Annotated in this window: 53 protein-coding genes, 2 tRNA genes, 1 other RNA gene and 2 pseudogenes (2 of these 58 only partly in view); 6 read left to right on the plus strand and 52 right to left on the minus strand. The window is 65.9% G+C overall.

The window, feature by feature from the left end; translation table 11 throughout:
* The 26 genes from infB to rlmE form a co-directional block, all read right to left on the minus strand.
* Positions 1–1,859 carry the 5' portion of a translation initiation factor IF-2 gene (infB, locus tag G332_RS0107070; protein ID WP_019626302.1) on the minus strand. The gene continues 961 nt to the left of window position 1, outside the view, so the window shows 1,859 of its 2,820 coding nt (coding positions 1–1,859); it begins with the start codon at positions 1,857–1,859; its stop codon lies off the left edge, out of view.
* A 63-nt stretch (positions 1,860–1,922) separates the two neighbouring features.
* Entirely contained in the window at positions 1,923–3,419 is a 1,497-nt protein-coding gene (gene nusA, locus G332_RS0107075) for a transcription termination factor NusA (RefSeq protein ID WP_019626303.1), read from the minus strand.
* Positions 3,420–3,494: 75 nt separating this feature from the next.
* Positions 3,495–3,950: a ribosome maturation factor RimP gene (rimP, locus tag G332_RS0107080; protein ID WP_019626304.1), complete on the minus strand. Its 456-nt coding sequence runs from the start codon at positions 3,948–3,950 to the stop codon at positions 3,495–3,497.
* 212 nt (positions 3,951–4,162) lie between these two features.
* A tRNA-Met gene (locus G332_RS0107085) sits at positions 4,163–4,239 on the minus strand.
* Positions 4,240–4,298: 59 nt separating this feature from the next.
* Entirely contained in the window at positions 4,299–4,643 is a 345-nt protein-coding gene (locus tag G332_RS0107090) for a DUF2818 family protein (RefSeq protein ID WP_026340690.1), read from the minus strand.
* A 3-nt stretch (positions 4,644–4,646) separates the two neighbouring features.
* Entirely contained in the window at positions 4,647–6,095 is a 1,449-nt protein-coding gene (gene nuoN, locus G332_RS0107095) for an NADH-quinone oxidoreductase subunit NuoN (protein ID WP_019626306.1), read from the minus strand.
* Positions 6,096–6,108: 13 nt separating this feature from the next.
* The gene (locus G332_RS0107100) at positions 6,109–7,623 is read right to left on the minus strand and encodes an NADH-quinone oxidoreductase subunit M (protein ID WP_019626307.1); all 1,515 of its coding nucleotides are present in this window, start codon (positions 7,621–7,623) and stop codon (positions 6,109–6,111) included.
* Positions 7,624–7,675: 52 nt separating this feature from the next.
* Entirely contained in the window at positions 7,676–9,679 is a 2,004-nt protein-coding gene (nuoL, locus tag G332_RS0107105) for an NADH-quinone oxidoreductase subunit L (protein WP_019626308.1), read from the minus strand.
* 6 nt (positions 9,680–9,685) lie between these two features.
* Positions 9,686–9,991 (minus strand): NADH-quinone oxidoreductase subunit NuoK, encoded by a 306-nt coding sequence (nuoK, locus tag G332_RS0107110; protein ID WP_012982131.1) that lies wholly within the window; start codon positions 9,989–9,991, stop codon positions 9,686–9,688.
* A gap of 98 nt (positions 9,992–10,089) precedes the next feature.
* Positions 10,090–10,743, minus strand: a complete 654-nt coding sequence (locus G332_RS0107115) for an NADH-quinone oxidoreductase subunit J (RefSeq protein WP_019626309.1) — start codon at positions 10,741–10,743, stop codon at positions 10,090–10,092.
* Positions 10,744–10,758: 15 nt separating this feature from the next.
* Positions 10,759–11,247 (minus strand): NADH-quinone oxidoreductase subunit NuoI, encoded by a 489-nt coding sequence (gene nuoI, locus G332_RS0107120; RefSeq protein ID WP_019626310.1) that lies wholly within the window; start codon positions 11,245–11,247, stop codon positions 10,759–10,761.
* A 10-nt stretch (positions 11,248–11,257) separates the two neighbouring features.
* Positions 11,258–12,322 carry an NADH-quinone oxidoreductase subunit NuoH gene (gene nuoH, locus G332_RS0107125; protein WP_019626311.1) on the minus strand — a complete coding sequence of 355 codons (1,065 nt, stop codon included), beginning with the start codon at positions 12,320–12,322 and terminating at the stop codon, positions 11,258–11,260.
* 12 nt (positions 12,323–12,334) lie between these two features.
* Positions 12,335–14,734, minus strand: a complete 2,400-nt coding sequence (gene nuoG / locus G332_RS0107130) for an NADH-quinone oxidoreductase subunit NuoG (RefSeq protein ID WP_019626312.1) — start codon at positions 14,732–14,734, stop codon at positions 12,335–12,337.
* Between the two features lie 32 nt (positions 14,735–14,766).
* Positions 14,767–16,047 carry an NADH-quinone oxidoreductase subunit NuoF gene (gene nuoF, locus G332_RS0107135; protein WP_019626313.1) on the minus strand — a complete coding sequence of 427 codons (1,281 nt, stop codon included), beginning with the start codon at positions 16,045–16,047 and terminating at the stop codon, positions 14,767–14,769.
* A gap of 1 nt (position 16,048) precedes the next feature.
* Complete coding sequence (gene nuoE, locus G332_RS0107140; RefSeq protein WP_019626314.1) at positions 16,049–16,579, minus strand: NAD(P)H-dependent oxidoreductase subunit E; 531 nt, start codon at positions 16,577–16,579, stop codon at positions 16,049–16,051.
* Positions 16,579–17,832, minus strand: coding sequence for an NADH-quinone oxidoreductase subunit D (locus G332_RS0107145; protein WP_018872371.1), 1,254 nt, complete (start codon positions 17,830–17,832; stop codon positions 16,579–16,581). Before G332_RS0107145 ends, nuoE begins: the two co-directional genes overlap by 1 nt.
* The gene (locus tag G332_RS0107150; RefSeq protein WP_019626315.1) at positions 17,825–18,544 is read right to left on the minus strand and encodes an NADH-quinone oxidoreductase subunit C; all 720 of its coding nucleotides are present in this window, start codon (positions 18,542–18,544) and stop codon (positions 17,825–17,827) included. Before G332_RS0107150 ends, G332_RS0107145 begins: the two co-directional genes overlap by 8 nt.
* A gap of 17 nt (positions 18,545–18,561) precedes the next feature.
* Positions 18,562–19,038 (minus strand): NADH-quinone oxidoreductase subunit B family protein, encoded by a 477-nt coding sequence (locus G332_RS0107155; RefSeq protein ID WP_019626316.1) that lies wholly within the window; start codon positions 19,036–19,038, stop codon positions 18,562–18,564.
* Positions 19,029–19,385: an NADH-quinone oxidoreductase subunit A gene (locus G332_RS0107160; RefSeq protein WP_018872368.1), complete on the minus strand. Its 357-nt coding sequence runs from the start codon at positions 19,383–19,385 to the stop codon at positions 19,029–19,031. The genes G332_RS0107155 and G332_RS0107160 overlap by 10 nt, the downstream gene beginning before the upstream one ends.
* A gap of 263 nt (positions 19,386–19,648) precedes the next feature.
* A tRNA-Leu gene (locus G332_RS0107165) sits at positions 19,649–19,733 on the minus strand.
* 22 nt (positions 19,734–19,755) lie between these two features.
* Positions 19,756–20,136 carry a preprotein translocase subunit SecG gene (gene secG / locus G332_RS0107170; protein WP_019626317.1) on the minus strand — a complete coding sequence of 127 codons (381 nt, stop codon included), beginning with the start codon at positions 20,134–20,136 and terminating at the stop codon, positions 19,756–19,758.
* Positions 20,133–20,900 carry a triose-phosphate isomerase gene (gene tpiA / locus G332_RS0107175; RefSeq protein ID WP_019626318.1) on the minus strand — a complete coding sequence of 256 codons (768 nt, stop codon included), beginning with the start codon at positions 20,898–20,900 and terminating at the stop codon, positions 20,133–20,135. Before tpiA ends, secG begins: the two co-directional genes overlap by 4 nt.
* A 189-nt stretch (positions 20,901–21,089) precedes the next feature.
* On the minus strand, positions 21,090–22,430 hold the full coding sequence (gene glmM, locus G332_RS0107180; protein ID WP_019626319.1) for a phosphoglucosamine mutase: 1,341 nt from the start codon (positions 22,428–22,430) through the stop codon (positions 21,090–21,092).
* On the minus strand, positions 22,430–23,251 hold the full coding sequence (folP, locus tag G332_RS0107185) for a dihydropteroate synthase (protein ID WP_156000799.1): 822 nt from the start codon (positions 23,249–23,251) through the stop codon (positions 22,430–22,432). The genes glmM and folP overlap by 1 nt, the downstream gene beginning before the upstream one ends.
* Positions 23,252–23,426: 175 nt before the next feature.
* On the minus strand, positions 23,427–25,394 hold the full coding sequence (gene ftsH / locus G332_RS0107190; protein WP_019626321.1) for an ATP-dependent zinc metalloprotease FtsH: 1,968 nt from the start codon (positions 25,392–25,394) through the stop codon (positions 23,427–23,429).
* A gap of 42 nt (positions 25,395–25,436) precedes the next feature.
* Positions 25,437–26,063 carry a 23S rRNA (uridine(2552)-2'-O)-methyltransferase RlmE gene (gene rlmE / locus G332_RS0107195; RefSeq protein ID WP_019626322.1) on the minus strand — a complete coding sequence of 209 codons (627 nt, stop codon included), beginning with the start codon at positions 26,061–26,063 and terminating at the stop codon, positions 25,437–25,439.
* 66 nt (positions 26,064–26,129) lie between these two features.
* Between rlmE and yhbY the strand changes: the two genes are divergently transcribed.
* Positions 26,130–26,429: a ribosome assembly RNA-binding protein YhbY gene (gene yhbY, locus G332_RS0107200; protein ID WP_019626323.1), complete on the plus strand. Its 300-nt coding sequence runs from the start codon at positions 26,130–26,132 to the stop codon at positions 26,427–26,429.
* A 15-nt stretch (positions 26,430–26,444) separates the two neighbouring features.
* On the opposite strand, the gene greA is transcribed toward yhbY, so the two are convergent.
* The 6 genes from greA to aroC form a co-directional block, all read right to left on the minus strand.
* Positions 26,445–26,924, minus strand: a complete 480-nt coding sequence (gene greA, locus G332_RS0107205; RefSeq protein WP_019626324.1) for a transcription elongation factor GreA — start codon at positions 26,922–26,924, stop codon at positions 26,445–26,447.
* Positions 26,921–30,154 (minus strand): carbamoyl-phosphate synthase large subunit, encoded by a 3,234-nt coding sequence (gene carB / locus G332_RS0107210; RefSeq protein ID WP_019626325.1) that lies wholly within the window; start codon positions 30,152–30,154, stop codon positions 26,921–26,923. Before carB ends, greA begins: the two co-directional genes overlap by 4 nt.
* A 69-nt stretch (positions 30,155–30,223) precedes the next feature.
* Positions 30,224–31,357 (minus strand): glutamine-hydrolyzing carbamoyl-phosphate synthase small subunit, encoded by a 1,134-nt coding sequence (carA, locus tag G332_RS0107215; protein ID WP_019626326.1) that lies wholly within the window; start codon positions 31,355–31,357, stop codon positions 30,224–30,226.
* Between the two features lie 402 nt (positions 31,358–31,759).
* Positions 31,760–32,554, minus strand: coding sequence for a 4-hydroxy-tetrahydrodipicolinate reductase (gene dapB / locus G332_RS0107225; protein WP_019626327.1), 795 nt, complete (start codon positions 32,552–32,554; stop codon positions 31,760–31,762).
* 72 nt (positions 32,555–32,626) lie between these two features.
* Positions 32,627–33,790: an MFS transporter gene (locus G332_RS0107230; RefSeq protein ID WP_019626328.1), complete on the minus strand. Its 1,164-nt coding sequence runs from the start codon at positions 33,788–33,790 to the stop codon at positions 32,627–32,629.
* Between the two features lie 44 nt (positions 33,791–33,834).
* Positions 33,835–34,938 (minus strand): chorismate synthase, encoded by a 1,104-nt coding sequence (aroC, locus tag G332_RS0107235; protein ID WP_019626329.1) that lies wholly within the window; start codon positions 34,936–34,938, stop codon positions 33,835–33,837.
* Positions 34,939–35,175: 237 nt separating this feature from the next.
* Here aroC and G332_RS0107240 point away from each other — a divergent pair, with 237 nt between their 5' ends.
* The 5 genes from G332_RS0107240 (at position 35,176) to G332_RS0107255 (ending at position 37,758) form a co-directional block, all read left to right on the plus strand.
* Positions 35,176–35,631, plus strand: coding sequence for a rhodanese-like domain-containing protein (locus G332_RS0107240; protein WP_019626330.1), 456 nt, complete (start codon positions 35,176–35,178; stop codon positions 35,629–35,631).
* Between the two features lie 73 nt (positions 35,632–35,704).
* Positions 35,705–35,890: non-coding RNA, 6S RNA (gene ssrS, locus G332_RS13260), on the plus strand.
* 48 nt (positions 35,891–35,938) lie between these two features.
* The gene (locus G332_RS0107245; RefSeq protein ID WP_019626331.1) at positions 35,939–36,580 is read left to right on the plus strand and encodes a 5-formyltetrahydrofolate cyclo-ligase; all 642 of its coding nucleotides are present in this window, start codon (positions 35,939–35,941) and stop codon (positions 36,578–36,580) included.
* 31 nt (positions 36,581–36,611) lie between these two features.
* A complete protein-coding gene (locus tag G332_RS0107250) occupies positions 36,612–37,076 on the plus strand; it encodes an EVE domain-containing protein (RefSeq protein ID WP_017941841.1) in 465 nt (154 codons plus the stop codon).
* A 4-nt stretch (positions 37,077–37,080) separates the two neighbouring features.
* Positions 37,081–37,758, plus strand: a complete 678-nt coding sequence (locus G332_RS0107255; protein ID WP_019626332.1) for a glutathione S-transferase family protein — start codon at positions 37,081–37,083, stop codon at positions 37,756–37,758.
* Between the two features lie 121 nt (positions 37,759–37,879).
* Here G332_RS0107255 and G332_RS0107260 read toward each other — a convergent pair whose 3' ends face one another.
* From G332_RS0107260 to G332_RS0107350, 20 genes and pseudogenes are all read right to left on the minus strand, one after another.
* Positions 37,880–38,158 carry a HigA family addiction module antitoxin gene (locus G332_RS0107260; protein WP_018866417.1) on the minus strand — a complete coding sequence of 93 codons (279 nt, stop codon included), beginning with the start codon at positions 38,156–38,158 and terminating at the stop codon, positions 37,880–37,882.
* 215 nt (positions 38,159–38,373) lie between these two features.
* Positions 38,374–38,649 carry a cupin domain-containing protein gene (locus G332_RS0107265; RefSeq protein WP_012982192.1) on the minus strand — a complete coding sequence of 92 codons (276 nt, stop codon included), beginning with the start codon at positions 38,647–38,649 and terminating at the stop codon, positions 38,374–38,376.
* A gap of 89 nt (positions 38,650–38,738) precedes the next feature.
* The gene (locus G332_RS0107270) at positions 38,739–39,398 is read right to left on the minus strand and encodes a DUF6064 family protein (RefSeq protein WP_019626333.1); all 660 of its coding nucleotides are present in this window, start codon (positions 39,396–39,398) and stop codon (positions 38,739–38,741) included.
* 101 nt (positions 39,399–39,499) lie between these two features.
* Positions 39,500–40,114 (minus strand): annotated as a pseudogene (locus G332_RS12740) (aldo/keto reductase); the annotation flags it as partial.
* Positions 40,115–40,385: 271 nt separating this feature from the next.
* Positions 40,386–40,712: pseudogene (locus tag G332_RS12745) on the minus strand (aldo/keto reductase); the annotation flags it as partial.
* 49 nt (positions 40,713–40,761) lie between these two features.
* Complete coding sequence (locus tag G332_RS0107280) at positions 40,762–41,628, minus strand: uroporphyrinogen-III synthase (RefSeq protein WP_019626336.1); 867 nt, start codon at positions 41,626–41,628, stop codon at positions 40,762–40,764.
* Complete coding sequence (gene cysG, locus G332_RS0107285; protein WP_019626337.1) at positions 41,625–43,082, minus strand: siroheme synthase CysG; 1,458 nt, start codon at positions 43,080–43,082, stop codon at positions 41,625–41,627. Before cysG ends, G332_RS0107280 begins: the two co-directional genes overlap by 4 nt.
* A 2-nt stretch (positions 43,083–43,084) precedes the next feature.
* Positions 43,085–45,775, minus strand: coding sequence for a nitrate reductase (locus G332_RS0107290; protein ID WP_019626338.1), 2,691 nt, complete (start codon positions 45,773–45,775; stop codon positions 43,085–43,087).
* A 1-nt stretch (position 45,776) separates the two neighbouring features.
* The gene (gene nirD / locus G332_RS0107295; RefSeq protein WP_019626339.1) at positions 45,777–46,148 is read right to left on the minus strand and encodes a nitrite reductase small subunit NirD; all 372 of its coding nucleotides are present in this window, start codon (positions 46,146–46,148) and stop codon (positions 45,777–45,779) included.
* A complete protein-coding gene (gene nirB / locus G332_RS0107300; protein ID WP_019626340.1) occupies positions 46,145–48,625 on the minus strand; it encodes a nitrite reductase large subunit NirB in 2,481 nt (826 codons plus the stop codon). The genes nirD and nirB overlap by 4 nt, the downstream gene beginning before the upstream one ends.
* Entirely contained in the window at positions 48,625–49,425 is an 801-nt protein-coding gene (locus tag G332_RS0107305; protein WP_019626341.1) for an ABC transporter ATP-binding protein, read from the minus strand. Before G332_RS0107305 ends, nirB begins: the two co-directional genes overlap by 1 nt.
* Positions 49,426–49,451: 26 nt before the next feature.
* Positions 49,452–50,387 carry a nitrate ABC transporter permease gene (ntrB, locus tag G332_RS0107310; RefSeq protein WP_019583129.1) on the minus strand — a complete coding sequence of 312 codons (936 nt, stop codon included), beginning with the start codon at positions 50,385–50,387 and terminating at the stop codon, positions 49,452–49,454.
* A 48-nt stretch (positions 50,388–50,435) separates the two neighbouring features.
* Positions 50,436–51,740 (minus strand): CmpA/NrtA family ABC transporter substrate-binding protein, encoded by a 1,305-nt coding sequence (locus G332_RS0107315; RefSeq protein ID WP_019626343.1) that lies wholly within the window; start codon positions 51,738–51,740, stop codon positions 50,436–50,438.
* Between the two features lie 478 nt (positions 51,741–52,218).
* A complete protein-coding gene (locus tag G332_RS0107320) occupies positions 52,219–53,532 on the minus strand; it encodes a nitrate regulatory protein (protein ID WP_019626344.1) in 1,314 nt (437 codons plus the stop codon).
* 127 nt (positions 53,533–53,659) lie between these two features.
* Entirely contained in the window at positions 53,660–54,016 is a 357-nt protein-coding gene (locus tag G332_RS0107325) for a DsrE family protein (RefSeq protein WP_019626345.1), read from the minus strand.
* 91 nt (positions 54,017–54,107) lie between these two features.
* Positions 54,108–54,350 (minus strand): hypothetical protein, encoded by a 243-nt coding sequence (locus G332_RS0107330; RefSeq protein WP_026340692.1) that lies wholly within the window; start codon positions 54,348–54,350, stop codon positions 54,108–54,110.
* 6 nt (positions 54,351–54,356) lie between these two features.
* A complete protein-coding gene (locus G332_RS0107335; RefSeq protein ID WP_019626347.1) occupies positions 54,357–55,121 on the minus strand; it encodes a TVP38/TMEM64 family protein in 765 nt (254 codons plus the stop codon).
* Between the two features lie 5 nt (positions 55,122–55,126).
* A complete protein-coding gene (locus G332_RS0107340) occupies positions 55,127–56,506 on the minus strand; it encodes a replication-associated recombination protein A (RefSeq protein WP_019626348.1) in 1,380 nt (459 codons plus the stop codon).
* A gap of 317 nt (positions 56,507–56,823) precedes the next feature.
* Complete coding sequence (gene lolA / locus G332_RS0107345; RefSeq protein ID WP_019626349.1) at positions 56,824–57,477, minus strand: outer membrane lipoprotein chaperone LolA; 654 nt, start codon at positions 57,475–57,477, stop codon at positions 56,824–56,826.
* A gap of 118 nt (positions 57,478–57,595) precedes the next feature.
* Positions 57,596–57,671, minus strand: the final stretch of a protein-coding gene (locus tag G332_RS0107350; RefSeq protein ID WP_038059626.1) for a DNA translocase FtsK. 2,258 nt of this gene lie beyond the right edge of the window; the window shows 76 of its 2,334 coding nt (coding positions 2,259–2,334); the start codon falls outside the window, past its right edge — the gene reads right to left on this strand; the stop codon is at positions 57,596–57,598.

Here is a 57,671-nt window from a genome sequence, read left to right on the forward strand (position 1 = left end):
ATAACCACGCCACGCGCCGGGCCGTCGTCCGGGGCGTTCAGCTCCATCACCTCGGCCTGGAGGCCCAGGGCCTCCAGCAGTTCGTCAATGCCCGCGCCGGTATGCGCGGACACGTTGATGAACTGTGTATCGCCCCCCCAGGCCTCGGGGATGACCTCGTGCTGGGCGAGATCATTCATCACCCGCTCCGGTTCGGCCTCCGGCTTGTCGATCTTGTTCACCGCCACGACGATCGGCACATTCGCCGCCTTCGCGTGCTGGATGGCCTCCATGGTCTGCGGCATCACACCGTCATCGGCCGCGACTACCAGGATCACGATATCAGTGGACTGCGCACCCCGGGCGCGCATCGCCGTAAACGCGGCGTGTCCCGGCGTATCCAGGAAGGTTACGCCATCGTGATTATTCGGCACGTGGTAGGCGCCGATATGCTGGGTAATGCCACCCGCCTCGCCCGAGGCCACCTTCTCCTTGCGGATATAGTCCAGGAGCGAGGTCTTGCCGTGGTCGACGTGACCCATCACGGTCACCACCGGCGGCCGCGGCCTGGCTTCCGCCGTCTGCTCCAACCCGGTGTCGATCTCGTCCTCAACCGAAGTCTCCTTCACGGCAATCGGATTGTGGCCCATTTCCTCGACCACCAGCATTGCGGTGTCCTGGTCGATCGACTGGTTGATGGTGGCCATTACGCCCATGCCCATCAGCGCCTTGATCAGCTGCGGGGCCTTGATCGCCATCGCTTGCGCCAGATCGGCCACGGTGATGGTCTCCGGCACCTCGACATCGCGCACAACCGGTGCCGTCGGCTTGGCAAAACCGTGCTTGCTGGTCACCGCCTGCGCCGCGGCAGACTGGGCGCGGCGACCGTCGCCCTTCTTGCGCCGGCCGCGACGATCACCGGCCACGTGCAGCTCTTTACGATCATCCTTGCGACCGCCCTTGCGGGCACCCTTGCCGGCACGGGTATCGGCCGCGGCCGGCGCGGGGGCGGCCTGACGAGCCGCCGCCTCACGCTCCAGGCGCGCCTGCTCTTCCTTCTCGCGCTTCGCCTCCTGAGCCTCGAGCTCTTTCTGGCGCCGTTTCTGGCGTTCCTCGCGCTCGGCCGCCTCCTGCTTGCGGGCCTCGGCCGCCTTGCGTTGGGCGTCACGCTCCGCCTCGACCTGCAGCGCCAGCTGCTCGGTACGGCTGAGCGGACGCTTCGGCCTGGCCGGTGCCGGCTCGGGTTCAGGCGCCGGCTCGGCTTCGGCGACCGCCGGTTCGGCCGCGGCTTCCTCGCCCTCCGGTTCCGGCGCACTCGCGGTTTCCGGCTCTGCGCCCTCGGGCTCCGCCATGGCTGCAGCCTCAGGCTCGGCTTCGGGCTCCGCCGGGGTGTCGGCGCTCGCCTCCACCGCGTCGGCCGCGGCCTCGCTAACCGGCTCTTGCAGGGGCGCCTCCGGTTCCACCGCACGCGGTTCTTCCACGGGCTCCGGGGCCGGCGCGGGCTCTGCGGCTGCAGGCGTCGCCTCCACCGGCGGTTCAGCTGGCGCCTCGGGCGCTGCCTCGACCGGCTTGCGCTTGATGGTGCGCTTCTTGCGAACCTCGACGTTCACGGTCTTGGCGCGGCCCTGGCCGGAGCTCACCTTGAGGGTCTGCGCCTGAGTGCGGCGCTTCAGGGTCACGCGCCCGGCCTCGCCGCCTTCGCCATGAGCCTGGCGGAGGTGATCGAGCAGCTTGCGTTTTTCGGCATCGGTAATCGCCCCGTCGGGGCCATCCACCTCGACGCCCGCCTCCTTGAGCTGGACCATGAGGCGATCGACCGGCGTTCCCACCGATTCCGCGAATTGCTGCACTGTCATTTGCGCCATGGCGCCTACCTCCATTCCAGATTCTTTTCAGGCCCGCCCACAGGCCTGTGACACGGATTCCGATTCGGTTCGCGGGGATCAGTCCCCGGTTGCGAACCACGGGGCGCGCGCGGTCATGATCAGCGCCGACGCCTCTTCCGCATCCAGTCCGGTCATCTCGACCACGTCGTCGGATGCCTGCTCCGCCAGATCCTCCATGGTGCACACCCCGTGTGCCGCCAGCTTGTTCGCCAGTACGGCGGACATGCCATCCATGTTCAGCAGATCCTCTGCGGGCTGGTAACCCTCGAGCCCTTCTTCGGCCGCGATCGCCCTGGTCAGGAGGGCATCGCTCGCACGGCTGCGCAGTTCCTGGACCATGTCCTCGTCGAATTCCTCGATCGCCAGCAACTCGGCCTCGTCCACATAGGCGACTTCGTCGAGCGTGGTAAAGCCTTCCTGTACCAGGATGCCCGCGACCTCTTCGTCGACGTCCAGGGCTTCCATGAAGAAGTTCACCAGCTGCTGCGCCTCGGCCTCGCTCTTCTCGGCCGCCTGTTCCTCGGTCATCACGTTCAGCTCCCAGCCGGTCAACTGCGACGCCAGACGGATATTCTGACCACCGCGACCGATGGCCAGCGACAACTTGTCTTCCTCGACCGCGATATCCATGGACTGCTTGTCCTCGTCGACCACGATCGACTGGACCTCGGCCGGCGACATCGCATTGATCACGAACTGGGCCGGGTTCTCGTCCCAGACGATGATGTCGATGCGTTCCCCCGCCAGTTCGTTGGAGACCGACTGCACACGCGAGCCGCGCATCCCGACACAGGCCCCCACCGGGTCCAGGCGCGGGTCGTTGGAGCGCACGGCGATCTTGGCACGCATGCCCGCATCACGGGCCGCACCCATAATGTCGATGATGTTCTGTCCGACTTCCGGCACTTCGAGCTTGAACAGCTCGATCAGGAACTCCGGCGCGGTGCGGCTGAGGATCAGCTGCGGCCCCCGGGCCTCCGGTCGAATCTCCTTCAGGTAACCACGCAGCCGGTCGTTGGTGCGCACGGTCTCCCGCGGGATCATGTGTTCGCGCGGGATCAGCGCCTCGGCATTATTGCCCAGGTCCACGTAGGTCCCGTTGCGATCGGTACGCTTGACGATACCCATCACCAGCGTGCCAACGCGGTCCTGGTATTCCTCCACAACCTTGGCACGCTCGGCCTCGCGCACCTTCTGCACGATGACCTGCTTGGCGGTCTGGGCGGCGATCCGGCCAAAGTCGACGGCCTCGACCGGCTCCTCGATCACATCGCCGACCTGGGCATCCGGGTTCTGCTGCAAGGCATAGGACAGCAGGATCTGATGCTCCGGGGATTCGAACTCCGGATCCTCGTCGTCGACCACGGTCCAGCGCCGGAAGGCCTCATAGTCACCTTCCTCGCGGTCGATGCTTACGCGGACGTCCATCTTGCCACCGTGGTACTTGCGGGTCGCCATCGCCAGGGCCGATTCCAGGGCGTCGAAGATGATGTTCTTCTCCACTCCCTTTTCGTTCGCCACGGCGTCGGCGACCAGCAGGATCTCCTTGTTCATGTACTTGCCTCTCTGCACTCGGCAGTCACCTGCCGATTCAACAAAAGCGTAGCAGCGCCCTGTATCACAGCCGCTTTACAGCTGTTCGAGGACCCGCGCGTTATGGATGGCAGCCAGCGGCAGCTCATAGGCCATACCGTCCACTTCCACTTCGATCATCGGCTCTTCAACCGACAGCAGCACGCCACGAAAATTGCGACGATCGTGTTCCGGCCACGCCAGACGCACCTTCACCGGGTGCCCGATGTAGAGCCGGAACTGGTCGGAGGTAAACAAGGGGCGCTCGATCCCGGGGCTGGACACCTCCAGGGTGTAATGGCCCTTGAGGACCTGCTCGACATCCAGGACCGCGCCCGCCTGGTCACTGACCCGCGCGCAATCGTCCACGGTGACGCCGTTCTCGCCATCGATAAAGATACGCAGCACGGGCGGCTTGGAGCCGGCGTGATATTCCAGCCCCCAGAATTGCATGCCCTCCCCCTCGACCACCGGGGTTAACAGCGTTTTGAGTTGTTCGGCCTTCTGCGACAAGGGCGTCTCGATCGACTCCGTCCCGTTGCCGGGACCCAGAAACAAAAAAAGGGCGCCGAACGCCCCTCGTACACCGCAACGATGGCTGCGACCCAATCACTGCCGCAAGGCGCGCGGGAGCGCAGCCTTAAGAACCGGCGCCCGGCGGCGAACAGTAACCGCCAGGCCCGTATTCTTAACAAAAAGGCCCCGTACGGGGCCTCTCTGAAAATTGGTAGCGGGGGCAGGATTTGAACCTGCGACCTTCGGGTTATGAGCCCGACGAGCTGCCAGACTGCTCCACCCCGCATCCGAGACGCAGAACTTTAGCAAAGCGGGTGCCCTGCTGCAAGGGCTACACGAAAATATTTATCGGCTACGGCGCACGCCACTGCGCAGATGCGGCCGCAGGTCAAATCGCCAGATATAACCCGGCAGCGCGAACATCGCGAACAGCGACAGGGTGATCACGTAGAACTCCCAGCCTTGCGAATGAATGCCGCCCGTCGCCTGAAACTCCAGCCCCTTGCCAATCAGGCCGACGAGGATGTAGAGCCCGAACCATTCGAAGACCCGGGTCCACGGGCCCTTCACCCCATTGGCCGGCAGGACGACAAGCCCGACGCGCTCCGTCAGCCACGGCAGATTCGCCGACACAAAGGCGACGACGACAAATCCCCAAACGAGGGCCTCAAACGGAATCCACTGTGTCACGACTTACCCGATGATTGCGTAATGAGTAACGGACAGCAGGAGACCCGGAAAAATTCCCAGCGCCAGCACGGCGAGCCCGTTGATGCTCAGTGCAGCGGCCAGGGCGCCGGACGGCTGCACGGGTTCGGCGTTGTCCTCCTTCGGCTCGTCGAAGAACATCATCTTGACCACGCGCAGGTAGTAGAACGCGCCGATGATCGAGAAGATCACTGCCACCACGCCCAGCCACACCAGGCCTGCGCCCACCGCGGCCTGGATCACCGCCAGCTTCGCGTAGAAACCCACGGTCGGCGGCACACCCGCCATCGAGAACAGCAACAGCAGCATGATGAACGCGAACCACGGGTTGCGCTTGGCCAGTCCCTTGAAGTCATCGATGTGGTCGGCCTCGAAGCCCTTGCGCGACAGGAACACGATCATGCCGAAGCCACCGGCCGCCGTCAGCGCGTAGACAATCACATAGAACATCGCCGAGGCGTAACCGCTTTCCGTCCCCGCGAGGATCCCCATGAACAGGAAACCCACGTGGGCGATCGTCGAATAGGCCAGCATGCGCTTGATACTGGTCTGCGCAATCGCGATCACATTACCCACGGCCAGCGACAGCACCGCCAGGATGATCAGCATGCCCTGCCAGTCGGCATGCATCGGGCCCATGCCCTCCACCAGCAGGCGCATCAGGAAGGCGAATGCGGCGATCTTCGGCGCGGTGGCAATGAACAGCGTAACCGCCGTCGGCGCACCGTCATAGACGTCCGGCACCCACATGTGGAACGGCACCGCCCCCAGCTTGAACGCAATGGCCACCACCAGGAACACCAGACCAAATACCAGTGGCACGTTCAGGCTGTCGTCGGCGGCCGTCAGTTCGGCCGCAATCACCGCGATGTCCAGCGAACCCGTCATGCCGTAGATCATCGACATGCCGTAGAGCAGCAGGCCGGAGGCCAGCGCCCCCAGCACAAAGTATTTCATCGCTGCCTCGGTGGCGCGGGTGTTGTCGCGCCAGAACGCGACCAGCGCGTACGAGGCCAGTGACAGCAGCTCAAGCCCCAGATAAAGCGTGAGCAGGTTGTGCCCGGAGATCATGATCATCATCCCGAGCACCGCGAACAGGCCCAGGATGTAGAACTCGCCCTTGTGAATCCCGCGCTCCATCAGGTACGGACGCGCATACAGGAACACCAGGAAGCTGGTGACATAGACCGCGATCTTCAGGATGTCCGCCATCGGGTCCTGCACGAAGGTATCCGAGAAGGTCAGCACCGTGTCCGGACCCATCAACCACAGGGTCAGGCCAGCGGCGGCGACCAGGGTCGCCTGGACCAGTCCGTAGGTGACATCGCGCCGCGAATCCGGCAGGAACGCGTCGATCACCAGGATCAGGCACGCCATCCCGAGCACGAACATCTCGGGCACGGCGGGGAGGAAGTTGGGGATCTCGAAATTCATGTCAGGCGTCCGTTCAGAGCTTCGACTGCGCGATATGCGCCACGAGGTGGTCGATGGTCGCGTTCATCACATCCAGCAGCGGCGCCGGCCACACACCCAGCAACAAGGTGAAGAAGGCCAGCACGCCCATCAGGAAGAACTCGCGGCGGTTCATGTCCGACAGCCCGGCCACGTTGTCATTGGCCACTGCACCGAAGATCACACGCTTGACCAGCCACAACGTATAGCCGGCGGCCAGAATCAGCGTGGTCGCAGCCAGGAAGGCGATCCAGAAGTCCGCCTTGAATGCGGCCAGGATGACCATGAACTCGCCGACAAAGCCGGAGGTGCCCGGCAGGCCGGTGTTGGCCATCGCAAACAGCACGAAGAAGGCGGCGAACCAGGGCATGGTGTTCACCACGCCGCCGTAGTCGGCGATCTGGCGGCTGTGCAGACGGTCGTACAGCACGCCCACCGCAAGGAACATGGCCGCGGAGATAAAGCCGTGCGAGATCATCTGCACCATGCCGCCGGCAATACCCAGCGAGGCCCCTTCCCAGTCACCGGTATTGCGGTAGATGTAGAACGCGAGGAAGAAGCCCAGGGTCACAAAGCCCATGTGCGCGATCGACGAATAGGCGATCAGCTTCTTCATGTCGCTCTGAATCAGCGCCACCACCCCGATGTAGACGATTGCGATCAGCGACAGCACGATCATCAGCGTATCCAGCACCGCCGAGGCATCCGGCGTGATCGGCAGCGAGAAACGCAGGAAGCCGTAGCCCCCGATCTTCAGCATAATGGCGGCCAGGATCACCGAGCCGCCGGTGGGCGCTTCCACGTGCGCATCCGGCAGCCAGGTATGCACCGGGAACATCGGGATCTTCACCGCGAACGCCATGAAGAAGGCGAGGAATATCAGTATCTGCGCGGTCATACCGATCTGCAGGGCATGGAAGTCCTGAATCAGGAAGCTGCCGGACTGGATATACATCCAGATCAGCGCGACCAGCATGAACACCGAACCGAGGAAGGTATAAAGGAAAAACTTGAGCGTCGCATAGACGCGCCGCGGCCCGCCCCAGATCCCGATCACCAGGAACATCGGGATCAGCATGGCTTCGAAGAACACGTAGAACAGCACCGCGTCCATCGCCGCGAACATGCCGATCATCAGGCCTTCCATCACCAGCATCGCAGCCATGTAGTAGGCGATGCGGTCTTTCACCGATTCCCAGGCCGCCACCACGACCACCACGGTAATCAGCGTGGTCAGCAGGATCAGCGGCATGGAGATCCCGTCCACACCCAGGTGGTAGTTCACGTTGAACGCGGGAATCCACGAGGCCAGCTCCTGGAACTGCATCTCCGCGGTGCCGCGCTCGAACGCGAACCACAGCGGCAGACTGGCCACGAAGGTCGCTACGGCCACCGCGAGCCCGAGCCGCCGCGCCACATGGGGCGCGTCGCGCCCGGCGGCCAGCACCAGGAAACCGCCGAGAATCGGCAGCCAGATCAACAGACTCAAGATAGGCCAGTCAGCAAACATGGTCGTTCCTTGAAACAGCGGTGGGCTTCGAGCGCATGGGTGTCGAAGCCGCTCAGATCACGAAGGCGAACATCAGGACCAGCAGGCCGATGATCATCACGAACGCGTAGTGGTAGAGGAAACCGGACTGCATATGGCGGATACGCGAGGAGATCCACCCCACCGAACGCGCCGTCCCGTTGACCAGCAGTCCATCGATGATCAGCGCATCCCCGTACCGCCAGAGCACGCGTCCCAGGCGGACCGTGCCGCCGGCGAAGAACCAGTCATTGAAGCGATCGAAACCGTACTTGTCTTCGAGGATGCGCACGCCCAGCTTCAGGCGCTCCGCGATCCGCGCCGGCAGTTCCGGGCGCTTGATATACAGGTACCAGGCCGTCGCCAGACCAGCCATCGCCAGCCAGAATGCAGGCAGCATCAGGCCATGCAGCACGAAGCCGATCACCCCGGTAAAGCTCTCACCCTTGGTGGCCAGCACATCCTGCTCCGGCAGCACGAACAAGGCATCCGAGAAGAAGTCGCCGAACAGCATGGGGCCGATAAAGTATCCGGCCACGACCGACGGGATGGCCAGCAGGACCAGCGGAACAGTCACGACCCATGGCGACTCCTTCGGCTTCAGCGGCCCGTGGTCATGGTGATGGTCATCGTCGTGATCATCACCATGATCCGGCATGTACTTGTGCGCCTGGTCGTAACGCTCCTCGCCATGAAACACGAGGAAGAACATGCGGAAGGTATACAACGCGGTCACGAACACGCCCAGGAGCACCATCCAGTACGCGAAGGTCGCGCCCGGAATCTCCGAGTACCCCACCGCCTCGATGATGGCGTCCTTGGAGAAGAACCCGGAGAAGAACGGGAAGCCGATCAGCGCCAGCGACCCGATCAGCGCGGTCACGTAGGTGACCGGCATATGCTTGCGCAGGCCACCCATCGCGCGCATGTCCTGCAGGTGATGCATCGCGATGATCACCGAACCCGCGGCCAGGAACAGCAGCGCCTTGAAGAAGGCATGCGTCATCAGATGGAAGAGGCCCGCGGCATAGGCCGACGCACCAAGCGCCACGGTCATGTACCCCAGCTGCGAGAGCGTGGAGTACGCCACCACACGCTTGATGTCATGCTGCACGAGCCCGATCAGGCCCATGAAGAAGGCCGTGACCGCCCCGATGACCAGGATGAACGACAGTGCCACCACGGAGAATTCGTACAGCGGCGACATGCGCGCCACCATGAAGATACCCGCGGTCACCATGGTCGCCGCGTGGATCAGCGCGGAGATCGGGGTCGGGCCTTCCATGGAGTCCGGCAGCCAGACGTGCAGCGGCACCTGCGCGGATTTACCCATCGCCCCGATGAACAGGAAGATCAACGCCAGATCCAGCAGGCCGAAGGTCCAGCCCGGCCAGATGGTGATGGTCGCATCCCGCATGGACTCGGCTTCGGCGAAGACCTCGGTGTAGTTCAGGCTGCCGGCATAGAACACCAGCGCGGCAATCCCGATCAGGAACCCGAAGTCCCCGACCCGGTTCACGATGAACGCCTTCATGTTGGCGTAGATGGCGGTCGGGCGCTTGTACCAGAAGCCAATCAGCAGGTAGGAGACGAGCCCCACGGCCTCCCAGCCGAAGAACAGCTGCATGAAGTTGTTCGCCATCACCAGCATCAGCATGGAGAAGGTGAACAACGAGATGTAGGCGAAGAAGCGCTGGTAGCCCGGATCATCCTTCATGTAGCCGATGGTGTAGATGTGCACCATCAGCGAGACGAAGGTGACCACCAGCATCATCATCGCGGTCAGGTTGTCGACCAGGAACCCGACCTCGAACTGGATGCCGTCGGAGACCATCCAGGTGTAGACCGTCTCGTTGTAGACCCCGGCATCCCCGAACACGTGGGCCCAGAACACCACCACGGACAGGATGAACGAGACCGCCACCCCCAGGATAGTGACGCTGTGCGCGCCGGTACGCCCGATCTGGCGGCCGAACAGTCCGGCGGCAATCGCGCCGAACAGCGGCGCCAGAACGATAAGTAGATAAATCGTATCCATGGCCCGTTATCCCTTCATTGCGTCCAGATCCTGGACGTTGATGGTTCCGCGGTTACGGAACAGCAACACCAGGATGGCGAGGCCGATGGCCGCCTCGGCCGCGGCGACCGTCAGGATGAAGAACACGAACACCTGGCCCGCGAGATCCTGCAGGAAGAACGAAAAGGCAATGAAGTTGATGTTCACCGCGAGCAGCATGAGCTCGATGCACATCAACAGCACGATCACGTTTTTCCGGTTCAGGAAGATCCCGGCGACGCTGATGGAAAACAGCAGCGCGGCCAGCACCAGGTAGTGCTCTAGCGTAATCATGTTCTAGCCCTGAGTTCTTTCGGGGGCGAACGGCCACCCCCGGTGTCCGGGTCCCGGCCGACAGCCGGGATGTCCATTACTGGGATTGCACTCGGTTTCTACTTGGAGGCGTCGCCGTCAGACGTGCCACGGGCGGGGCCCTGCGCGTCCCTACGCGGTGCCCTCTTCTTCTCGGACGGCATGGCGACCATCCGCACGCGGTCATCGCGGGACACCGCCATTTGCTGGCCCGGGTCAATCGACTTGTTATCCGGACGCTTGCGCATGGTCAGCGAGATGGCCGCGATGATCGCCACCAGCAGGATCACCGCCGCGATCTCGAACGGATATACGTAGTCGGTATAGAGAATCGCACCCAGGGCCTCGGTATTCGCATATTCCGGCCCGGCGCGCTCCGGCACCTCCATGGTGATGTAGCGCGTAATCACCAGCACAAGGACCGTGGCCATGGCCAGTGCCACCACGATGCCGACCGGCAGGTACTCGGTGAACCCCTCGCGCAGCTTCGCGAGGTTGATATCGAGCATCATCACCACGAACAGGAACAACACCATGACCGCGCCGACGTAGACCAGCACCAGCACGATGCCCAGGAACTCCGCCTCCGCCAGCAGCCAGATGGCGGCCGCGGCGACAAAACAGACGACCAGGAACAACGCGGCGTGTACCGGGTTGCGGACGCTGATCATGGCCAGCGCGCCCCCCAGCAGGATCGCGCCGAACACGTAGAAGAGAATCAGTTCGAACGTCATGATGCGGTCCCTGCGTTACCGGTACGGGGCGTCGATCGCGCGTGCCCTGGCGATCTCGTTCTCGAAGCGATCACCAATGGCCAGGAGCTTGTCCTTGGTCATGATCTGCTCGCCCCGGTTCTCGAAGTGGTACTCGAAGATGTGCGTCTCGACGATGGAATCCACCGGGCAGGCCTCCTCGCAGAAGCCGCAGAAGATGCACTTGAACAGGTCGATGTCGTAGCGCGTGGTACGGCGGGTGCCATCCTCCCGCTCTTCGGAATCGATGGTGATCGCCAGTGCCGGGCACACCGCCTCGCACAGCTTGCAGGCAATGCAGCGCTCCTCGCCGTTCGGATAGCGGCGCAGGGCGTGCAGTCCGCGGAAACGCGGCGACATCGGGGTCTTCTCGTCCGGATACTGCACGGTGAACTTGCGGCTCAGCAGGTAACGCCCGGTCAGGCGCAGCCCCAGCAGCAGCTCATAGAACAGGAAACTCTTGAAGAAACGGCGCATCGCTTTCATCACGAACTCCTCATGCGAACCACGGGCCAACGTTGAAGGCCACCAGCACGCCTTCGACGAACAGCCAGACGATGGTCACCGGGATCAGCACCTTCCAGCCCAGCCGCATGATCTGGTCATAGCGATAGCGCGGGAAGGTGGCGCGGAACCACAAAAAGGCAAACAGGAAGATGGCGGTCTTGAACAGGAACCAGTGGATACCATGATCCAGCAGCGAACCGATCACCGGCAGGTCGAAGGCAGCCTGCGGCAGGATCCCCTGGAACGGCGAGAGCCAGCCACCCAGGAACAGGATCGCGGTCAGTGCCGAGATCAGGATCATGTTCGCGTACTCGGCCAGGAAGAACACGGCAAAGGCCATGCCGGAGTACTCGACGTGGAAGCCGGCGACGATCTCGGATTCACCCTCGGCCACGTCAAAGGGCGCGCGGTTGGTCTCAGCAACCCCGGAGATGAAGTACACGAAGAACAGCGGCAGCAGCGGCAGCAGGAACCAGTGATAGACGCTGCCCGACTGCGCCTCGATGATCCCGCCCACGTTCAGCGTGCCGGCGGCCATCAGCACGCCCACCAGGGCAAAGCCCATCGCGATCTCGTAGGAGACAAGCTGGGCCGCCGAACGCAGCGAGCCCAGCAGCGCGTACTTCGAGTTCGAGGCCCAACCCGCGATGATGATCCCGTAAACGCCCAGGGAGGTCAGCGCCAGCAGGTACAGCAGGCCCGCGTTGATATTGGCGAGGGCACCGCCATCAAAGAACGGAATGACCGCCCAGGCGGCGAGCGCCGGGGCAATGGTCAGCACCGGGGCACTCAGGAACAGGAAGCGGTTGGCGTTCGTCGGGACGATGACTTCCTTGGTCAGTAGCTTCAGCGCATCGGCAATGGGCTGCAGCCAGCCACGCGGCCCCACCCGGTTCGGCCCGACGCGTACATGCGCAAAGCCGATCACCTTGCGCTCGGCAAAGGTGGTGTAGGCCACGGCCAGCATCAGCGGGATCACGATCAGCTGTATGCCAATCAGGATCTGCATCACCGTCGGCAGGCTGTAGAAGAAGTTCATCATCCAGTCGAACATGTCTTAAGTCCCTCAGGCCCGCGCCAGCACGACGGGGGTATTCGCCGGGCCCAACGCACCCATGGCAGCCGAACCCGCGAAGGTCACGGCCAGACCCGGCGGCACCGACTCGTCCAGCAGCAGGGTCAGCTCCGTCTCGGCCGTGCCCTGGCGCAAACGCACCCGGTTCCCGTGCGCGTGACCCGGCGCCGACTGCGGATGCACCAGGACGCTCTCGGCCAGATGTCCCTCCGGGCTGGACTGCAGCGGACCGGCCCGGCGCGCGAGCGGATCGCCGCTGTACAGCGCCGCTGCCTGCACCCGGTACAGCCGGTTCTCGGGAGCGGCCTCCGGTAGTTCCACATGCACCTTGTTCAGATTCACGGCAGTGTCGAAACTTGCGCCGGCCAGTTGCGCCTTCAGCTCGTCGCGCACCGCCGGCGAATCCAGGTAGTCGATACCGCGCTGGTCGAGCAGGTTGCCGAGGACGCGCCAGACCTTCCAGCCCGGGCGGACATCCTCCGGGGCGCGCGTCGCGGCGCGGAAGCTCTGCCAGCGGCCTTCGGCGTTCACGAAGGTCCCCGAGTGTTCGAAGCTGGTGGCGATCGGCAGCAGCACATCGGCCACCGTTTCCAGTTCCGGGCTCGAGAAGCTGGTGAGAGCAACCACCAGACCGGCCCGTTCCAGCGCGTGGCGCAATGCCGCGGGATCGGCGCCGTCGCGGCCGGGCTCAAGCCCGGCGATCACGAAGGCATCGCGGCCCTGCTCCACCATGTCGGCGGCATGGGCGCCGGGCTGATCCCGTTCCACCCCGGCCGGCCCCCGGTGCGGGAGCACCCCGGCCAGCCAGGCACCGGCGGCGTTGGCACCCGCCGGCAGGTAGCCCAGGCTGGCCCCGGTGTGTTTGCTGATCCAGCCGGCCAGTGCCCGCAGGGTCGCAAGGGCCGGCCCATGGAGCGCACCCGCACCGAGCAGAACGTGCCCGCGGGCACCGTCCAGCAATGCGCGCGCGGCGCGCTGGAAGGCCTCTTGCGTCGCGGCGTCTTCGGTCTCGGCCGCCTTGACCACTGCCTCCAGCTTTTTCGGCAGCGCCTTGCCCGTCGCCACAATCTGGCCGGCGATCCCGGCCAGCGCCAGGACCTGATCACGTTCGCTGCCAACCAGCTGGGCCTGCACCGGATAGGTGAGGTCCAGCAGCATGTCGTTCACCAGGAAGACCTCGGCCCCGCGCGAGGCCGCCTTGCGCAGGCGGTGGGCGATCAACGGCTGCTCGCGGCGCGGGTTGCAACCGATCAGCAGCACGGCGCTGGCGTTCTCCAGATCGCTGATCGCCGCACCCAGATAGGGGAACAGCGGCGCCACGGCCTCGTCGCGGAAGTCGCGCTGGTTCACGCGGTGATCGATATCGACCACGCCCATGCCACGCAGCACCTTCTGCGCGAGGTAGTGCTCCTCCAGCGAAAGTGACGGCGACAACAACGCACCGATGCGATCCGGGGCGGTCTCCTTCAGACCCTCCACCGCGTAGCTCAGCGCGGTCTCCCAGGAGACCTCCTGCCAGTGCCCGTCCACCTTGATGCGCGGTCGGGTCAGGCGGTCCTCGGTGTACAGGCCGGTGTAGCTGAAACGATCACGGTCGGAGATCCAGGTCTCGTTGACCGCCTCGTTCTCGCGCGGCACCACCCGCATCGCGCGGCCGTTGTCGGTATGCACGTAGAGGTTGGAGCCCACGGCGTCGTGCGCCCCGATGCTCGCCGCCTGGGCGTATTCCCAAGCCCGGGCACCGTAGCGTGATGGCTTCGCGGTAAGCGCGCCCACGGGGCAAAGATCGATCACGTTACCCGACAGCTCGTGGGCCACGGTCTTTTCGACGTAGGTGCCGATACGCATGTGCTCGCCACGGCCGGTCGCGCCCAGTTCACGCACCCCGGCGATCTCCTCACCGAAGCGCACGCAACGGGTGCAGTGGATGCAGCGGGTCATCTCGGTCTCGATCAGCGGACCGATGTCCTTGTCCTTTACGACGCGCTTGGCTTCGGTGTATTTGGACACACTTTCGCCATACCCCATGGCCACGTCCTGCAGCTCGCACTCGCCTCCCTGGTCGCAAATCGGGCAATCCAGCGGGTGGTTGATCAGCAGGAACTCCATGGTCCCCTTCTGCGCACGCAGCGCCAGCGGCGACTGGGTGTAGACCCTCATGCCATCCATCACCGGGGTCGCGCAGGCGGGGAGCGGCTTGGGCGCCTTCTCCACTTCCACCAGACACATACGGCAGTTCGCGGCGACCGACAGTTTCTTGTGGTAGCAAAACCGCGGAATGCGGATATCGGCATCGTCCGCCACGTCGATCAACATGGCGCCCTTGGGCGCCTCGATCGTGCGGCCGTCAATCTCGATGCTGACCAGATCCTGCTTCTGATCCTGACTCATGCTCGATTCCTGCTGCGGGTGCGCGGAGGGCGTCAGGCGGCGTCTGCCACCGGGCTCCGACCGTGCTGGATGTAGTATTCGAATTCGTGGCGGAAGTGCTTGACGAAGCTGCGCACCGGCATGGCAGCGGCATCACCCAGGGCGCAGATGGTATGCCCCTCGATCTTGCTGGCCACGTCGTCCAGGCGCTCCAGATCCTCGGGACGGCCCTGACCTTCCACGATGCGGGTCAGCATGCGGTAGAGCCAGCCGGTCCCCTCGCGGCAGGGCGTGCACTGGCCACAGGATTCGGAGAAGTAGAAGCGCGAGATGCGCTGCAGGGCCTTGACCATGTCGGCCGTCTCGTCCATCACGATCACCGCGCCGGAGCCCAGCATCGACCCGGCATGGGCGATGGAGTCGAAGTCCATGTTGGCCTTCAGCATCACATCCCCCGGGACCACCGGCACCGACGAGCCGCCAGGGATCACGGCCTTGAGCTTGCGCCCGTTCAGGACGCCGCCGGCCATGTCGAGCAGATCCTTGAACGGTGTGCCCAGCGGGATCTCGAAGTTGCCCGGCTTGTTGACATGCCCGGAGACGGAGAACAGCTTCTCGCCACCCGACTTGGGCACGCCGAGATCCGCGAACCACTGGCCACCGTTGCGGATGATGGACGGGATGGACGCCAGCGACTCCGTGTTGTTGATCGTGGTCGGCTTGCCGTACAGGCCGTAGTTGGCCGGGAACGGCGGCTTGAAGCGCGGTTGGCCCTTCTTGCCCTCCAGCGACTCCAGCAGCGCCGTCTCCTCGCCGCAGATGTAGGCACCCGCCCCCAGAGACGGGTGGAGATCGAAATCGACCCCGGAGCCGAAGATGTCCTTGCCCAGATAGCCAGCCTCGTAGGCCTCTTTCAGGGCTGCGGTGAAGCGCGTGTTCACCTCGTCCATGAACTCGCCGCGCATGTAGTTGTAGCCCACCGTGGCGCCGATCGCGTAGCCGGCGATCGCCATGCCCTCGATCAGGGCATGCGGGTTGTACATCAGGATCTCGCGGTCCTTGCAGGTGCCCGGCTCGGACTCGTCCGAGTTGCATACGATGTACTTCTGCCCGGGGGTGTTGCGCGGCATGAAGGACCACTTGAGCCCGGTCGGGAAGCCCGCCCCGCCGCGGCCGCGCAGGTTGGAGGTCTTCACCTCCTCGATCACGTCCTCGGGGGCCATCTTGCCCTTGTAGACCTTCTCCAGCGCCTGATAGCCGCCGACGCTCTTGTAGGTCTCGAGCGAGGCCGGATCGTCCAGGTAGCGGGTCGCGAAACAGATCTGGTTGGCCATGCTACTTCTCCAGACCGTCGAGGATCTCGTCCACCTTCTCCGGCGTGAGATTCTCATAGTACTTGTGGTCTACCTGCATCATCGGTGCACCACAGCAGGCTGCCAGGCACTCCTCTTCCATCTTCAGGTAGAACTTGCCGTCCGGCGTGCTTTCGCCGAGCTTGATGCCAAGCCGGTTCTCCAGATGCGCGATAATCTCTTCCGAGCCGCGCAGCATGCAGGAGATGTTGTTGCACACCATGATGGTGTGCTTGCCGACCGGCTCCAGCTCGTACATCGAGTAGAACGAGCCCACCTCGTACACCGCGATCGCCGGCAGGCCGAGGTACTCGGCGACCGCATCCATCTTCGCGGTAGAGAGATAGCCATCCTCGTGCTGCACCGCGCGCAGGGCGCCCAGTACCGCAGAGCGCTTCTGGTCTTCCGGATAGCGCGCCAGCCAGGCGTCGATCTCTTCACGCTCGTGGTCGCTGAGCTCCACCTTCTTGCCGGCGGGCTTGTGGAAGGCGACGGTTTTCTGTTCGGCAGCCATCAGCGGTCGATCTCCCCGAATACGATGTCCTGGGTCCCGATGATCGCGACCACGTCGGCCAGCATGTGGCCGCGCGCCATCTCGTCCAGCGCGGACAGGTGCACGAAACCCGGCGGACGGACCTTCAGACGGTAGGGCTTGTTGGAACCATCCGAGACCAGATACACCCCGAACTCGCCCTTCGGATGCTCCACCGCGGCGTAGGCCTCACCTTCCGGCAGGCACATGCCCTCGGTGAACAGCTTGAAGTGGTGGATCAGGGCCTCCATGTCAGCCTTCATCTCCTCGCGCTTCGGCGGGGTGATCTTGTGATCCTCCAGCAGCACCGGGCCCGGATTCTGGCGCAGCCAGTCCACGCACTGGCGGATGATGCGGTTGGACTGGCGCATCTCCTCGATGCGCACCAGATAGCGGTCGTAGCAGTCGCCGTTCACGCCCACCGGGATATCGAAATCGAGGCGGTCATAGACCTCGTAGGGCTGTTTCTTGCGCAGGTCCCACTCGACACCGGAGCCGCGCAGCATCGGGCCGGTAAAGCCCAGCTGCTTGGCACGGTCGGGATCGACCACGCCGATGCCCACGGTGCGCTGCTTCCAGATCCGGTTGTCGGTCAGCAGTGTCTCGTACTCGTCCACGCAGCCCGGGAAACGCTCGGTAAAGGCCTCGATGAAGTCCAGCAGCGAGCCCTGGCGGACCTTGTTCAGGTCGTCCACGACCTCCTGGGACTTCCAGGACGACGGCTGATACTTCGGCATCGTTCCCGGCAGGTCGCGCGCGACACCGCCCGGACGGTAATAGGTCGCATGCATGCGCGCACCGGAGACCGCCTCGTAGCAGTCCATCAGATCCTCACGCTCGCGGAAGGCGTACAGGAACACCGCCATCGCGCCGATATCCAGCGCGTGGGCACCCAGCCACATCAGGTGATTCAGGATGCGGGTGATCTCGTCGAACATCACCCGGATGTATTGCGCCCGCAGCGGGGCCTCGATACCCAGAAGCTTTTCCATGGCGAGCACGTAGCCGTGCTCGTTGGCCATCATCGACACGTAGTCGAGGCGGTCCATGTAGCCGATGGACTGGTTATAGGGCTTGCTCTCGGCGAGCTTCTCGGTACCGCGGTGCAGCAGACCGATATGCGGGTCGGCGCGCTGCACAACCTCGCCATCCATCTCCAGCACCAGGCGCAGGACCCCATGAGCCGCCGGATGCTGCGGCCCGAAGTTCAGGGTGAAGTTGCGAATCTCAGGCATTCTCGGCTCCTTCGCCCGGCTTCTCGCCCTCGCTGTAGCGATGGTCGTCGCGGATGACCTTGGGCACCAGCACGCGTGGCTCGATGCTCACCGGCTGGTACACCACGCGCGCCTGCTCGGCGTCGTAGCGCATCTCGACATGGCCAATCAGCGGGAAGTCCTTGCGGAACGGGTGACCCACGAAGCCGTAGTCGGTCAGGATCCGGCGCAGATCGGGATGCCCCGAGAACAGGATGCCGAACAGATCGAAGGCCTCGCGCTCGAACCAGTTGGCAGAGGCCCATACCTCCACCAGGGATTCGATCTCCGGGAACTCCTCGTCGTCGATCCAGGCACGCATGCGTACCCGGCGGTTGTGCGCCACCGACAGGAGATGGGCCACCACCGTGAAGCGCGGGCCCTCCCAGTTGGATTCCCCCGGCGCATCATCGAAGGTGAAGCGCCCGGAGGTGGCCGCCTCGACGCCCCGCGAGAAGCCCGTGTTCGTCGCCGACTCGGTACCCCACTCGTCCTGGCCGTACTCGAGGTAGTCGACGCCGCACAGGTCGATCAGGATCTCGAAACCCAGCGCGTCGCGCAGCCTTTCGCCGGCCTCGCGCCAGGACCCGGGGACGATATCGACCGTCACCTCACCGTTGGCCTCGTGCAGGCTTTCCAGGGCATCGCCCAGTTCCGCCCGCAGGGCGTCGATCCAGTTGTCTTGTTCAGCCATCTGAAACCCCGGGTGCGTCAGCGCGCGATGGTGTTCGTGCGCTGGATCTTGTTCTGCAGCTGGATGATGCCGTAGAGCAGTGCCTCCGCCGTGGGCGGACAGCCCGGGACGTAGACATCCACCGGCACGATGCGGTCGCACCCGCGCACCACGGCATAGGAGTAGTGGTAATAACCACCGCCGTTTGCACAGGAGCCCATGGAGATCACCCAGCGCGGCTCGGGCATCTGGTCGTACACCTTGCGCAGCGCCGGGGCCATCTTGTTGACCAGCGTGCCGGCGACGATCATCACGTCGGACTGACGCGGGCTGGGCCGGAAGATGATCCCGAAGCGATCGAGGTCGTAACGCGATGCACCGGCGTGCATCATCTCGACCGCGCAGCAGGCGAGCCCGAAAGTCATGGGCCACAGCGAGCCGGTGCGGGCCCAGTTGATGAGCTTGTCCGCCGAGGTGGTGACGAAGCCCTTCTCAAGAACGCCTTCTATTCCCATTCCAGCGCCCCCTTCTTCCACTCGTAGATGAATCCGACGACCAGAATGAGCAAAAACACGGCCATCGCAAGAAGCCCGAACAGGCCAATGGCATCCAGCGACACCGCCCACGGGAAGAGAAATGCGATCTCCAGATCGAAGATGATGAACAGGATCGCCACCAGGTAGAAGCGCACGTCAAACTTCAGGCGCGAATCCTCGAAGGCCTCGAAGCCGCACTCGTATGGCGAATCCTTGGCGGCGTCCGGCTTGCGCGGACCCACGGCCATACCGACCACCAGTGGCACGATGCCGACCACGATGCCCACTGCGATGAACAGCAGGATGGGTAAATAACCTTCCAGCATTTCTATCTCCCGTACGCCGCCTCGGGCGGGCAGGCTTGCGGGCCGTCGCGTACACCGGACGCGCCGACAAGCCGTTCAGCGTTGCTGGTTGAAAGCGCGGGTACGGGCAGCCTCGTTATGGTGAGACAGGGCCGCACACCGGGCACGGAGTCTAGGTGATGCCCAAAAACGGTGTCAAGTATTCGTAATTTTATAAATTGCTGTTTTTATTGCGCTTTGATCCGGGCATGCACGGACTCAATAATACCCGGATCAACAAAATTTGGTGCAGATGGTGGGACTCGAACCCACACGGCTTGCGCCACTACCCCCTCAAGATAGCGTGTCTACCAATTCCACCACATCTGCCAGTTACTACAGCGTACCGACCTCAGTCGGGTACATCGGCCGGCCGGCCGGGCTGCGGGGTATCCCCGGCCGGTTCGCCACCCGGGACGACCTCGGGCGGAAGGTCCGGCGGGCCATCGCCTTCTTCTTCCATGGCCTCCATCTGGTCCAGCAGGCTCTCGGCCTCGGGGCTGGACGCCGCCAGATAGGCCAGCGTCAGGCTGTTGAGGAAGAACACCACCGCCAGCACGGCGGTCGAACGGCTCAGGAAGTTGGCCGAGCCAGCCGCCCCGAAGACTGTCGCCGAAGCACCGCTGCCGAAGGCGGCGCCGGCATCTGCGCCCTTGCCATGCTGCATCAGGATCAGCGCAACCAGGCCGATCGAGACCGCGACCTGGACCACCAGGAGCAGGCCGTAAATCATGCCACGACTCGCTCGCCCGCGGCGTTGGCGATGGCGGTAAAGGCTGCGGCATCCAGCGAGGCACCACCGATCAGCCCCCCGTCAATGTCGTCCAGCGCGAGCAAGCCGGCCGCATTTTCGGCCTTCATGCTGCCGCCGTACAGGATCCGCAGGTCTGCGGCAACGCGCGGATCACGACTGGCGACGCGATTGCGGATGAATGCGTGCACCTCCTGGGCCTGCTCCGGGGTGGCGGTCAGACCGGTACCGATGGCCCACACTGGCTCGTAGGCGATCACGGCACGCTCGAAGGCTTCGACACCGGCAGCATCGAGGACGGCATCCAGCTGCTCGGCCACGACGTTCTCGGTGCGCCCGGACTCACGGTCAACCTTCTGCTCGCCCACGCACAGGATCGGGATCAGACCCGCGGACTGCGCGGCGACGAACTTGGCGGCCACCCAGGCGCTGGATTCATTCTGGCGTTCGCGGCGTTCGGAATGGCCGACGATCACGTAACGGCACCCGACCTCGGCCAGCATGGGGCCGGACAGCTCGCCGGTGTAGGCGCCCTTTTCCTGATCCGAGCAGTCCTGAGCGCCCAGCGCGATGACGCTGCCGGACAGATCGGTCGCGATCTCCGCCAGATAGACCGCAGGCGGGCACACGGCCACATCCACGCCCTGGATATCGCCCAGGCTGCCCTTCAGGGCGGACACGAGCGCGCGATTCGCTTCCCGCGAACCGTTCATCTTCCAGTTTCCGGCGACCAGCGGCGTGCGCATGCGGACCTTCCTCCTGCAATCGGTCGGGCCCGTACGGATACAGCGGGTCCGATGATGATGATTAGAGCGGCGGGATGTTACCGACGCACCGGGTGCAAATCAACCACGAATGCGTCAGGGCATGGAGCGTGTGCCCGCAGGCAGGCCCGGGGGCGCACGCCGCCCGGCACGGACACCCGCATATCCGGGTCACAACGCCGCTCGAATACTGTCGGCAATGCGCTCGGCCGCGCTGCGCGTGATCTCAGGGTCTTCACCCTCGACCATCACCCGCACCAGGGGCTCGGTGCCGGACGGGCGCAGCAGCACACGGCCGCGCTGACCCAGCTCACTTTCGACCGCCGCCACCTCCGCACGCACCGGGTCCGCTTGCAGACAGGCGGCAGCGCCGCCACTCACGGGGACATTGATCAGGCACTGCGGGAGCTTGGGGATGGCGCTGGCCAGCACAGAGAGCGGCTGCCCGGTACGGTGCATCAGATGGGCAATCTGCAATGCCGCGACCGTGCCATCCCCGGTGGTGGTATGGTCCAGACAGAGGATATGCCCGGACCCCTCACCGCCCAGGGTCCAGTCGCGCCGACGCAGCTCCTCCAGCACATAGCGATCCCCGACCCGCGCGCGCACGAACGGGATGCCGGCCGCCTGGAGGGCCTGCTCGAGACCGAGGTTGGTCATCTGGGTACCGACCACACCACCCGGGAAGCCTCCGGCCTGTTGCTCGGTCAGGGCGAGGATACCCAGGATCTGATCCCCGTCCACCACCGTGCCATCGGCCGCGGCCAGGATCACGCGGTCACCGTCACCATCGAGCGCAATACCCAGATCCGCGCCCGCGGCCCGCACACGCTCGGCGACATTGCGCGGATGCAGCGCGCCCACGTCGGCGTTGATGTTATAACCATCGGGGCTGGCCCCCAGCACCTCAACCTGCGCCCCGAGCTCCTCGAACACATGCGGGGACACGTTGTAAGTGGCCCCGTGGGCGCAGTCGATCACGATCTTCATGCCGCGCAGTTCGGAACGCGACGGGATCGCACTCTTGCAGAACTCGATGTAGCGCCCCGCCGCATCCGCAATGCGGACGGCCTTGCCCAGACGTTCGCCGTTGAGGCCCCGGGCGGGTTCCTCGAGCCGTGCCTCAATGGCCGCCTCGGTCGCATCCGGGAGCTTGTCCCCTTCCGGGGTAAAGAACTTGAACCCATTGTCATGAAACGGGTTATGGGATGCGCTGATCACCACGCCCGCCGTCGCACGGAAGGTGCGCGTCAGGTAGGCGATGGCAGGCGTCGGCATCGGCCCCAGCAGGGCCACATCCAGGCCGGCAGCGGACAGACCTGCCTCCAGCGCCGACTCGAACATATAGCCGGACACGCGCGTGTCCTTGCCAACCAGCACCGGCCCCTGACGGTGGCCGTTCTCCCCCAGTATCTCGCCCACGGCAAAACCCAAGCGCAACGCAAACTCAGGGGTCAGCGGCCACTCGCCGGTGCGCCCCCGAATCCCGTCGGTTCCAAAATACCTGGCCATCAATCCCCCCGCATGTCCTGTGCGTCAACGGCATCCGCCTGCAGTGCCGAGTATAGCGTCAGTGCATCCCGGGTTGCCCCGACATCGTGCACACGCAGCACCCGCGCCCCTGCTTGGACCGCCAGCAAGGCGGCAATCGCAGAACCGGGGTCGCGCGCCTGTACCGGGCGGTCCCCCAGCAGCGCACCGATCATCGACTTGCGCGACACGCCCACCAGCAGTGGCAGCCCCGCCCCGGCCAGACGCGGCAGGCCCCGGAACAGGGCCAGATTGTGCTCCAGCGTCTTGCCGAACCCGAAGCCCGGATCCAGCAGGATCTGCGCACGCGGAACCCCGGCGTCCTGCAGCGTTGCAGCACGGGCGGCAAGAAAGTCCTCGACCTCGGCCACCACATCGCGGTACTGCGGGGCCTGCTGCATGGACTGCGGTGCGCCCTGCATATGCATCGCGCACAACGCCACCCCCTGCTCGCGTGCCGCCTCGACCGCCACATCCAGCGCGCCCTCGGCACGAAAGCCATTGACGTCGTTCAGCAGCCCGGCGCCGGCTGCCACCGCCTCGCGCATCAACTCCGGCTTCATGGTATCGACCGACAGCGGCACATCGAATGCCGCGCTCAGGGCCTCGACGACCGGCAAAACCCGCCGCCGCTCTTCATCCAGGCCCACCGGCTCCGCGCCGGGTCGGGTGGACTCCCCGCCGATATCCAGGATCTCGGCACCCTCGGCCACCATCTCCCGCGCACGCGCCAGGGCAGCGTCCACTCGCGTGTAACGTCCGCCGTCGGAGAACGAGTCCGGGGTCACGTTCAAAATACCCATGATGCGCGGCCGATCCAGATCCAGAACCCGGGGTCCGCATTGCAGTCGAAGGTGCTCCGTGGTCACGCGCGCTCCTTGGTCTGTGCCAATAAAAAGGCCGCCAGGAAAGGGGCCTGGCGGCCTGCGACTTCAACGGCCGCCGGGTCCTCGGACCCGGTGGCAACGACGGGACGGATCAGGACTGCGGGGCCGGCCCTCCGACAACCCCCTTGTCGTCGTCATCGCGACCGTCCGCGCTGTCGACATCCGAAGAACCGGACTCGGTATCATCACCGACCTGCGCGGAACCACTGGAGTCATCATCGCTGCCCCAGTTCGCCGGCTCGCGCGGTTCGCGCCCGGCCATGATGTCCTCGATCTGCTTGTCGTCGATGGTCTCGTATTTCATCAACGCCGCCGCCATCGCATGCAGCTTGTCGAGGTTATCCAGCAGGATCTGCCGTCCGTGCTGATAGTTGGCGTCGATGATCCGGCGCACCTCGGCGTCGATCTCGCGCGCCGTCTCGTCGGACATGGGCTTGGAGGCGGCACCCATCTGCGCGCCCAGGAACGGATGCCCTTCTTCCTCGCCGTAGTCCAGCGGGCCGAGCTTTTCCGACAGGCCCCATTTGGTCACCATGTTGCGCGCAATCTGGGTCGCGCGTTCGATGTCGTTCGAGGCCCCGGTCGTGACCTTGCCCATACCAAAGATGATCTCTTCGGCCAGGCGCCCGCCAAACAGGCTGGCCAGCTGACTCTCCAGTCGGGTCCGGGAATGACTGTAACGATCCTCCTCGGGCAGGAACATGGTCACACCCAGCGCGCGCCCACGCGGGATGATGCTCACCTTGTACACCGGATCATGCTCGGGAACACTGAGCCCGATGATCGCATGGCCAGCCTCGTGGTAGGCCGTCAGTTTCTTCTCGTCTTCGGACATCACCATGGACTTGCGCTCGGCGCCCATCATGATCTTGTCCTTGGCGCGCTCGAAGTCGCTCATGTCGACCAGACGCTTGCCGGCGCGGGCGGCGAACAGTGCTGCCTCGTTGACCAGATTGGCCAGATCCGCGCCGGAGAAGCCCGGCGTACCACGGGCGATCAGATCCGGCCGCACATCGTCCGCCAGCGGCGTCTTCTTCATGTGCACCTTGAGGATCTGCTCGCGACCGCGCACATCCGGCGGCGGCACCACTACCTGGCGGTCGAAACGTCCCGGGCGCAGCAGCGCCTGGTCGAGCACATCCGGGCGGTTGGTCGCGGCAATCACGATAATGCCCTCGGTACCCTCGAAGCCGTCCATCTCGACCAGCAGCTGGTTCAGGGTCTGTTCGCGCTCGTCATGACCACCGCCCATGCCGGCGCCACGCTGACGGCCCACCGCGTCGATCTCGTCGATGAAGATAATGCACGGCGCATGCTTCTTGGCCTCGGCGAACATGTCGCGCACGCGCGAGGCGCCCACGCCGACGAACATCTCGACGAAATCGGAACCGGAGATACTGAAGAACGGCACCTTGGCCTCTCCAGCGATGGCCTTGGCCAGCAGGGTCTTGCCGGTACCCGGCGAGCCGACCATCAGCACGCCGCGCGGAATCTGCCCGCCCAGCTTCTGGAACTTGGACGGATCACGCAGGAAGTCCACCAGCTCGGTGACCTCTTCCTTGGCCTCGTCGCAGCCAGCCACATCACCGAAACCGACCTTGACCTGGTCCTCGGACATCAGCTTGGCCTTGGACTTGCCGAAGGACATCGCACCCTTGCCGCCGGCACCGCCGCCCTGCATCTGGCGCATGAAGTAGATCCACACGGCGATCAGCAGCAGGATCGGGAACCAGGAGATCAGAATGCTCATCAGCAGAGAACGCTCGGCCTCCTCGTGGGCATTGACCTCCACGTTGTTCTGCAGGAGGTCACCGATCAGGCCGGGGTCGTTCGGATTCACCGTCGTGAATTGCTGGCCTTCCAGGGTGGTGCCCTCGATCTTCTCGCCCTTGATGGTGACGTTATCCACGCGGCCACCCTGCACGTCGCGGATGAACTCGGAGTACGTGATACTCCGCACCTCCTGCGTATGCTGCTGCGGGCCGAAGTTGTTGAAGACAGACATCAGGACGACGGCAATCACCGCCCAGATGATCAGATTCTTGGCCAGACCGTTCAAAACGACACCTCGAAAAACATTAGTAGTCAGTTACACGGAGCTTTACACATCCCGGGGCTCGCGCGCCAATACATACACTTCGCGTGACCGTGGGCGCGAGGCCCTGGGCTTGCGCACCTTGACCGACTTGAAGCGCCGGCGCACCTCGGCGAGGTACGCATCCGAACCCTCGCCCTGAAATAGCTTGACCAGAAAGGCACCCCCGGGGTTCAGGATCCGGGTGGCCAGATCCAGCGCCAGTTCACACAAGTGGATGGAGCGCGGCTGATCAACCGCATCGGTCCCGGTCAGGTTGGGGGCCATGTCGGAAAGCACCAGGTCGGCGGACTCCTCGCCCAGGGCCTCCAGGATCGCCTCCAGTACCGCATCCTCGCGGAAATCGCCCGTCACCACCTCGGCCCCGGACACCGGATCCATCGCCAGGATATCGGTCGCCACCAGCACACCCTTGCGGCCGATCTTCTGCGCGGCGTACTGGGTCCAGCCGCCCGGGGCTGCACCCAGATCCACCACGCGCATCCCCGGCTTCAGCAGGCGGTCGCGTTCGTCCAGCTCCTGCAGCTTGTACACGGCGCGCCCGCGATACCCCTCCTGTTGAGCACGCTGCACGTATGGATCGTCAAAGTGCTCCTTCAGCCAGCGCTGACTGGAGCGGCTACGCTTCGGCATATCCGGACCTCGCACCCACCGGTGGCGTGCTACACTTTTGTGTTTTCAACACTAATAACGGCCCTCGTGAATCTGACCGACGTACAACGCCGCCATCTGCGCAGCCTCGCCCATCCCCGCAAGCCCATCGTCACCATTGGTCGCAACGGTCTGACCGATGCCGTGCTCGCGGAGCTGGAAAAGGCCCTGGACCATCACGAACTGGTCAAGATCAAGGTCAACATCGGGGATCGCGACGCCCGCAACGAAACCGTCGAGACCCTGTGCGCCCGCACCGGGGCCGAACGCGTCCAGCGTATCGGCTACATCGCGACCCTGTTCCGCCGCAACCCGGAAGCCCCGAAGGTCTCGCTGGACCCGGCCTGAACCCCGCAACCGGGGTCAGTTCACGTAGCGGACCTCCAGGATCTCGTATTCCGTCTCCCCGCCCGGGGCCTGCACGGTGACCACATCGCCCTCTTCCTTGCCAATCAGCGCGCGCGCGATCGGCGAGGAGACCGAGATCATGTTGTTCTTGATGTCGGCCTCGTCCTCGCCCACGATCTTGTAGGTCACCTGACGCCCGTCTTCCGTCGCCTCCAGCACCACGGTCACGCCAAAAACGACCTTGCCGGTCTGCGGCAGGGCCGTAACGTCAATGATCTGGGCATTGGAAAGCTTGCCCTCCAGTTCGCGGATACGGCCCTCGATGAAGCTCTGCTGCTCGCGAGCCGCATGGTATTCGGCGTTCTCCTTGAGGTCGCCATGCTCGCGCGCCTCGGAGATCGCGTTGACCACCCGCGGGCGGTCCTCGCCCTTCAGCTTCTTCAGCTCTTCCTTCATCTTTTCCGCGCCGGTCACGGTCAAGGGCGTCTTGTTCATGCGCTTTTCCCTTCAAGGTTTTCCTGGTGGAGGTCCTGCAGCCGGAAGACGTCATTCGCCCCCAGGTGATCCAGAGCCTGCACCGTGGCCCTGGCCCCGGCGATGGTGGTGGTGTACCCCACCTTGTGCATAAGCGCCTCGCGGCGAATGGTGTAGGAGTCGGAGGTCGACTGCTTGCCCTCCACGGTATTAATGATAAAGCTGATCTCGTCGTTCTTGATCATATCCACGATATGCGGACGGCCCTCGGTGACCTTGTTCACGCGGGTCACCGCGATCCCGGCCTCCTCCAGCACGTTCGCCGTGCCCCGGGTGGCCAGCACCTCGAAGCCCAGTTCGACCAGGCGCCGCGCGACCTCGCCCACCAGCGGCTTGTCGATCTCGCGCACGGACACGAAGGCCTTGCCGGTGGACGGCAGCAGCACACCGGCACCCAGCTGACTCTTGGCGAAGGCCTCGGCGAAGCTGCGGCCGACCCCCATCACCTCGCCGGTGGACTTCATTTCCGGCCCCAGGATCGGGTCCACGCCCTGGAACTTGGCGAACGGGAACACCGACTCCTTCACCGAATAGTAGTCGGGGTAGACGGCATCGCCCACGCCCTGTTCGGGCAGACGCTGCCCGGCCATGCAGCGCGCGGCGATTTTCGCCAGCGGCCGTCCGACGGCCTTGGACACGTACGGCACGGTGCGCGAGGCGCGCGGATTCACCTCCAGCACATAGATATCGTCGCCCTTGATCGCGAACTGGGTGTTCATCAGGCCGACGACCTTGAGCCCCAGCGCCATCTTGCGCACCTGTTCGACCATCGCGTCCTGCAGCGCCATCGACAGCGAGAACGGCGGCAGCGAACAGGCCGAGTCGCCGGAGTGCACGCCGGCCTGCTCGATGTGTTCCATGATCCCGCCGATGATCACGTTCTCGCCGTCCGAGATCGCGTCGACATCGACCTCGATCGCGTCATCCAGGAAGCGGTCCAGCAGCACCGGCGCATCGTTGGAGACGGACACCGCGTTCTGCATGTAGCTGCGCAGGTCCTCGCGGTCGCGCACGATCTCCATCGCGCGGCCACCCAGCACGTAGGACGGGCGCACGACCAGCGGGTAGCCGATCTCGTCGGCCAGCTTCTCGGCCTCCTCCTCGCTGCGCGCGGTGCGGTTCGGCGGCTGCTTGAGCCCCAGCTTGTTCAGCAGGGCCTGAAAGCGCTCGCGGTCCTCGGCCAGGTCGATCGAGTCCGGGCTGGTGCCGATAATCGGCACGCCGGCCGCCTCGAGATCCCGCGCGAGCTTCAGCGGGGTCTGGCCGCCGTACTGCACAATCACGCCGGTCGGCTGCTCGGTCGCCACGACCTCCAGCACATCTTCCAGGGTCAGCGGCTCGAAATACAGGCGATCCGAGGTGTCGTAATCGGTGGAGACGGTCTCCGGGTTGCAGTTCACCATGATGGTCTCGTACTGGTCCTCGCGCATCGCGAGGGCGGCATGCACGCAGCAGTAGTCGAACTCGATACCCTGGCCAATGCGGTTCGGCCCGCCGCCCAGGACCATGATCTTCTGCTTGTCGGTCGGTTCCGCCTCGTCCTCCTCCTCATAGGAGGAGTACATGTAGGCGGTCGTGGTCGCGAACTCGGCCGCGCAGGTATCCACCCGCTTGTACACCGGGCGCACGCCCAGGCCGTGACGGTGCTTGCGCACGGCCTTTTCCGTCTCTTTCAGCAACTTCGCAAGGCGCCGGTCGGAGAAGCCGCGCTGCTTCAGGCGATACAGCTCCTCGGCGGTGATATCGCCCAGGATGCGGTCCTTCAGACCATTCTCGACGTCGACCAGCTCCTGGATCTGCGCCAGGAACCAGGGGTCGATCGCGGTCAGCTCGAAGATGTCCTGGATCGAGAAACCGGCACGGAAGGCATCGGCCACGTACAGCACCTGATCAGGGCTGGGGTTGGCGAGCTTCGTGCGCAGCTGATCGACCACGTCATCGGCCGTCAGATCGAGCCGCTCGTCGAGGCCGTCCATGTCGGTCTCCATCGAGCGCAGCGCCTTCTGGAACGACTCCTGGAAGGTACGACCAATGGCCATCGCCTCGCCCACCGCCTTCATCTGCGTGGTCAGCCGCGCCTCGGCCTGCGGGAACTTCTCGAAGGTGAAGCGCGGAATCTTGGTGACCACGTAGTCGATGGACGGCTCGAACGACGCCGGGGTCCGCCCGCCGGTGATCTCGTTCTTCAGCTCGTCGAGGGTGTAGCCCACCGCCAGCTTGGCCGCGACCTTGGCGATCGGGAAACCGGTCGCCTTGGAGGCCAGCGCGGAGGAGCGCGACACCCGCGGGTTCATCTCGATCACGATCATGCGCCCGTTCTCCGGGTTGATCGCGAACTGTACGTTGGAGCCGCCGGTCTCCACACCGATCTTGCGCAGCACCGCCAGCGAGGCGTCGCGCATGATCTGGTATTCCTTGTCGGTCAGGGTCTGCGCCGGGGCCACGGTGATCGAGTCCCCGGTGTGGATACCCATCGGGTCCAGGTTCTCGATGGAGCAGATGATGATGCAGTTGTCCGCCTTGTCGCGGACCACCTCCATTTCGAATTCCTTCCAGCCCAGCGCGGATTCCTCCAGCAGCACCTGGTTCACCGGCGAGAGATCGAGGCCGTTCTTGACGATGTACTCGAACTCCTCACGGTTGTAGGCGATGCCGCCACCCGAACCGCCCAGGGTGAACGACGGCCGGATGATCACCGGAAAGCCGATCTTCGGCTGGATCTCCTGCGCCTCCTCCCAGGAGTGCGCGAGCATCGCGGTCGGGGTATCCAGGCCGATATCGGCCATCGCCGCCTTGAAGTGGTCGCGGTCCTCGGCCATGTCGATCGCCGCCTCGTTGGCGCCGATCATCTCTACGCCATATTTCTCGAGCACGCCTTCCCGCGACAGGTCCAGCGCGCAGTTCAGTGCGGTCTGACCACCCATGGTCGGCAGCACCGCATCCGGGCGTTCCTTCTCGATGATCTTGGCGACCGTCTCCCACTCCACCGGCTCGATGTAGGTGGCATCCGCGGTCTCCGGATCGGTCATGATCGTCGCCGGGTTGGAGTTCACCAGGATCACCCGGAAACCCTCCTCGCGCAGGGCCTTGCAGGCCTGGGCGCCGGAGTAGTCGAACTCGCAGGCCTGACCGATCACGATCGGGCCGGCCCCGAGGATCAGGATGCTCTGGATGTCGGTACGCTTGGGCATGTGACGGCTCTCGCAGGCTGTCGAAATCGGAAATCGGGAAAGACGGTCTCTAGGGAAACAAATGTTTCCCTAACTACGCGCGGCGCGCATCATCTCGACGAAGTCATCGAACGCCGGGGACACGTCATGCGGGCCCGGGCTGGCCTCGGGGTGCCCCTGCAGGCTGAAGGCCGGGCAGTCGGTGCGGGCGATGCCCTGCAGCGTGCCGTCGAACAGCGACCGGTAGGTCGGCGTCAGCGTATCGGGCAGGTTGTCCTCGTCGATCGCAAAGCCGTGGTTCTGCGACGAGATCATCACCCGCCCGCTTTCCTCGTGGCGGATCGGGTGGTTCGCCCCGTGGTGGCCGAACTTCATCTTCACGCTCTTGCCACCGCTGGCGATCCCCAGCAGCTGATGCCCGAGGCAGATGCCGAACAGCGGCAGCTTGCGCTCGCAGATGTCGCGGATCGCCTCTATCGCGTAGGTGCAGGGCTCGGGGTCGCCCGGGCCGTTGGACAGGAACACGCCGTCCGGCTTCAGCTCCATCACCTCGTCCACCGGCGTTTCGGCCGGCACCACGGTCACGCGACAGCCCCGATCCGCCAGCTTGCGCAGGATGTTCTGCTTCATGCCGAAGTCGTAGGCGACCACATGAAATTCGGCCTGCTCCGGTGTCACCCGCGCCGGCTCTTCGCCCAACTGCCAGGTGCCCTCCAGCCACTCGTAGCGGTTGCGCGTGGTGACCTCGCGCGCCAGGTCCATGCCCTTGATGCCGGGGAACTCGCGCGCGGCCGCCAGGGCGGCGGCCTCGTCCACCTCGCCGGCCTGGATGCAGCCGTTCAGCGCACCCTTCTCGCGCAGGATGCGGGTCAGCTTGCGGGTATCGATCCCGCTGATCGCCACGATGCCGTGACGCAGCAGGTAATCCGGCAGCGACTCGCGCGAACGCCAGTTCGACACCAGCGGCGGCAGGTCGCGAATGATCAGCCCGGCGGCATGGGCGCGCGCGGACTCGTCATCCTCCGGGTTGGTCCCGGTGTTGCCGATATGCGGATAGGTCAGCGTGACCATCTGCCGGTGATAGGAGGGATCGGTCAGGATCTCCTGATAACCAGTCATCGCGGTGTTGAACACCACCTCGCCGACCGTCTGGCCCTGGGCGCCAATCGCCTGACCATGAAATACAGTGCCATCTTCCAGGACGAGCAGAGCAGGCGCAGACACGGGGACCTCCGGGTGGTCTGGACACCGCCGCCCGGCCCTGTGCCGGCGGCGATAACGCGGTTCGTTCGGGACCATGGACCCGGCCTCGTCCACACCGTTTCGGCGGGGAACAATCCCCGTTTCGGCAACGGTTCGATGCAGGCGAGAGCGGGTACGGATATGGCCTCAAGTGTACGCGAGCGCCGCGCGCGACGTCCAACGAACGCTCCTTTTCCGACGTCACCCGCCTCTTCATTCATGGCTGGCGAGAGCTTGCTATCCGGCGTTTTTAGCTGGCCCTGGTACAGCCTCCGGTGTCTACGTGCGCTTGGCCCGCCGCCTGCCTGCTGGTGGCCAGACGAAGCCCCCAAAACTCGACGACAAAGAATACTGCGCCCGTAAAACGCCGGTCGGCGCCGCCGGTTAGAGATCGCGCAGGCCCAGCACATCCTGCATATCGAACAGCCCATTCCCGGCACCGGCAAGCCAGACGGCGGCACGCACCGCACCGGAGGCAAACACGGTCCGACTGGAGGCCTTGTGGGTAATCTCCACGCGCTCGCCATCGCCGGCGAACAGCGTCGTGTGTTCCCCCACGATGTCGCCACCGCGTACCGTGGCAAAGCCAATGGTGCGACGGTCACGGGCCCCGGTCTGGCCCTCGCGGCCATACACGGCATCGTCCTCCAGGTCCCGTCCCAGAGTCTCCGCAACCACACGCCCCAGCTTCAACGCGGTACCGGAGGGCGCATCGACCTTGTGGCGGTGATGCGCCTCCAGGATCTCGACATCCACGCTGTCGCCCAGCGCCCGCGCCGCGAGCTCCACCAGCTTGAAGGTCAGGTTGACCCCGACACTCATGTTCGGCGCGTACACGATCGGCATGGTGGCCGCCGCGTCGCGCAGACGCTGCTCCTGATCCGCATCGAGACCGGTGGTGCCGATCACCAGGGCCTTGCCGGCACGCGCACACAGATCCAGGTGCTGCATGGTGGCCTGCGGCGCGGTGAAGTCGATCAGCACGTCGAAGTCGTCGGTCACGGTCGCCAGATCCTCGACCAGGCGCACCTGACCCTCCTGGCCGACGACCTCGCCAATCGCCTCGCTACCCGGCCGTTCGCTGGCCGCGCCCAGCCGCGCCTCGGCGTGCTCATCCACCGCCTGCACCAGGTTCTGGCCCATGCGCCCGCCGGCGCCCGCAATCGCAATTCGAATCATCGTTTGTTCCATCCGGTTCTGTCGTTCCATCGGGGTATGCGCACCCTACGAAGCTTTGCCGCAACGTGCCAGTTACAGGGTTCGCACCGGGGTGCGGAAACGCCATTCGCCGTACACCGAGGCGACCACCCCGGCTGCGGCAAGGAACGCCGCGAACACGTACACCGAGGCGGGGCTGATGCCGTCCCACAGATAGCCGGCCACCAGCGAGCCCATCGCCCCGCCCAGCCCGAAGGCCAGCGAGGAGTACAGCGCCTGCCCGCGCCCCTGCAGCCGGCCCGGGAAGAAATAGTGGATCAGCGAGATCGCCGCCGCGTGGTACACCCCGTAGCTGGCCGCATGCAGCACCTGGATGAACAGCAGCATCGGCAACGAATCCGGTACCGCCGCCAGCAGCCCCCAGCGCAGCGTGGTCAGCACCAGGGCTGCCGACACCAGCAGCCAGGCCCCGAAGCGCAGGATCAGCCGCGGCATCAGCAGGAACAGCACCACCTCGGCCGCCACCCCCAGCGCCCACAGCTGCCCGGCCACGGCGCGCGAGAATCCGGCCTCTTCCAGGTACAGGGTGAAGAAGGCGTAGTACGGCCCATGGCTGGCCTGCATGAAGAAGCAGGCCACAAACAGCGCAATCACCTCGGGACGGCGCAGCACGGCCAGCAGCGGCGGGGCGTTGTTGTCTTCCTCATGGTTGCGCGCCGGTTCGCGGACGAACTGCGCGGCCGCCACCACCGCGATCAGGATCGCCAGCACGATCCACGGCAGCCAGGCCACGTCGATATGATCGAAGGCCCAGCCCAGCAGCGCCACCGCGACGATAAAACCCACCGAGCCCCACAGCCGCACCAGGGCATAGCGGTGCGCATCCTGCCCCAGCGAGCGCATGGTGGTCGCCTCGAACTGCGGCAGGATCGCATTCCAGAAGAAGCTGTAGGCGGCCATCACCACCGCCAGCCACCAGTAGCCGGTGTACAGCAGCACCCCGGCAAAGGCCACCGCCCCGCCCAGCGCGCCCCAGCGCGCGATCGGCATGTGTGCGCCAGCACGGTCGGCCAGCCAACCCCAGACATTGGGCGCAATGATCTTGGTCGCCAGTACGATCGCCATCAGCTCGCCGATCTGGGCGCCGCTGAACCCCTCCTCGGAGAGATACGGCCCCCAGAACGGCATGAAGGCGCCGAGGCTGGCGAAGTAGAAGAAATAGACCCCGGACAGGCGCGCGTTCTGCGTCACGGCCATTGCAGGGCCCTACCGGTTCAGGAGACTACGGCCGGACGGCCGCGTCATTCGCCGGGATGATCGCGCAGTGCGAGGCCCGTATCCGCCACGTCGGCATTCTGCCCGCGATGGCGCAGGGCATGGTCCATCAATACCAGCGCCATCATCGCCTCGGCGATCGGGGTGGCGCGGATGCCCACGCAGGGGTCGTGCCGTCCCTTGGTCACCACCTCGACCGGCTCGCCCGCGGTGTTGATGCTGCGCCCGGGCAAACGGATGCTGGAGGTCGGCTTCAGCGCGATGCTGGCGCGCACTGCCTGGCCGGTGCTGATCCCGCCCAGCACGCCGCCCGCGTGGTTGGAGAGGAAGCCCTCGGGGGTGATCTCGTCGCGGTGCTCGGTGCCGCGCTGGGTCACGGACTCGAAGCCCGCGCCGATCTCCACGCCCTTCACCGCGTTGATACTCATCAGCGCATGCGCCAGCTCGGCATCCAGGCGGTCGAATACCGGCTCGCCCCAGCCTGCCGGCACGCCGATGGCCTCGACGGTGACCCGCGCGCCGATGGAGTCGCCCGACTTGCGCAGGGCGTCCATGTACTCCTCCAGCTCCGGCACCTTGTCCGGGTCCGGGGAGAAGAACGGGTTGTCGTTGGCGATCTCCGGCTGCTTCGCCTCCAGCGCGATCGGGCCCAGCTGGGCCAGCCAGCCGCGGATGGTGATGCCGTAGCGCTGTTCCAGATAGCGCCGCGCGATGCCGCCGGCCGCGACCCGCAGCGCCGTCTCGCGCGCGGAACTGCGCCCGCCGCCACGATAGTCGCGCACGCCGTATTTCTGGTGGTAGGTGTAGTCCGCATGCCCGGGACGGAAGCGATCCATGATCTCGCTGTAGTCCTTGGAACGCTGATCGACGTTCTCGATCAGCAGCCCGATCGGCGTGCCGGTGGTGCGCCCCTCGAAAACGCCCGAGAGGATGCGCACCTGGTCCGGCTCGCGCCGCTGGGTGGTGTGACGCGACTGCCCCGGTCGGCGGCGATCAAGGTCGAACTGCAGATCCGCCTCGCACAGCTCCAGACCGGGCGGACACCCGTCCACCACCGCGCCCAGGGCCGGCCCGTGACTCTCACCAAAGGTACTGACGACGAACAGTCGCCCAAAGCTGTTTCCCGACATGCGCGTAGTGTAGCCGCGGGCGGCGCGGCTGTCGCCTGTTCCCGCACTGGCAGCGGGTCGGACGCCGGTGGAATGGCCGGTTCGGCAAGCCCGTCTCCTGTCTGCGATGATCGTTGAACAGAACCCGAAACCACAGCACGGAGAACACGGTGACAAAGCCCCTCAGCCGCCTCGACTTCGCAATGTAACTGCGGCACCTGCGGGCCCGGGAGGCCTCCGCCGCCATAGGGAAACACGATGGATGACCCACTCGCCAACCAGACGACCGTCGCCGCTCCAGGCGTGCACCGGATCCGCCCGCAGGAAGCCCACGCGCGGCTACAGCAACGCCCGCGCGACCTGCTGATCGACATCCGTTCGACCATGGAATTTCTGTTCGTCGGGCATCCGGTCGGCGCAATCCACATCCCGTGGATCGACGAGCCGGACTGGACCGAGAACCCCCAGTTTGTCCCCCAGGTGCGCAAACTGTTGCTCGGGGGCGCCACCGACCACGGCGCGGATGCACCCGCGCTGTACCTGATCTGCCGCAGCGGCAAGCGCACCCTGGCGGCCGGCCAGGCCCTGGTCGATGCCGGACTGGAGAACGTCTTCTCGGTAGAAGAAGGCTTCGAAGGCCCGCTGGACGAGCACCATCAACGTTCCACCCGCGGCGGCTGGCGCTACCACGGCCTGCCCTGGGAGCAGTGCTGACCCTCCGGGCAAACCCCCACTACAAGAGGGGTTGCACACCCCCCCGGGGGTTTGATTCATAATGGACCCGGACGCGTCACTGCGGCGTTCGATTGTGGCCCGGTGGTACCCTTGAGCCTTAATTCTTCACCACGGGACCGAGTACTTCCGTTTCGCTGTGCATGTCCGTCTTCGAGCGGAAAGCCTAAAGATCCGGAGACTTCTCCCACCTGAACCTCAGGTTCAAGGTCAAAGGTCACGCCGGCGCCTGCGGGGCGCGTCCACTTCCTGGGGGACCCGACGTTTCCCCTGCCAATCCCGAATTCCCATGCCAGCGCAAAACACACCCGATTCGCTGTCGCCCAATGAGCTGCGCGCCCTGCGCCTGCGTCTTCGCCGTGCGCGCGTCGCGTTGTCGAATGACCAGCTCGACCGGCATTCCGCCGCCATCAGCGCGCACCTGCTGCGCTGGCTCCAACGCTGGCAGCCGCATTGCATCGGCGCCTATCGCGGCCTGCGTGGCGAGGTGGACCTGACCCCGCTGACCGTGGCACTGAGCCGGCGCGGCACCCGCATCGCCCTGCCGGTGATGGACGCCAAACGCCCCGGACGCATGCACTTCCACGCCTGGGCGCCGGACGCGCCGCTTTGCTACAACGACTTCGGCATTGCCGAGCCCTGTTCCGACGCCCCGCGCATCTGGCGGCGCGAGATGCAGGTCGTGCTGCTGCCACTGGTCGCGTTCGACCATGCCGGCAACCGCATGGGCATGGGCGCGGGCTATTACGACCGCTATTTCGCCCGCCGCCGCTTCGGCATCCAGCGACCAAAGCTGATTGGCGTCGCGCACAGCCTGCAGGCCGTCCCGCGCCTGCCGGTGCAACCGTGGGATGTGCCACTGGATGCGGTCATAACCGAACATGGCTGGCATGCGCTGCCGGCACGTACGCGGCACAATACGCACACCTGACCACACACCCGACCCGGTACTGGGAGCCCGCATGGCCTACTGGCTGATGAAATCCGAGCCCGACGAGTTCAGCATCGACGACCTGGAACGCGTCGGCGTGGAGCCCTGGGACGGCATCCGTAACTACCAGGTGCGCAACATGATGCGCGACGAGATGAAGAAGGGCGATCTCGCCTTCTTCTACCACTCCAACGCCAAGCCCCCGGGCATCGTCGGCATCCTGCGCATCGAGAAGGAGGCTTACCCGGATTCCTGCGCCTTCGACCCCGAAGACCCGCACTACGACCCCAAGAGCGACCCGGACAACCCGCGCTGGCTGCGCGTGGACGTCGCCTTCGAGGAAAAATTCGGCGACATCATCACCCTCGACTGGCTGAAGCAGCAGCCGCAACTCGAGGACTGCCCGCTGGTGCGCCGCGGCAACCGCCTGTCGGTGATGCCGATCACCCAGGACCAGTGGGACTTCATCCTGAGCCATGCCCAGCGCGGGAAGTAGCCCCGTGGCCACGCTCTACCACTTCCCGCATGACGCGAAGGCCGACCGGCTGCGCCTGGCCTGTGGCTACAAGGGGGTCGCGCTGGAGACCCGCGCGCTGGACTGGTTCGACGACGAAACCTTCTTCGAGCTGGGCGTGGCGCGTCAGTCGCCGATCCTGCAGACCGATGACGGCACCCTGGTCACCGACACACTCGCCGCACTGCGCGACATCGACCGCCTGTTCCCGAGCGGCGAGCCGCTGTCCGACGGCGTGATCGCCGAGGACGCCTGGCAGGCCCTGGTGGACTGGCGCGCCAAGGTGGAGATCGTACTGGACCGACTCTACGCCCCGCTGGCACCGGGCTTTCACGGCATCGGCGAGAGCGCCGAGGCCCTGGCCGACTTCAAGGCCCAGGTACAGCACCGCTTCGGCATGTCGCTGGAAGAACTCGCCAACGACCGCTACGACGGCTACAACCAGCTCGCCAGGCTCAGCCACCTGCCGGAACTAGCGAAACACCTGGCCGCCAGTCGCTTCTACCTCGGCCACCCGTCCATCGCCGACTGCGTGATCGCCGCCGACCTCTACCCCCTGCAGATGCACGACGGCATCAACCTGCCCGTCGACATGCTCTACTACCTGCGCCGCGTCGAGGAGACCTTCAACACCCCCCTCGACACCCACTGGCTCGCCCGCTAAAGCCCGTGTGGGAGCGGCCTTGGCCGCGAACCGGCGGTAGGCGCCAGCCAAGGCCCCGGATTCGCGCGCAAGCGCGCCCCCACCGGGCTGCTTGCTTACTCGACGAAAGGAACAGCACCCATCAAGCAGCTGCAAACCGCCGGATGTGGTTCTCGTCGCGGGATTCGGCCCGGGCCAGATCGAAGTTCGTCTGCATGGTGAGCCAGTGGCGCGCCTCGCCGATGCCGCCGCTCTCGAGGCGCACGGCAAAGTCCGGCGAAATCGCGGCATGTTCGTTCAGTACACGCGAGACCGCGTTGCGGGACATCCCCAGATGCTGCGCAAACTCCGTCACCGAAAGCCCCAGCCCGGGCAGCACGCGCCGGCGCAGGATCCGCCCGGGATGGGGCGGATTCCGCATCGACGTATCCTCCAGAGGCTCAGTGGTAGTCTTCATAATCCACCTGGTCCGCATCGTCGCCACTGAACGTGAAGGTGACAACCCGGTTGCGGTTCACATGTACAGGCGCTTCAGTCCCTTGTGACGAATCTTCCTGATCATCGGCCTTCCCTGGCAGACACTTGCACTGTAATCCGTAACGTTACACGAGCCAAACCGACCCGAATGCGGGGGGCTCAGCCGAAGCGGTAGTGCTTGCGGATGTCGCGGTGGATTTCCCAGGTGCAGCCCATGCCCTCGGGAAAGGTCACCAGATCGCCCTCGCCCACGGTGACGGGCTCGCCACCATCATCCGGCGTCACCGTCACCTGCCCTTCCAGGATGTAGCAGACCTCGCGCTCGTCGTAGTGCCAGGGGAAGGTCGAGACTTCCTTCTCCCACACCGGCCAGTCGAACACCCCCAGGCGTTCCAGATGGTCCTGTTCCGGTCGATGGATCACTTCGATGGACATGGCGCCTCCTACGTTGCGCTGCGTCGTATTGGGAATCGCGCAAGACCCTACCGTCTCGCTGCGTCACCGGCCAGCCCAGGCACTCCGGGCTATCGAAACAGCCGCCTCTCCTCGCGGCGGAAACGGCGCACGACCAGCAGCACGAAAGCCATAATGCCGAGTCCGGCCGAGATGTAATCGAGGGGCATCCCCAGTTCCCAGGCCATGTAGCCGGTGACCAGCGCCCAGAGACACGGGATGATCGCCAGGATCAGCGGCGGTCGCGGGTACCCGAGCAGCAACAACCCCAGGGTCAGCAACATGGTCGGGCCCGGCGCCACCCCCACATACGACAGTTGCGACCAGGAAGTATCCACCAACGCGAGTCCAACCAGGGGATAGGCGACGACTGCGTAAAACATCAGTACAACGGCCAATAAACCCGCCCATCCGCCGGGCCAGGCGAAGGCACCGCGCCCCATCACCGTCAGGGCGAACACCATCATCAACCCCTGCGCCACGAACACCCCAGCCAGCCAATGGGCGGCGAAGTGATACGGCGCCAGCGAACCACCAAAGAACGTCAGTCCGATCCAGGCCCACAGCACGCCCATCAACAGTCCGATCGCGCGACCCGCGAAACGCCCACTGAAAAACGCCATCGCAATCGATACCAGCACGAACAAGGCCGCCACCCCATGCAGCGGCCAGATCGCCTGGTTGTACTGGTCGAGAATCGCCAGCCAGGTGGGTCCGTCAAACGGCAGCATTTATCTCCCCGTACCCATGGGTTGAAGATCATTACTGTGGGAGGCCAGTTCTCTGGCCGACTCGGCGTGCGACAAGACTTATCGGCCAGAGGGCTGGCCTCCTACAGGTCGCCGACGTAGGCGACCATGCGTTCGCGCATGTCGGCATCCGGCAGGGGCCCGTACAGGGCACCCATATTCTCCTCCATGTGCGCGTCCACCGAAGTCGCCGGGATCGCGCAGGTGACATGCGGATGGGACACGATGAACTTGAGCAGAAACTGTGGCCAGTTCTCGCACTCGATCTCGTCCGCCCAATCCGGCAGCGGGTGCCCTTCAAAACGCTCGATCAACGCCTTGCGCCGAAACGGGCGGTTGGCGATGACCGCAATGTCGCGCTCGGCCGCCAACGGCAGCAGGCGCTGCTCCGCCTGGCGATCCAGGATGTTGTAGGTCAGCTGCACGAAATCGAGGTCCTCCGAGCGCATGATCCGTTCCATCTCGTCATGCCGCCGCCCATGCGAAGTGGTGATACCGATGTAGCGAATCTCCCCGGCCTCGCGCCGTTCGCGCAGCGTCTCAAGGTGCGCCCCCCAGTTCTGCAGGTTGTGCACCTGCTGCAGGTCCAGGCGGCTCACACCCCACAGGTCCAGGGAATCCGCTTGCTGCTCGCGCCCCGTGGAGGTACTTCGGGTCCAGACCTTGGTCGCCGCAAACAGGCCCTCGGGATACCCGAGGGAAACACTGATCCATGTACACACTCGCGCTCGAGTCGCTTTGGCGTGCGAACAAGGCGCGGTGACCGCCGTGCAGTCATTCTGCACAAGGGAGCCGCAACGCAGTGCGCACTCGAAAGCGGCCGAGCCCCTTCGGGGTTGGCACCCCAGGTTCCCCGATCCGGCGTTGCGCCACTTGGCCGTAGAATGGCTACGGCGCTGCGCGGCGCGCCTTGTCTCGGAAAACCTGGGGTGCCAACGCGAGTGTGTACATGGATCAGTATTTCCCTGGCTCGCGCAGGCCATGGCCTACCACCGCTTCGGCGCGCCCGTACATCGGCGAGGAGTCGATCATGCCGCCGCCACGCCGAAAGAACGTGTCCAGAATTTCTGTACGCACCGCCAGCGGATCCGGGCTCTCCGGCACGTTGAAGGTAATCCACGTACCCATCCCGATCACCGGGATCTCCTCGCCCGACGACGGAATCGGCTTCAGGTTCAGCACGCGCCCCTCGTTGGCATGTGTCAGCAGAGGAATGCCGGCCCATGCACCCGCTAGCGAACCAGCCACCCATCGTAAAAAGGAGCGCCGGGACTGCCCGTGGTCGACCATAGACATGCCTCACCCATTACGAGGAACTTGTTTACGTGGTCTCCAGCCACGGGCCTCAAGTTCCCGACCAATGCTTCGACAGCGCCGTGACCAGGGGCTTCATGAAGTACTGGGCGTCCGGAATTACACCGGGCACGATACCCGCCGAGCGCAGCTCATTTGCAACCACCGGGCCAATAGCAGCTACCACGGTTCGATGCAGAGCGGCAATGAGCGCTTCTTCGCACCTCCGATCTCTTGCAACGCGCAACAACCGCCGGACCTGCGCCTGGCTGGTGAAGGCGATGGCATCCAGTCTCCCATCGGCCAGGGCCACGACCAATTCCGCCACACGATCGGTTTCTGCACCATCCGCGTAGCGATAAGGCGCCACGCAGCGCACCTCGGCCCCACGGTTCTCGAGGAAGTCGACCAATTTCCAGTTGGGTTCCTCCCCATAGAGCTGAACGCCAATGCGTGGCGCCATGTCCTTGCCGGTAGCCAGACCCACCTCGGCCAGGGTGTGGATGATGCCCTCCGTGGTCGGCACTGCGGCCACCGTATCCGGCACCACGCCGAACGGCTTCATCGCCCTTCCGGGTTTCGGCCCGCGCACCAAGGTCGGGGTCGCGCCCACGGCCGCCAGCCACGGGTCTTCCAGCCCGGAGCGCTGGGCAAAACCGGTCAGACGGGTGAAGCCCTCGCCGGTCAGGAAGATCATCCGGTCGAATGGCCGTTCAATCGCCTCGCGCAGCCAGGCCTCGACCGCCGTGCGATCCGGACTATCGTGGATTGCCACCAGCGGACAGCGCCACACCTTGGCCCCACGCCGCTCCAGCAGACCAGCCAGCACCTCCAGGGCGCGACTTTCCGGGATGGCAATCCGACGTCCGGCCAGTTCGCCCGCCAGTGCCTGCCCCACCTCCTGAGCGACGGCCGTCACGCGGCGCTCGCGGCCGCCGTCTGTGGCCCTGGCATCGGCTGCGGGAAGGCGGCATCGGCACCGGCATCCGGTTTAAACCAGGCCAGGCGCTGGTGGCAGGCCGCCACATCGCCCACCACGATCAGACTCGGCGAACCGACCCCAGCGCGCTCCGCCTGGGTGGCCAGCGTATCCAATGTGCCCGACACCACCCGTTGCTGGTTCGTGGTGCCGTTCTCGATGATCGCGGCCGGGGTGGACCCGGCGCGCTGTGCCACCCCCTTCAGACCCTGGCAGATTGCCGACAGGGCGCGCCGCCCCATGTAGAACACCAGCGTCTCATGTGGATCATTTAGCTGGTCCCAGTCCACATCCAGGCGGCCCTCGCGGGTGTGCCCGGTAATGAACCGCACGGATTGGGCATGATCACGATGGGTCAGCGGGATCCCCGAATAGGCTGCGCAGCCACTGGCCGCAGTAATCCCGGGGACGACCTGGTAGGCCACGCCATCGGCCGCGAGGACGTCCAGCTCCTCGCCGCCACGCCCGAACACGAAGGGGTCCCCGCCCTTGAGGCGCGCGACCCGCTTGCCTTCGCGCGCCAGACGCGAGAGCAACGCGCTGATCTCTGCCTGCGGTACACAATGGCGATCACGCTCCTTTCCGACATAGAAGCGTTCCGCCTCGCGCCGGGCCAGGTTCACCACCTCGGAGGACACCAGCCGGTCGTAGACGACCACATCCGCCTGCTGCAGCAGGCGCAGCGCGCGAAAGGTCAGCAGGTCGGGATCGCCCGGCCCGGCGCCGATCAGGTAGACCTCGCCGGGCGTGCTGGTTGCGGCATCCGCCAGTTCCTGCTCCAGGCGCGCCTCGGCCGCGTCCATGCGCCCGGCCAGGGCGAGCTCGGTGGCCGGACCGGCAAAGGCCCGCTCCCAGAAGGCGCGGCGCGCGTTCACGTGGTCGAAACGGGCGCGCACCCGGTCGCGCAGCCGCCCGGCGAGATCGGCCAGCCGGCCATAGCCGGCCGGGATCAGGCTCTCGATCTTCGCGCGCAGCAGGCGAACCAGCACCGGGGCGCGGCCACCGGAGCCGATCGCAATGGTCAGCGGCCCGCGCTCCACGATCGCCGGCAGGATGAAGCTGCACAGCTCGGGCTGGTCGGCGACGTTCACCGGGATCGAGCGTACAACGCAGTCTTCGGAGACCTGGCGGTTCACCTCCGCGTCATCGGTCGCGGCGATCACGATCGCGACCCTATCCAGGCATTCGCTGTCATAGACACCCGGATCGCGGCTGATCGACCCCGGTTGTTCGCGCAGCAGGCGCTCGGCGGCCTCGCTGTACGCCGGGGCCCGCAGGCGCACCCGGGCCCCGGCCTCCAGCAGCAGCGCCGCCTTGCGCGTGGCGACCGGCCCGGCCCCAACCACCAGGGCCTCGCGGCCGTGCAACTGCATATAGATCGGCAGGTGTTCCATGCTTATCCCTCCCGCGCCACGGGGTCCGTGGGCGCCTCGGCTTCCTCGTTCAACAGGGTCTGGATCTCGGGTCGGCAGGAGCCACAGTTGGTCCCCGCCTCAAGGGCCGAACCCACGGCCTCGCAGGTGGCAAGCCCCTGCTCGCGGATCGCAGTGCGGATGCGCGTCTCGTCCACGCCGAAGCAGGCGCAGACCATGCGCCCGCGCGCGGCCTGGCCGTTCGGTGGACGCCCGGTCAGGAGCGCCATGCGCTCGGTATCGCTGATCGTCTCGGCCGCGAACAGGCCGGCCAGCCACTCGCGCTCGGGCAAGCCCCGGTCGGGGCCCGCGAACAGCACGCAGGCGAGCCGCCCCTCGTGGATCTGCGCGGCGCGGTAGCGCCCCCCGGCGGGGTCGGCGAACTCCAGCCATTCCCCCGGCCCGTCCAGGCGTTCGCGCCACGCATCCACCGTGGGCGGTGTGCCCCGCCCGGCCAGTTCGGTACGCAGGTGTCGGCGACCACGGGCGGTGACTGCGTAGTCCGACTCGGGCGTGGCGATCGGCTCGCGGCTCAGCACGAAGCCGTGCCAGTCCAGCGCCGCCGGGCGCAAGGCCACGGCCGTGTGCTTGAATGCCGGCTGCCCGGAGACCGGGTCGACATGCGCGGGCACCAGCGCATCGACCCGGGCGAGCCGCGCGATCGGCCGGCTCCAGTGCATGGGCACGAACACGCTGCCGGGGCGCTGCTCGCGGCTCACCTGCACCCGCGCCAGCAGGCGACCGTGGCGACTGGTCACCTCGGCGAGATCGCCGGCCTGGACCCGGAACAGCCCGGCATCCACCGGATGGATCTCGACGAACGGTTCCGGCTGATGCGCACTCAGGCGCGGGGTGCGTGCGGTGCGGGTCATGCTGTGCCACTGGTCGCGGATGCGGCCGGTGTTCAGGCGCAGCGGATATTCGGCAGCGACCGGGTCGGTCGGGGCCTGCGGGGTCACGGCCGCGAGCTGCGCCCGGCCGCTGGCGGTGAAGAAACGGCCATCGGCGTAGAGGTGTTCGGCGCCCGTCCGGCTCCCCGCCGGCAGCGGCCACTGCACTGGCTCCAGGGCGTCGTACTCGGCGTCGGACAGCCTGGCCAGTGCGCCAATGTCGAAGTCGCGCGTGCCGTGGTTCTCGAAGGTGGACAGCGCCGCATGCTCGCGGAAGATCTCGCCCGGGCGGGTATAGGGAAAGGCGTCGGCGAAACCCAGCCGCTGCGCGACCCGGGCCAGCGCCCACCAGTCGTGCCGGGCCTCGCCCGGGGGCGCGCGGAACGGGCGCTGGCGCGAGATGCGGCGCTCGGAGTTGGTCACCGTGCCGTCCTTCTCGCCCCAGGTGGTCGCCGGCAGCAGTACGTCCGCCACCCGCGTGGTCTCGGTCTCGCGCACGCAGTCGGAGACCACGACCAGCGGGCATGCGGCCAGGGCCTGCTCGAAGCGCGCGGCTTCGGGCAGGCTGAACAGCGGATTGGTGCCGATGATCCAGACCGCCTTCACCTGCCCCGACTCGACCGCGCGGAACAGGTCCAGCGCCTTAAGCCCCGGCTGGCGAGCAAGGTTGGGTGCGCCCCAGAAACGCCCGACCCGGTCCAGGTCCGCCTCGTCGAAGCCCATGTGCGCGGCCAGCTGGCTGGCCAGTCCGCCGACCTCGCGCCCGCCCATCGCATTCGGCTGGCCCGTCAGTGAGAACGGTCCCATGCCCGCGCGCCCGAGGCGGCCGGTGGCCAGATGCACGTTGAGGATCGCCCCGGCCTTGTCCACGCCGCTGTCAGACTGATTGATGCCCTGGCAGAAGGCGGTCACGGTGCGCTCGGTACGGGCAAACCACTGGAAGAACGTTGCCACGGCCTCCGGCTCCAGCTCGCAGGCCTCGGCGGTCGCGGCGATCGACGGGCTGGAGGCCCGCGCGGCCGCCAGGGCGTCGGCAAAGCCGTCGACATGGCGCTCCAGGAAGCCGGGGTCCAGCGCATCCTCCCGGCGCAGATGGTCCAGCAGGCCGTTGAACAGCCAGGCATCCGTGCCCGGCGCCAGCGGCAGGTGCAGGTCGGCCGCCTGGGCGGTGGCCGTGCGCCGCGGGTCGATCACCACCAGCTTCATCTCCGGGCGCGCCGCGCGGGCGGCCTGCAGGCGCTGGAACAGGACCGGGTGGGCCCAGGCCATGTTGGAGCCCGTGACCACGACCAGATCCGCCTGCTCGAGGTCGGTATAGCTCCCCGGCACGCCATCCACACCGAAGGCACGGGTATGGGCGGCCACCGCCGTGGACATGCAGAGCCGGGAGTTGGTGTCGATATTGGCCGAGCCGATGAAGCCCTTCATCAGCTTGTTGGCGACGTAGTAATCCTCGGTCAGGATCTGCCCGGAGACGTACAGGGCGACCGCATCCGGCCCGTGTGCCGCGATGGTCTCGCGAAAGCCGTCCGCGACATGATCCAGCGCGGTCTCCCAGTCGACACGCCGCCCGCCGATCTCCGGGTGCAGCAGCCGGCCCTCGTCGCCGAGGGTCTCGGCCAGCGCCGCGCCCTTGGAGCACAGGCGCCCGGCATTCGCCGGATGGGCGGGGTCGCCGCGCACCGCGACCGGAAACTCGCCTTCCGGCGTCGCGGTCACCTCCACGCCGCAGCCCACCCCGCAATAGGGACAGGTCGTACGGGTCACCGGCTCGGGCGTGGCCATCTCAGCCCGCCTCGCGGCAGGCGACCGGCACCGCAGCGGTATCGTCCGCGGCGTCGCCCGTGACGCCGGAGAGGTCCAGCCACACCTGACCGTCGGTCACCCGGATCGGGAAGGCATGGGTGCAGCCACTGTCCGCCCCGGTGGCCTCGCCGGACTGCAGATCGATCACCCAGTTGTGCAGCGGGCAGGTCACGCGCTCGCCGTGAACGATGCCCTGCGACAGCGGCCCGCCCTTGTGCGGGCACTGATCGCGCAGGGCAAACACGCGGTCATCCGCGGTGCGGAACACGGCGATGTCGCCGTTCGGGCCCGCCACCACGCGCGCACCCAGCGGCGGGATGTCCTCGAGCGGACAGATCGCGAGCCAGCTCATGCCGACACCCCCTGGCGCGGGGTCGCGTCCACCGGCTTGATCGGGATGAACTCGTGCGCCGCATGCCCGGCGGCCCGCTCGGCCCAGGGGTCCACCTGCGCCACCTCCTGCGACTCCAGGAAGCGCGCGTACAGCGCGGCGCGGTTCTCGGCGTCGTCCACCAGGCGTTCCTTCACCCGCGTCAGCCCAACGCGCTCGATCCACGGGGCGGTGCGTTCCAGATAGCGCGCGTCTTCGCGGTAGAACTGCATGAAGGCCCCGGCATATTCGAGCACCTCGGTCTCGGTCTCCACCTTGCAGAGGAAGTCGGTGGCGCGCACCTTCACCCCGCCGTTGCCGCCCACGTGCAGCTCGTAGCCCGAGTCCACGCAGACCACGCCCAGGTCCTTGATCGTCGCCTCGGCGCAGTTACGCGGACAGCCGGAGACCGCCATCTTGAACTTGTGCGGGGTCCAGGAGCCCCAGGTCATCCGCTCCAGCTGGATGCCGAGCCCGGTCGAGTCCTGGGTGCCGAAGCGGCACCATTCGGAGCCGACACAGGTCTTCACCGTGCGCAAGGCCTTGCCGTAGGCATGGCCGGAGACAAACCCGGCGTCGCCGAGATCGCGCCACATCGCCGGCAGGTCGGTCTTTTGGACTCCCAGCAGGTCGATGCGCTGGCCACCGGTGAACTTGACCGTGGGCACCTGGTAGCGCTCGGCCACCTCGGCGATCGCCCGCAGTTCGGCCGGCGTGGTCACCCCGCCCCAGATGCGCGGCACGACGGAATAGGTTCCGTCCTTCTGGATGTTGCCGTGGGCACGCTCGTTGATGAAGCGCGACTGCGCGTCGTCCCGGTAGTCCTTCGGCCAGGCCGCCAGCAGGTAGTAGTTGAGCGCCGGACGGCAGACATGGCAGCCGTTCGGGGTCTTCCAGTCGAGGGCCTCGAACACCGCCGGCATCGATTTCAGGCCATCGCGGGCAATAGCCGCACGCACCTCGTCGTGGCTGTGATCGGTGCAGGCGCAGACCGGCTTTTTCGCCGGGGCGTCGGAGTAGTCGCCGCCCAGCGTGGTGGCAAGCACAGACTCCACCAGCCCTGTGCAGGAGCCACAGGAGTTCGACGCCTTGGTGTAGGCGCGCACGTCCTCCAGCGTAAACAGCTTGTGCTCGCTGATCGCCTGGACGATCTCGCCCTTGCACACGCCATTGCAGCCGCAGATCTCGGCCTCGTCGGGCATGGCCGCGACCCGCGAGGCCTCGTCGCCGTGACCGGAGTCGCCGATATGCGCCTGGCCGAACAGCAGGTTCTCGCGGATGTCGGCCACCGGCGTTCCGTCCCGCATCAGCTGGAAGTACCAGGAGCCGTCCAGGGTATCGCCGTACAGCACGGCCCCCTGGATGCGGTTGTCCTTCAGCACCAGGCGCTTGTAGACGCCGCGCGCGGCATCCTTGAACACCAGGTCCTCGGTGGTCTCGTCGCCGGTGAAGTCGCCGGCGGAGAACAGGTCGATCCCGGTCACCTTCAGCTTGGTGGAGGTCATCGAGCCCTCGTAGCGCCCGATGCCGTACTCGGCCAGGTGGTTGGCGCAGACCTTCGCCTGCTCCCACAGCGGGGCGACCAGGCCGTAGGTGGCGCCACGGTGCTGCACGCACTCGCCGACCGCGTAGATCGACGGGTCATACGTCTGCATGGTGTCGTTCACCACCACGCCGCGCTCGCAGTGCAGCCCGGCGGACGCGGCCAGCGCAGTGTTCGGGCGGATGCCAACCGCCATCACCACCAGATCGGCATCGACCTCGCTGCCGTCGGTGAAGCGCACGCCGGTGACACGGTCCTCGCCCAGGATCGCCTCGGTCTGGTGCGCCATGCGAAAACGCATGCCGCGCTCCTCCAGCGAGCCGCGCAGCATCCCGGCGGCCTCGGCATCCAGCTGGCGCTCCATAAGGTGATCCATCAGGTGCACCACGGTGACCTCCATACCCTGGCGCATCAGGCCGTTGGCGGCCTCCAGGCCCAGCAGGCCGCCGCCGATCACCACCGCATGCCGATGTGCGCGGCTGGCGGCGAGCATCGCGTCCACGTCGTGGATGTCGCGGAAGGCGACCACGCCCTCCAGTTCGTGCCCCGGCACCGGGATCATCACCGGATCGGAGCCGGTCGCCAGCAGCAGGCGGTCATAGGACGCCTCGGTGCCGTCCTCGGCGATCACCCGCCGGTTCACGCGGTCGACCCGTTCGATGCGCTTGCCTTTGTGCAGGGTGATGCCGCGTTCGGCATACCAGGCATCGTCGTTCAGCATGATCTCGTCGACGGTCTTCTCCGAGGCCAGCACCGGCGAGAGCATGATGCGGTTGTAGTTGCCCCAGGGCTCGGCACCGAACACGGTGATGTCGTACATGTCCGGCTTGAGCTTCAAAAGCTCCTCGACCGTGCGCATCCCGGCCATGCCGTTGCCGATCAGGACCAGCCGCGGCTTCTCGTTCGCGGTGTCCATCACGCGGCCTCCGACTCGGGGTTCTTGTGGCGCTCGTGGAGAAAGCGCAGCACCTCGGCCCGGTAGTGGTTGTATTGCGCGTTGTCGGCCATCACCAGGCGCTCGCGCGGCTTCGGCAGGTCGATCTCCAGGATCTCGCCGATGGTCGCGGCCGGGCCGTTGGTCATCATCACGATGCGGTCGGACAGCAGCACCGCCTCGTCCACGTCGTGGGTGACCATCAGCACGGTGTTGCCCAACTCGGACTGGATGCGCATCACCTCGTCCTGCAGGTGCGCCCGGGTCAGCGCGTCCAGCGCGCCGAAGGGCTCGTCCATCAGCAGGACCTTCGGCTCCATCGCCAGCGCCCGGGCGATGCCCACGCGCTGCTTCATGCCGCCCGAGATCTCGTCCGGGCGCTTGTCCAGCGCGTGGCTCATGCCGACCATGTCCAGGGTCTGCAGGATCCACTCGCGCCGCTCGGCGGCGGACTTGGTGCCCTTGAATGTCTTGTCCACCGCCAGCGCCACGTTGTCGCGCACGGTCAGCCACGGCAGCAGGGAATGGTTCTGGAACACGACGCTGCGATCCGGGCCCGGCTTGCTGACCTCCTTGCCGTCCAGGATCACCGCGCCGGTGCTGGTCTCCAGCAGCCCGGCGACGATATTGAGCACCGTCGACTTGCCGCAGCCGGAGTGGCCGATGATGGAGATGAACTCGCCGCGGTCCACGTGCAGGTCGACGTCGCGCAGCACCTCGCTGGCCGTCGGGCCTTCGCCGAAGGTCTTGTGGACGTGTTCGATGGAGAGATAGCTGGTCATGATGATTCTCCTGTGAGGGGGCCGGCTCAGCCGGCCTGCGTGCCGCGGGTGACCCAGTTGCCGACGATCGCGACCAGACGGTCGAGGAAGAACCCGACCAGGCCGACGTAGACCAGGGCCAGCACGATGTCGCTGAGCATGGAGGCGTTCCAGGCATCCCAGATGAAGAAGCCGATGCCGACCCCGCCGATCAGCATCTCGGCGGCGACGATCGCCAGCCAGGCGAGGCCGATGCCGATGCGCAGACCGGAGAAGACATACGGCGCGGCGGCCGGGAGCATGATCTTGGTGAAGTACTCGAAGCCGTTCAGGCGCAGCACGCGGGCCACGTTCACGTAGTCCTGCGAGATGTTCCGGATGCCGACCGAGGTGTTGATGATGATCGGCCAGATCGCGGTGATGAAGATCACGAAGATGGCCGACGGGTTGCTCGCCTGGAACGCGGCCAGGGAGATCGGCAGCCAGGCCAGCGGCGGCACGGTGCGCAGCACCTGGAACAGCGGGTCCAGCCCGCGCATCGCCCAGGTGGACTGGCCGACCAGCACCCCGAGACCGATCCCGGCCACCACCGCCAGGGCATAGCCGTAGGCCACCCGCTCGAGACTCGCGAGCAGCTGCCAGGCCATGCCCACGTCGTTGCCCCCGTGGTCATAGAACGGATTGACGATCAGTTCCCAGGTGTCGGTAATCACCTGACTCGGGCCGGGCAGTACGGCTCCCTGGGAGGACGTCATCATTTCCCACAGAAACAAAAAAATCGCGGTCACGATCACCGGGGGCAGGACCACGGTGGCCGCGTGGCGCATACGCCGACCCCAGAGCCCGGGGTCGGGCGGCGGGGCACCGCCGGACCGGGCCGACGGCGGGGCCGAGCGGGCCACCGGGGCCGTGGAGGTCTCCGCGGCCGCCGGGCGTTCGCGCCCGGCGCCGAAGGTCATGTTGCGATCGAGAATGGCACTCATCATAGGATCCTCTTGAATCGTCTGTGCAGGTGTCGGCGGGCCACCGCGTCAGGACGCGATCGCCTTGATCTCCAGGCTGTCGAGGTAGGCCTGCGGGTCTTCCGGATCGAAGACCTTGCCGTCGAAGAACGTTTCCTGGCCGCGCGAGGTGGATTCGGGGATGTCGGCCGAGTCGATGCCGAGCGTGGTGGCCGCCTCGCGCCAGATGTCCTCGCGGTTGACCTCGTCCACCAGGGCCTGCATGTCGAGGTCCGGCGGCAGGTAGCCCCAGCGGATGTCCTCGGTAAGGAACCACAGGTCGTGGCTCTTGAAGGGATAGGAGGCCTGGTCGTTCCAGTAGCGCATGCGGTCGGGGTGGTCCTCGACCACGCGGCCGGTGCCGTAGTCGAAGTGCCCCTGCATGCGGTCGATGATGTCGCCGTACGGGGCATGGATGTAGCGCCGGCGCGAGCAGATCTCGGCGACCTCCTCGATGTTCGCCGGGTCCTCGCAGTACATCTGCGCCTCCATCACCGCCATGGTCAGGGCGCGGGCCGCATTCGGGTTGGCCTCCACCCAGTCCGCGCGCATGCCCAGCGCCTTTTCCGGGTGGTTGTGCCAGAGCTCGCCGGTGGTGTTCGCGGTGTAGCCGATGCCCTGATTGATCAGCTGCATGTTCCAGGGCTCGCAGACACAGAAGGTGTCCATGGAACCGACGCGCATGTTGGCGACCATCTGCGCCGGCGGGACGACGATGGTGGCGATGTCGCGATCCGGGTCGATCCCGCCGGCGGCCATCCAGTAGCGGATCCACAGGTCATGGGTCCCGCCGGGAAAGGTCATCGCCGCGCGGATGTCGTCACCGCCAGCGGCCTTCTCGGCCAGCGCGCCCTTGAACTCGGTAGTGTCGGTCCCGACCTTCAGGTCCGCGTATTCGTCGCCCACCGAGATGCACTGCCCGGCCAGGTTCAGCCGCGCGAGGATCGTCATCGGCGTGCCACGGCGGTGCAGCAGGTAGGGCATCGGCGTCAGGATGTGCGAGCCGTCGATACCGCCGCGGCGCGAACCCAGTTCCAGGTTGTCGCGCACCGTGCCCCAGGAGGACTGCTTCAGCACCTGCACGTCGGGCATGCCATGGGCGGCGAAGAATCCCTTCTCCAGCGCGACGAACAGCGGCGCGGCGTCGGTCAGGGCGATAAAGCCCAGCTTCGCCTCGGTCGTCTCCGGCTTGCCGTTGCCGGCCTTTGCATAGCCCCAGGGCGCGGCCCCGGAAACACCCAGCGCGGTCGCGCCGATCCCGGCAGCCATGCCGCCCAGGAAACGCCGGCGCGACAGGCCGGAGGTCTTTTTCGTGTCGTTCGTGTGATCGGTCATTTCGGGTTCACTCCCCTTGTCAGCAAACACGTTCCAAAAACGAAAAAAGGCGTCGCATCAGCCCGGCCGCGTTTGCAGCCGGGTGATGGACGCCTTTGTCCAGTCCCACGGGAGGCCCGGTCGTCGGGTATCCCTGTTGTCAGGCGACGAACCGCCGTTGGCTCGTCTTGCCGATACTCTTGCAGGAGGTGTGCCAATTAGCTATTGCTAATCGACCGAGAGGGCTCAAAGCCCATCCTGACGCGGAAAAATCGGACGGTTCCCGATACTCAATCGAATCTTCACAGGGGAATATCACTCGCAAGCGGCACCACCCTGGGGCACACCGGCGGTGCAGATGAACCGCGCTGGTGCACTACCTGTAGGAGCCGCCTTGGCGGCGAAGCCCCTGCCAGTGGCGGACACTGGCAGGGGCTTCGCGGGCAAGCCCGCTCCCACAGGGGCACCCCCCAGCGGCATCTCTTTCCCGGGGAATGGGCTACAGGCCGCCCTTGCCCAGCAGATCGGACATCGCAACGGTCGCCTCGGCGACCTCGGCCAGGCGCCGGTTCTGGTTCATCGCCGTCTGGCGCAGGAGTTTGTACGCCTGGTCCTCGCTGAGGCCGCGGTGCTGGATCAGCAATGCCTTGGCACGCTCGATGGTCTTGCGCTCGGCCAGGGCCTGGCGTGCCGCATGCAGCTCGTCCTCCACCGACTGCAGCCGGGCCGCCTGGCGCTGCACCAGGTCCATCACCGAGTGCCCGACGATGGGTACGTTGAGTGCGGCATCGCCCTCCTCCTGCGCGGGCTCCAGGCCCTCCGGCGCCCCGAAAAACACCGCATACGGCACGCTGCCGCGCAGCTCCGACTCGGCGAGTTGCGCGACCCGGTCACGTACCGCGCCCAAGTCCGCGCGATCCGCCGTGATCCGTGCCGAGCAGCACTCGTTCAGGTGCATCTCCAGCAGGTCCTCGACCTCCTTCATCGCGTCGATGCGCGCAGTGGTGCAGGCAAACCATTCCTCGGCACGGGCCGGGTCGTGGTGCCCGGAGGCCTCGGTACAGGCGCGCCGGCGCAGACGCTCGATGTCCGCCGCGAAGGCCGCCGTCTGCAGCTCGCGCCAGGCGGCACAGGCCGCCGGTGCCGCGAACTCGGAGAAGATGCGGAACGCCCGTTCCTGGGCATCGATGCGATGAACCAGCGCCTGGCGCAGCTCGGGCTCGAAACTCGCGGCCCCGAACCCGGCGGCCCCGATCGCGCGCTCCTGCCCTGCCAGCTCCTTGCCCTGCATGAAGTTCAACAGGGCTACCAGGGCCCGCGAGACCTCGGGATCGGTCGCCGAATCCGCGGCCTCGAACACCACGGCCATCAGGGCACGAATCAGCTCGCTGAAACCGCGGGTTGAGTCCATCGGGCTGAGGGTCTGCTCCAGCACCTCCTCGCGCAGGCTGCCCAAGCCGGACAGGCCATGCAGCGCCAGCGCCATGCGCCCCAGCAGTCGGCTGCGCCCATGGGCGCAGGCGTCCGGTGCCAGCCAGCCATCCAGGTGCTCGCGGAACGCGGCCGCGGCGGCGTCCGATTCGGCGCGGTATTGCTCCAGTTCGCGGGTATAGCGCTGGCCACCGGACCCGATCCAGAGGCTGGATGCCCCGCGCTCGCGCTGCAGGGCATGCACCAGCGCGCGGATGCGCCCGACCAGCTGCACCGCCTCCAGCAGGCGCTCCAGGGTCACCACCTCGCACTTGCGCGAGGCGACCAGGAAATCGCCAATGGAGTCTTCGAAGGAAAAACTCGGGGATGTGTTCTGGGTCATGCTCGTCGTCCGTGGATGATTCCCGGAATCAGCAAGCATGCGATGTGCCAGCTCTAATAACTGGCGGCGAGATTGCAAAAAAAACGGGCGGGTGTGCAGGGCCCCGCCCGTGCCAAAGGAGGTTGGGTCAGAAGCTCATGGAGCGGTCAAACTCGGCGACGGCCTGGACGTAGTGGCCCATGCCGGCAATCTCGGCGTTCGGCAGGAAGTTGTGCTCGCCGACATCGCGGCCCTTGGCGCAGGCCTCGCAGACCCAGAACGGGACACCGGCCTCGACCAGCGAATCCACAATGCCCTGCATCGCCGGCATGTTGTGGCCGACGATCTTGTCGTACACGTTGCGATTGGCAATGTTCACGGCCTCGCCCTGCAGCCAGACGGTCACGTCGTGGCCCTGCTGCTTCGCCACATTCGCGGCGATCATGCCCAGCGTGGCACGGGTAGGGTCGTCAGTACCGGCGGTAACAGCAACAATAAAGCGCATGGGGTTCTCCCGAGGTTGAAAAGGATGGCAGAACGGTAGCGACGCAGAGGCATCGCGTCGATTTCCCACAAACCGCAGACCAGCACTCGCGTCAGGGTGCGCGTCCGTCCGACAGGCTGTTGCGGTAGAGCTTGAATGCCATCAACAGCCAGGGGGCGGCATGCACCATCAGGCTGAAGAGATCCCGCGGCCAATCGAACTCACCAGCCAGCAACCCGCGCAGTTTTTCGGCGACATAGGGTTCGGGAACCCAGGGGGCCAGACCAATGCTCGCCACGAGCAGCGCAAACAACCATAGCGGGGCGCGATCCACCCCGCGGACAAAGACCCTGATCACCAGCTAGGCACCTTTACCGCGCTGCGGTTCCTGATCCTGCGCCTCGGCGTACGCCTCGGTGCCCGGGGCCCGGGTGCCATCGACGGCCGGCAGCAGCTTCTGCCCCAACCAGATCCGGCGTACCAGGCGCGGCAACAACAGCAACAGGGCCAGCACTGCCAGCAGGGCCAGACCCAGCTGTATCCCGCTGTCGGCGCCGCTGGCCACCTCGCGGGTGGCATGGCCGAGCCAGGCATAAGCGAAAAGACTGGGAATGAGCGCGAGCACCGTGCTCAGCGTGAACACGCGGAGCGGCAGCTGGACCAGCCCCAGGGCGTAATTGGTGGGGGCAAACGGAAACACCGGCACCAGTCGGGTCAGGGCCACGACCCGCCACCCCTCGGCCTCCACGTCCGCACACAGGCGCGAGCTGCGCGGCCCCATACGCGGGGCCAGCCAGGGCTGCAGCCAGGTACGCGCCAGCATGAAGGCGATAATGGCCGCGAGCGTGGCCGCCAGCAGACTGAGAGCACCCCCGGTTAGCGGCCCGAACAGCGCCCCGCCCAGGAGAATCCAGAAGGTGCTGGGCAACGGGAACAGGGCCAGCACCATGAACGCCAGCACGAACACCACATAGGCTCCGGCACCCCAGCCACGTAACCAGGTCTCCAGCTCCGTCAGCGGAAGGCCCAGGCTGGACCACTCGGTGGTCAGCAGGATCCAGACCAGAGACACCGCGAACAGGAGGCCCGCGACCGTCAGCGTACGCTTGTAATGACGGATACCCATGGCCCTCAGCCTCCGTCCCCGACCGTGGCATCCTGCGCCCGCAAGCGATCCAGCCGTTCCGCCAGGGTCCGCTCGGTGCCGTCCCGACGCGGCTGGTAGAAGCGCGCCTCTTCCAGCCCTTCCGGCAGATAGACCTGACCGCGCGCGTAGCCATCCGGCTCGTCATGATCGTAACGATACCCGGCCCCGAAACCTTCCGCGCGCATCAGTTCGGTTGGCGCGTTGCGCAGGTGCAGTGGCACACCGGGGCTGCCGGTGTCGCGAATGGCCGCACGCGCCTGCCCCAGCGCTACATAGGCGCTGTTGCTCTTGGGCGCCGCTGCCAGTTCGATCACGGCCTGTACCAGCGCAAGGTCACCTTCCGGTCGACCCAGCCGTTCCATGGTCTGCCAGGCGGCCAGCACCCGCGCCCCCAGCCCAACTGCCGCCAGGCCGATGTCCTCGTAGGCCATGCGCAGCAGACGCCGGCCGAGATAGTCCGGATCGCAGCCGGCATCCAGCATACGCGTCAGCCAGTACACCGCGGCATTCGGATCGGAACCACGCACCGACTTGTGCAGGGCGGATATCTGATCGTAGAAAGCGTCGCCCTGACGGTCGAAGGCCAGGCTTTGCGCGCCCATCACCGCGCGCAGGGCTGCGGCGGTAATCTCGCCGTCGCGGGCCAGATCCGAGGCGGTCTCCAGCCAGTTCAGGGCACGTCGGGCATCGCCGTCGGCAGCCCGCGCCAGGCGCCGCTGCTCCTCCGGCTCCAGACTCAGGCCGCGACCGCCGAGGCCACGCTCCGGATCGCTCAGGGCGCGTTCGATCAACGCCTCGATGGCGTCGGCAGCAACGGACTCCATGCGGTAGACCCGGGCGCGCGAGAGCAGCGCGCTGTTCAGCGCAAAGGAGGGGTTCTCCGTGGTGGCCCCGACGAAGGTCAGGGTGCCATCCTCGATATGGGGCAGCAGCGCATCCTGCTGTCCCTTGTTGAAGCGATGGATCTCGTCGATGAACAACAAGGTACCCACGCCATTGCCACGCCGGGCACGGGCGGCATCGACCACCGCGCGCACGTCCTTAACCCCGGCCAGCACCGCCGACAGCGTGACCAGGCGCTGGGCGGCAGTTGCCGCCACCAGGCGTGCCAGGGTGGTCTTGCCGCAGCCCGGCGGTCCCCACAGTATCATCGAGGGGGTCTGCCCCTGCTCAATGGCCTGACGCAGCGCCGCCTCTCGGCCCACCAGGTGGTCCTGGCCGACCAACTCGTCGAGACTGGCCGGGCGCATACGCTCCGCCAGGGGCGCAGACGCAACCAGGGCCGCTACCACCGGCGGCTCGGGTTCTGCAGCGCCGAATTCCGGGTCCGGGCCGAACAGATCGCCTTCGAGGGATTCACTCATGGGGCGATTGTAACGCCTCGGGGGGAAGCCCCTCCTGTTTACTATGAGCCTGTCGGGTTTGGGCGATCGTCGCGATCGTTGGGCAGGGGAGCCGTCCCGAATCCGACAGGCTCCCGGGAAGCGGACAATGACAAGGACAATTTGCAGGAAACCGGGAAGACTCGAAGATGGGTGGGCCGTGGCGCGGTGCCGTGGCCATGAACGGGGAACCCGATAAACGCGCTGCTATTGCGTTTCCCACCAGGGACCCTTCCCACCTTCCTGTCCGCCTGTGAAGCGCCCTTGCCGTGCGTCAACCATCGGCGACCGGATTTCGCTCAGGGACGATAGATGTCGGTGCCAGACGGCGGGTCGAAGGTGAAACGCGATTCATCCACGCCGGCATTGCGCTCGGTGGCACGGAAGCGGATCTCGGTCTGCTGACCAAAGATGTCGCGGAAGGCCATCCGGATCAGATCACTGTCCGGGGTCAGATCGAGCTCCAGATGGGTAAAGTCCGCCTGCTCGTTGCGCGGGATCAGCACCAGCCGCATTGCGGCCGCATCGTCAACCGGCCACACATCCATGTAGAAGTGCTCGTCCAGGCGATCGGTGCGGGTAATGGCCGCAATCGGGGTGGTATCGAAGGCATCCCCCAGCGGCCGCACGGTGGCCTGGGCGAGATCCGGGTCAAAGGTCCAGAGATCGACCCCGTCGGAGACGACGGTCTGCGGGAAGGGCTCGGTCACCTCCCAGTACAACCGGTCCGGAAGGCCCAGATGCATCACACCGTCGGATTCCTGCAGGACAAAGCCGGTTTCGTCACGAACGGTCTGGGTGAAGTCCGCCGAGAACGTCTCCAGCCCATCCACGAACCGTTCCAGCGCCGCACGTGCATCCGGCGCCGGCTCCCCGGCGTGGGTCGGGGCGACGATCAGACCAGCGGCAACCGCGAGCGCCGGCAGCAGGCGGCAAAACAGACGTACGTACATGCAAACTCCGGTCGAGTGGATGAGCCCATACTGCACCCGGTCGCTTAACCGGCCGTGAATCGCGAGCAGCCAGGGAGGACCCGCAAGACGGGATCCGACAGGTGGACCTGATCCGGCGTCAGTCGTTCGGTCCCGGCACCAGGACCTCGCGATTGCCATTGGACTGTACCGGGCTGACCAGTCCCGCGGCCTCC

This window comes from Thioalkalivibrio sp. ALJT (assembly GCF_000381825.1).
Taxonomy (GTDB): domain Bacteria; phylum Pseudomonadota; class Gammaproteobacteria; order Ectothiorhodospirales; family Ectothiorhodospiraceae; genus Thioalkalivibrio.

Bases quoted from the DNA above. Each gene is read 5' to 3' on its own strand.
- nusA (WP_019626303.1), bottom strand. From the start codon at position 3,419: ATGAACAAGGAGATCCTGCTGGTCGCCGACGCCGTGGCGAACGAAAAG.
- nuoN (WP_019626306.1), bottom strand. From the start codon at position 6,095: ATGAATTTCGAGATCCCCAACTTCCTCCCCGCCGTGCCCGAGATGTTC.
- G332_RS0107100 (WP_019626307.1), bottom strand. From the start codon at position 7,623: ATGTTTGCTGACTGGCCTATCTTGAGTCTGTTGATCTGGCTGCCGATT.
- nuoL (WP_019626308.1), bottom strand. From the start codon at position 9,679: ATGGATACGATTTATCTACTTATCGTTCTGGCGCCGCTGTTCGGCGCG.
- nuoK (WP_012982131.1), bottom strand. From the start codon at position 9,991: ATGATTACGCTAGAGCACTACCTGGTGCTGGCCGCGCTGCTGTTTTCC.
- G332_RS0107115 (WP_019626309.1), bottom strand. From the start codon at position 10,743: ATGACGTTCGAACTGATTCTCTTCTACGTGTTCGGCGCGATCCTGCTG.
- nuoI (WP_019626310.1), bottom strand. From the start codon at position 11,247: ATGAAAGCGATGCGCCGTTTCTTCAAGAGTTTCCTGTTCTATGAGCTG.
- nuoH (WP_019626311.1), bottom strand. From the start codon at position 12,322: ATGTTCGACTGGATGATGAACTTCTTCTACAGCCTGCCGACGGTGATG.
- nuoG (WP_019626312.1), bottom strand. From the start codon at position 14,734: ATGAGTCAGGATCAGAAGCAGGATCTGGTCAGCATCGAGATTGACGGC.
- nuoF (WP_019626313.1), bottom strand. From the start codon at position 16,047: ATGGCCAACCAGATCTGTTTCGCGACCCGCTACCTGGACGATCCGGCC.
- nuoE (WP_019626314.1), bottom strand. From the start codon at position 16,579: ATGGCTGCCGAACAGAAAACCGTCGCCTTCCACAAGCCCGCCGGCAAG.
- G332_RS0107145 (WP_018872371.1), bottom strand. From the start codon at position 17,832: ATGCCTGAGATTCGCAACTTCACCCTGAACTTCGGGCCGCAGCATCCG.
- G332_RS0107150 (WP_019626315.1), bottom strand. From the start codon at position 18,544: ATGGCTGAACAAGACAACTGGATCGACGCCCTGCGGGCGGAACTGGGC.
- G332_RS0107155 (WP_019626316.1), bottom strand. From the start codon at position 19,038: ATGGGAATAGAAGGCGTTCTTGAGAAGGGCTTCGTCACCACCTCGGCG.
- G332_RS0107160 (WP_018872368.1), bottom strand. From the start codon at position 19,385: ATGCTGGAAGGTTATTTACCCATCCTGCTGTTCATCGCAGTGGGCATC.
- secG (WP_019626317.1), bottom strand. From the start codon at position 20,136: ATGATTTACGGCCTGCTCCTGGTGGTCCAGGTCGCGGTCTCGATCGGC.
- tpiA (WP_019626318.1), bottom strand. From the start codon at position 20,900: ATGCGCACGCCGCTGGTCGCCGGAAACTGGAAGATGAACGGTTCGCGG.
- glmM (WP_019626319.1), bottom strand. From the start codon at position 22,430: ATGGCCAGGTATTTTGGAACCGACGGGATTCGGGGGCGCACCGGCGAG.
- folP (WP_156000799.1), bottom strand. From the start codon at position 23,251: ATGGGTATTTTGAACGTGACCCCGGACTCGTTCTCCGACGGCGGACGT.
- rlmE (WP_019626322.1), bottom strand. From the start codon at position 26,063: ATGCCGAAGCGTAGCCGCTCCAGTCAGCGCTGGCTGAAGGAGCACTTT.
- greA (WP_019626324.1), bottom strand. From the start codon at position 26,924: ATGAACAAGACGCCCTTGACCGTGACCGGCGCGGAAAAGATGAAGGAA.
- carB (WP_019626325.1), bottom strand. From the start codon at position 30,154: ATGCCCAAGCGTACCGACATCCAGAGCATCCTGATCCTCGGGGCCGGC.
- dapB (WP_019626327.1), bottom strand. From the start codon at position 32,554: ATGATTCGAATTGCGATTGCGGGCGCCGGCGGGCGCATGGGCCAGAAC.
- G332_RS0107230 (WP_019626328.1), bottom strand. From the start codon at position 33,790: ATGGCCGTGACGCAGAACGCGCGCCTGTCCGGGGTCTATTTCTTCTAC.
- aroC (WP_019626329.1), bottom strand. From the start codon at position 34,938: ATGTCGGGAAACAGCTTTGGGCGACTGTTCGTCGTCAGTACCTTTGGT.
- G332_RS0107240 (WP_019626330.1), top strand. From the start codon at position 35,176: ATGGATGACCCACTCGCCAACCAGACGACCGTCGCCGCTCCAGGCGTG.
- G332_RS0107245 (WP_019626331.1), top strand. From the start codon at position 35,939: ATGCCAGCGCAAAACACACCCGATTCGCTGTCGCCCAATGAGCTGCGC.
- G332_RS0107250 (WP_017941841.1), top strand. From the start codon at position 36,612: ATGGCCTACTGGCTGATGAAATCCGAGCCCGACGAGTTCAGCATCGAC.
- G332_RS0107260 (WP_018866417.1), bottom strand. From the start codon at position 38,158: ATGCGGAATCCGCCCCATCCCGGGCGGATCCTGCGCCGGCGCGTGCTG.
- G332_RS0107265 (WP_012982192.1), bottom strand. From the start codon at position 38,649: ATGTCCATCGAAGTGATCCATCGACCGGAACAGGACCATCTGGAACGC.
- G332_RS0107270 (WP_019626333.1), bottom strand. From the start codon at position 39,398: ATGCTGCCGTTTGACGGACCCACCTGGCTGGCGATTCTCGACCAGTAC.
- cysG (WP_019626337.1), bottom strand. From the start codon at position 43,082: ATGGAACACCTGCCGATCTATATGCAGTTGCACGGCCGCGAGGCCCTG.
- G332_RS0107290 (WP_019626338.1), bottom strand. From the start codon at position 45,775: ATGGCCACGCCCGAGCCGGTGACCCGTACGACCTGTCCCTATTGCGGG.
- nirD (WP_019626339.1), bottom strand. From the start codon at position 46,148: ATGAGCTGGCTCGCGATCTGTCCGCTCGAGGACATCCCGCCGCTGGGT.
- nirB (WP_019626340.1), bottom strand. From the start codon at position 48,625: ATGGACACCGCGAACGAGAAGCCGCGGCTGGTCCTGATCGGCAACGGC.
- G332_RS0107305 (WP_019626341.1), bottom strand. From the start codon at position 49,425: ATGACCAGCTATCTCTCCATCGAACACGTCCACAAGACCTTCGGCGAA.
- ntrB (WP_019583129.1), bottom strand. From the start codon at position 50,387: ATGAGTGCCATTCTCGATCGCAACATGACCTTCGGCGCCGGGCGCGAA.
- G332_RS0107315 (WP_019626343.1), bottom strand. From the start codon at position 51,740: ATGACCGATCACACGAACGACACGAAAAAGACCTCCGGCCTGTCGCGC.
- G332_RS0107320 (WP_019626344.1), bottom strand. From the start codon at position 53,532: ATGACCCAGAACACATCCCCGAGTTTTTCCTTCGAAGACTCCATTGGC.
- G332_RS0107325 (WP_019626345.1), bottom strand. From the start codon at position 54,016: ATGCGCTTTATTGTTGCTGTTACCGCCGGTACTGACGACCCTACCCGT.
- G332_RS0107335 (WP_019626347.1), bottom strand. From the start codon at position 55,121: ATGGGTATCCGTCATTACAAGCGTACGCTGACGGTCGCGGGCCTCCTG.
- G332_RS0107340 (WP_019626348.1), bottom strand. From the start codon at position 56,506: ATGAGTGAATCCCTCGAAGGCGATCTGTTCGGCCCGGACCCGGAATTC.
- lolA (WP_019626349.1), bottom strand. From the start codon at position 57,477: ATGTACGTACGTCTGTTTTGCCGCCTGCTGCCGGCGCTCGCGGTTGCC.